49 protein-coding genes (2 of these 49 cut by a window edge) are annotated in these 57,671 nt (G+C 67.4%); 25 read left to right on the forward strand and 24 right to left on the reverse strand.

Features of this window, described 5'->3' with window-relative positions; all coding sequences use genetic code 11:
- The 7 genes from gyrA to dnaA all read right to left on the reverse strand — a co-directional run.
- On the reverse strand, positions 1-114 hold the 5' end (the start) of the coding sequence (gene gyrA, locus KXS11_RS12155) for a DNA gyrase subunit A (RefSeq protein ID WP_437385849.1). The gene continues 2,511 nt to the left of window position 1, outside the view; only the first 114 of its 2,625 coding nucleotides appear in the window; its start codon is at positions 112-114; its stop codon lies off the left edge, out of view.
- Between the two features lie 122 nt (positions 115-236).
- A complete protein-coding gene (gyrB, locus tag KXS11_RS12160; protein WP_437385850.1) occupies positions 237-2,246 on the reverse strand; it encodes a DNA topoisomerase (ATP-hydrolyzing) subunit B in 2,010 nt (669 codons plus the stop codon).
- 122 nt (positions 2,247-2,368) lie between these two features.
- On the reverse strand, positions 2,369-2,893 hold the full coding sequence (locus KXS11_RS12165; protein ID WP_437385851.1) for a DUF721 domain-containing protein: 525 nt from the start codon (positions 2,891-2,893) through the stop codon (positions 2,369-2,371).
- Positions 2,886-4,100 (reverse strand): DNA replication/repair protein RecF, encoded by a 1,215-nt coding sequence (recF, locus tag KXS11_RS12170; RefSeq protein ID WP_437385852.1) that lies wholly within the window; start codon positions 4,098-4,100, stop codon positions 2,886-2,888. The genes KXS11_RS12165 and recF overlap by 8 nt, the downstream gene beginning before the upstream one ends.
- A 149-nt stretch (positions 4,101-4,249) precedes the next feature.
- The gene (gene gnd, locus KXS11_RS12175) at positions 4,250-5,137 is read right to left on the reverse strand and encodes a phosphogluconate dehydrogenase (NAD(+)-dependent, decarboxylating) (RefSeq protein WP_437385853.1); all 888 of its coding nucleotides are present in this window, start codon (positions 5,135-5,137) and stop codon (positions 4,250-4,252) included.
- 17 nt (positions 5,138-5,154) lie between these two features.
- The gene (gene dnaN, locus KXS11_RS12180) at positions 5,155-6,306 is read right to left on the reverse strand and encodes a DNA polymerase III subunit beta (protein ID WP_437385854.1); all 1,152 of its coding nucleotides are present in this window, start codon (positions 6,304-6,306) and stop codon (positions 5,155-5,157) included.
- A gap of 467 nt (positions 6,307-6,773) precedes the next feature.
- The gene (gene dnaA / locus KXS11_RS12185) at positions 6,774-8,195 is read right to left on the reverse strand and encodes a chromosomal replication initiator protein DnaA (RefSeq protein WP_437385855.1); all 1,422 of its coding nucleotides are present in this window, start codon (positions 8,193-8,195) and stop codon (positions 6,774-6,776) included.
- 328 nt (positions 8,196-8,523) lie between these two features.
- On the opposite strand from dnaA, the gene rpmH reads away from it, so the two are divergent.
- The 8 genes from rpmH (at position 8,524) to KXS11_RS12225 (ending at position 16,031) form a co-directional block, all read left to right on the forward strand.
- Positions 8,524-8,661, forward strand: a complete 138-nt coding sequence (gene rpmH / locus KXS11_RS12190) for a 50S ribosomal protein L34 (protein WP_022889115.1) — start codon at positions 8,524-8,526, stop codon at positions 8,659-8,661.
- Positions 8,662-8,668: 7 nt separating this feature from the next.
- Positions 8,669-9,031 carry a ribonuclease P protein component gene (rnpA, locus tag KXS11_RS12195; protein WP_437385856.1) on the forward strand — a complete coding sequence of 121 codons (363 nt, stop codon included), beginning with the start codon at positions 8,669-8,671 and terminating at the stop codon, positions 9,029-9,031.
- A complete protein-coding gene (gene yidD, locus KXS11_RS12200; protein ID WP_437385857.1) occupies positions 9,028-9,339 on the forward strand; it encodes a membrane protein insertion efficiency factor YidD in 312 nt (103 codons plus the stop codon). The genes rnpA and yidD overlap by 4 nt, the downstream gene beginning before the upstream one ends.
- Before the next feature lie 9 nt (positions 9,340-9,348).
- Positions 9,349-10,335: a membrane protein insertase YidC gene (gene yidC, locus KXS11_RS12205; protein ID WP_437385858.1), complete on the forward strand. Its 987-nt coding sequence runs from the start codon at positions 9,349-9,351 to the stop codon at positions 10,333-10,335.
- 8 nt (positions 10,336-10,343) lie between these two features.
- Positions 10,344-10,847, forward strand: a complete 504-nt coding sequence (locus KXS11_RS12210) for a protein jag (RefSeq protein ID WP_437385859.1) — start codon at positions 10,344-10,346, stop codon at positions 10,845-10,847.
- A gap of 21 nt (positions 10,848-10,868) precedes the next feature.
- Positions 10,869-11,507, forward strand: coding sequence for a 16S rRNA (guanine(527)-N(7))-methyltransferase RsmG (rsmG, locus tag KXS11_RS12215; protein ID WP_437385860.1), 639 nt, complete (start codon positions 10,869-10,871; stop codon positions 11,505-11,507).
- A gap of 2,587 nt (positions 11,508-14,094) precedes the next feature.
- Positions 14,095-14,997 (forward strand): ParA family protein, encoded by a 903-nt coding sequence (locus KXS11_RS12220; protein ID WP_437386021.1) that lies wholly within the window; start codon positions 14,095-14,097, stop codon positions 14,995-14,997.
- Positions 14,997-16,031, forward strand: a complete 1,035-nt coding sequence (locus tag KXS11_RS12225) for a ParB/RepB/Spo0J family partition protein (RefSeq protein ID WP_437385861.1) — start codon at positions 14,997-14,999, stop codon at positions 16,029-16,031. Before KXS11_RS12220 ends, KXS11_RS12225 begins: the two co-directional genes overlap by 1 nt.
- Before the next feature lie 262 nt (positions 16,032-16,293).
- On the opposite strand, the gene KXS11_RS12230 is transcribed toward KXS11_RS12225, so the two are convergent.
- The 9 genes from KXS11_RS12230 to KXS11_RS12270 all read right to left on the reverse strand — a co-directional run bounded on the left by KXS11_RS12230 (position 16,294) and on the right by KXS11_RS12270 (position 28,208).
- A complete protein-coding gene (locus KXS11_RS12230) occupies positions 16,294-17,250 on the reverse strand; it encodes a D-alanine--D-alanine ligase family protein (RefSeq protein WP_437385862.1) in 957 nt (318 codons plus the stop codon).
- Positions 17,251-17,309: 59 nt separating this feature from the next.
- The gene (locus KXS11_RS12235) at positions 17,310-18,632 is read right to left on the reverse strand and encodes a PLP-dependent aminotransferase family protein (RefSeq protein WP_437385863.1); all 1,323 of its coding nucleotides are present in this window, start codon (positions 18,630-18,632) and stop codon (positions 17,310-17,312) included.
- Positions 18,633-18,735: 103 nt separating this feature from the next.
- The gene (gene trxA / locus KXS11_RS12240; RefSeq protein WP_437385864.1) at positions 18,736-19,056 is read right to left on the reverse strand and encodes a thioredoxin; all 321 of its coding nucleotides are present in this window, start codon (positions 19,054-19,056) and stop codon (positions 18,736-18,738) included.
- 48 nt (positions 19,057-19,104) lie between these two features.
- On the reverse strand, positions 19,105-20,082 hold the full coding sequence (gene trxB, locus KXS11_RS12245; RefSeq protein ID WP_437385865.1) for a thioredoxin-disulfide reductase: 978 nt from the start codon (positions 20,080-20,082) through the stop codon (positions 19,105-19,107).
- A 150-nt stretch (positions 20,083-20,232) separates the two neighbouring features.
- Positions 20,233-21,846 carry a murein biosynthesis integral membrane protein MurJ gene (murJ, locus tag KXS11_RS12250; RefSeq protein ID WP_437385866.1) on the reverse strand — a complete coding sequence of 538 codons (1,614 nt, stop codon included), beginning with the start codon at positions 21,844-21,846 and terminating at the stop codon, positions 20,233-20,235.
- Entirely contained in the window at positions 21,839-24,211 is a 2,373-nt protein-coding gene (locus tag KXS11_RS12255; protein ID WP_437385867.1) for a DUF6049 family protein, read from the reverse strand. The genes murJ and KXS11_RS12255 overlap by 8 nt, the downstream gene beginning before the upstream one ends.
- Positions 24,212-24,262: 51 nt before the next feature.
- On the reverse strand, positions 24,263-25,915 hold the full coding sequence (locus tag KXS11_RS12260) for a DHA2 family efflux MFS transporter permease subunit (RefSeq protein WP_437385868.1): 1,653 nt from the start codon (positions 25,913-25,915) through the stop codon (positions 24,263-24,265).
- A gap of 83 nt (positions 25,916-25,998) precedes the next feature.
- Entirely contained in the window at positions 25,999-26,724 is a 726-nt protein-coding gene (locus KXS11_RS12265; protein WP_437385869.1) for an IclR family transcriptional regulator, read from the reverse strand.
- A complete protein-coding gene (locus KXS11_RS12270) occupies positions 26,721-28,208 on the reverse strand; it encodes an APC family permease (protein WP_437385870.1) in 1,488 nt (495 codons plus the stop codon). The genes KXS11_RS12265 and KXS11_RS12270 overlap by 4 nt, the downstream gene beginning before the upstream one ends.
- A gap of 229 nt (positions 28,209-28,437) precedes the next feature.
- Here KXS11_RS12270 and KXS11_RS12275 point away from each other — a divergent pair, with 229 nt between their 5' ends.
- From KXS11_RS12275 to KXS11_RS12285, 3 genes are all read left to right on the forward strand, one after another.
- A complete protein-coding gene (locus KXS11_RS12275) occupies positions 28,438-29,916 on the forward strand; it encodes an APC family permease (protein WP_437385871.1) in 1,479 nt (492 codons plus the stop codon).
- Positions 29,917-29,968: 52 nt separating this feature from the next.
- Positions 29,969-32,002: a primary-amine oxidase gene (locus KXS11_RS12280; protein WP_437385872.1), complete on the forward strand. Its 2,034-nt coding sequence runs from the start codon at positions 29,969-29,971 to the stop codon at positions 32,000-32,002.
- 87 nt (positions 32,003-32,089) lie between these two features.
- A complete protein-coding gene (locus tag KXS11_RS12285) occupies positions 32,090-32,599 on the forward strand; it encodes a hypothetical protein (RefSeq protein WP_437385873.1) in 510 nt (169 codons plus the stop codon).
- Positions 32,600-32,608: 9 nt separating this feature from the next.
- Here KXS11_RS12285 and KXS11_RS12290 read toward each other — a convergent pair whose 3' ends face one another.
- The gene (locus tag KXS11_RS12290) at positions 32,609-32,989 is read right to left on the reverse strand and encodes a hypothetical protein (protein WP_437385874.1); all 381 of its coding nucleotides are present in this window, start codon (positions 32,987-32,989) and stop codon (positions 32,609-32,611) included.
- Between the two features lie 263 nt (positions 32,990-33,252).
- Between KXS11_RS12290 and KXS11_RS12295 the strand changes: the two genes are divergently transcribed.
- The 3 genes from KXS11_RS12295 to KXS11_RS12305 all read left to right on the forward strand — a co-directional run bounded on the left by KXS11_RS12295 (position 33,253) and on the right by KXS11_RS12305 (position 39,467).
- Positions 33,253-36,840, forward strand: coding sequence for an efflux RND transporter permease subunit (locus tag KXS11_RS12295; protein ID WP_437385875.1), 3,588 nt, complete (start codon positions 33,253-33,255; stop codon positions 36,838-36,840).
- A 56-nt stretch (positions 36,841-36,896) separates the two neighbouring features.
- Entirely contained in the window at positions 36,897-38,429 is a 1,533-nt protein-coding gene (locus tag KXS11_RS12300; protein WP_437385876.1) for a DUF7059 domain-containing protein, read from the forward strand.
- Positions 38,430-38,522: 93 nt separating this feature from the next.
- Positions 38,523-39,467, forward strand: coding sequence for a J domain-containing protein (locus tag KXS11_RS12305; RefSeq protein ID WP_437385877.1), 945 nt, complete (start codon positions 38,523-38,525; stop codon positions 39,465-39,467).
- Between the two features lie 78 nt (positions 39,468-39,545).
- Here the strand turns inward: KXS11_RS12305 and KXS11_RS12310 are convergent, their stop codons facing one another.
- Positions 39,546-39,806 (reverse strand): GlsB/YeaQ/YmgE family stress response membrane protein, encoded by a 261-nt coding sequence (locus KXS11_RS12310; protein ID WP_437385878.1) that lies wholly within the window; start codon positions 39,804-39,806, stop codon positions 39,546-39,548.
- Between the two features lie 94 nt (positions 39,807-39,900).
- A complete protein-coding gene (locus KXS11_RS12315) occupies positions 39,901-40,074 on the reverse strand; it encodes a CsbD family protein (protein ID WP_437385879.1) in 174 nt (57 codons plus the stop codon).
- A 195-nt stretch (positions 40,075-40,269) separates the two neighbouring features.
- Here KXS11_RS12315 and KXS11_RS12320 point away from each other — a divergent pair, with 195 nt between their 5' ends.
- The gene (locus KXS11_RS12320) at positions 40,270-41,352 is read left to right on the forward strand and encodes an alpha/beta hydrolase (RefSeq protein ID WP_437385880.1); all 1,083 of its coding nucleotides are present in this window, start codon (positions 40,270-40,272) and stop codon (positions 41,350-41,352) included.
- A 31-nt stretch (positions 41,353-41,383) separates the two neighbouring features.
- On the opposite strand, the gene KXS11_RS12325 is transcribed toward KXS11_RS12320, so the two are convergent.
- Together KXS11_RS12325 and KXS11_RS12330 are read right to left on the reverse strand one after the other, a co-directional pair.
- On the reverse strand, positions 41,384-42,268 hold the full coding sequence (locus KXS11_RS12325; protein ID WP_437385881.1) for a hypothetical protein: 885 nt from the start codon (positions 42,266-42,268) through the stop codon (positions 41,384-41,386).
- Positions 42,269-42,379: 111 nt separating this feature from the next.
- Positions 42,380-43,153, reverse strand: a complete 774-nt coding sequence (locus tag KXS11_RS12330) for a lysophospholipid acyltransferase family protein (RefSeq protein WP_437385882.1) — start codon at positions 43,151-43,153, stop codon at positions 42,380-42,382.
- A gap of 168 nt (positions 43,154-43,321) precedes the next feature.
- On the opposite strand from KXS11_RS12330, the gene KXS11_RS12335 reads away from it, so the two are divergent.
- From KXS11_RS12335 to KXS11_RS12360, 6 genes are all read left to right on the forward strand, one after another.
- Complete coding sequence (locus KXS11_RS12335; RefSeq protein ID WP_437385883.1) at positions 43,322-43,924, forward strand: DUF4956 domain-containing protein; 603 nt, start codon at positions 43,322-43,324, stop codon at positions 43,922-43,924.
- A complete protein-coding gene (locus tag KXS11_RS12340) occupies positions 43,921-44,742 on the forward strand; it encodes a polyphosphate polymerase domain-containing protein (protein ID WP_437385884.1) in 822 nt (273 codons plus the stop codon). The genes KXS11_RS12335 and KXS11_RS12340 overlap by 4 nt, the downstream gene beginning before the upstream one ends.
- 29 nt (positions 44,743-44,771) lie before the next feature.
- The gene (locus KXS11_RS12345) at positions 44,772-46,670 is read left to right on the forward strand and encodes a carbohydrate-binding domain-containing protein (RefSeq protein WP_437385885.1); all 1,899 of its coding nucleotides are present in this window, start codon (positions 44,772-44,774) and stop codon (positions 46,668-46,670) included.
- 77 nt (positions 46,671-46,747) lie between these two features.
- Complete coding sequence (locus KXS11_RS12350) at positions 46,748-47,359, forward strand: TetR/AcrR family transcriptional regulator (RefSeq protein ID WP_437385886.1); 612 nt, start codon at positions 46,748-46,750, stop codon at positions 47,357-47,359.
- Positions 47,360-47,498: 139 nt separating this feature from the next.
- The gene (locus KXS11_RS12355; RefSeq protein WP_437385887.1) at positions 47,499-47,945 is read left to right on the forward strand and encodes a Fur family transcriptional regulator; all 447 of its coding nucleotides are present in this window, start codon (positions 47,499-47,501) and stop codon (positions 47,943-47,945) included.
- Between the two features lie 119 nt (positions 47,946-48,064).
- Entirely contained in the window at positions 48,065-49,522 is a 1,458-nt protein-coding gene (locus tag KXS11_RS12360; protein ID WP_437385888.1) for a catalase, read from the forward strand.
- A gap of 72 nt (positions 49,523-49,594) precedes the next feature.
- Here the strand turns inward: KXS11_RS12360 and KXS11_RS12365 are convergent, their stop codons facing one another.
- Positions 49,595-49,807, reverse strand: coding sequence for a hypothetical protein (locus tag KXS11_RS12365; protein WP_437385889.1), 213 nt, complete (start codon positions 49,805-49,807; stop codon positions 49,595-49,597).
- A 99-nt stretch (positions 49,808-49,906) separates the two neighbouring features.
- Positions 49,907-50,578 (reverse strand): uracil-DNA glycosylase, encoded by a 672-nt coding sequence (locus tag KXS11_RS12370; RefSeq protein WP_437385890.1) that lies wholly within the window; start codon positions 50,576-50,578, stop codon positions 49,907-49,909.
- Positions 50,579-50,677: 99 nt separating this feature from the next.
- On the opposite strand from KXS11_RS12370, the gene KXS11_RS12375 reads away from it, so the two are divergent.
- The 3 genes from KXS11_RS12375 to KXS11_RS12385 all read left to right on the forward strand — a co-directional run bounded on the left by KXS11_RS12375 (position 50,678) and on the right by KXS11_RS12385 (position 54,154).
- Positions 50,678-52,141, forward strand: coding sequence for an MFS transporter (locus KXS11_RS12375; RefSeq protein ID WP_437385891.1), 1,464 nt, complete (start codon positions 50,678-50,680; stop codon positions 52,139-52,141).
- A 198-nt stretch (positions 52,142-52,339) separates the two neighbouring features.
- Entirely contained in the window at positions 52,340-53,173 is an 834-nt protein-coding gene (locus KXS11_RS12380) for a siderophore-interacting protein (protein ID WP_437385892.1), read from the forward strand.
- Between the two features lie 573 nt (positions 53,174-53,746).
- A complete protein-coding gene (locus KXS11_RS12385) occupies positions 53,747-54,154 on the forward strand; it encodes a hypothetical protein (protein WP_437385893.1) in 408 nt (135 codons plus the stop codon).
- On the opposite strand, the gene KXS11_RS12390 is transcribed toward KXS11_RS12385, so the two are convergent.
- Positions 54,141-54,533 carry a (deoxy)nucleoside triphosphate pyrophosphohydrolase gene (locus KXS11_RS12390; RefSeq protein ID WP_437385894.1) on the reverse strand — a complete coding sequence of 131 codons (393 nt, stop codon included), beginning with the start codon at positions 54,531-54,533 and terminating at the stop codon, positions 54,141-54,143. The two genes, KXS11_RS12385 and KXS11_RS12390, sit on opposite strands and share 14 nt — an antisense overlap.
- 232 nt (positions 54,534-54,765) lie before the next feature.
- Between KXS11_RS12390 and KXS11_RS12395 the strand changes: the two genes are divergently transcribed.
- On the forward strand, positions 54,766-57,671 hold the 5' portion of the coding sequence (locus tag KXS11_RS12395; RefSeq protein WP_437385895.1) for a TM0106 family RecB-like putative nuclease. 637 nt of this gene lie beyond the right edge of the window; only the first 2,906 of its 3,543 coding nucleotides appear in the window; the start codon lies at positions 54,766-54,768; its stop codon lies beyond the right edge, outside the window.

The raw sequence follows: 57,671 nt of genomic DNA on the forward strand, positions 1-57,671 counted from the left end.
GGCGTAGTCGAGGTAGCTCCGCTGCATCTCCAGCTGGAGGTCGACCTGGTCGATCCGACCGTGCACACCGTGCTCCTGAGGAGCCGTGGTCTCGTCGTTGGTTTCGTCTGCCATGTTTCTCTACTTCTCCTGGTCCCTGAGCCTGTCGAAGGGCCTGTGTCGTGCAAGGTGGATCACTTCGACAGGCTGCTGGACCGGGTGAGTGGTGCGCCGCGGTCTCAGGGCCTGTCGAAGCGCTAGATGTCGAGGAAGCGGACGTCTTTCGCGTTCTTCTGGATGAACGTGCGGCGCGACTCGACATCCTCGCCCATCAGGGTGGAGAAGATCTCGTCGGCAGCAGCTGCGTCGTCGAGCGTGACCTGCAGCAGCGTGCGCGTCTGCGGGTCCATCGTGGTCTCCCACAGCTCCTTGTAGTTCATCTCACCGAGACCCTTGTACCGCTGGATGCCGTTCTCCTTGGGGATGCGCTTGCCCGAGGCGACGCCGTCGGTGAGCAGCGCGTCTCGTTCGCGGTCGCTGTACACGTACTCGTGCTCGGCGTTCGACCACTTGAGGCGGTAGAGCGGCGGCTGCGCGAGGTACACGTAGCCGAGGTCGACCAGCGGACGCATGTACCGGAAGAGCAGCGTCAGGAGCAGCGTGGTGATGTGCTGTCCGTCGACGTCGGCATCGGCCATGAGCACGATCTTGTGGTACCGGACCTTCTCCGGGTTGAAGTCCTCGCCGATGCCGGCGCCGAACGCCGTGATCATCGCCTGGACCTCGGCGTTGGCGAGGGCGCGGTCGAGGCGCGCCTTCTCGACGTTGAGGATCTTGCCGCGAAGCGGGAGGATCGCCTGCGTCTCGGGGTTGCGCCCCTGGACCGCCGAACCGCCTGCGGAGTCACCCTCGACGATGAAGATCTCAGAGAGCGACGGATCCTTCGACTGGCAGTCCTTGAGCTTGCCGGGCATGCCGCCACCCTCGAGGAGACCCTTGCGTCGTGCGGTCTCGCGAGCCTTGCGCGCGGCGAGACGAGCGGTCGCCGCCTGCAGTGCCTTCCGGATGATCTCCTTGGCCTGGAGCGGGTTGCGGTCGAACCAGTCGTTGAGCTGCTCGCTCACGACCTTCTGCACGAACGCCTTCGCCTCGGTGTTGCCGAGCTTGGTCTTCGTCTGACCCTCGAACTGCGGTTCGGAGAGCTTCACCGAGATGACAGCGGTCAATCCCTCGCGGACGTCGTCACCGGAGAGGTTGTCGTCCTTCTCCTTGAGGATGCCCTTCTCGCGCGCGTAGCGGTTCACGAGCGTCGTGAGTGCAGCGCGGAAGCCCTCCTCGTGCGTGCCGCCCTCATGGGTGTTGATGGTGTTCGCGTAGGTGTGGACGCTCTCGTTGTAGGCGGTCGTCCACTGCATCGCGACCTCGAGGGCGATCTTGCGCTCGGTGTTCTCCGACTCGAAGGAGATGATCTCGTCGTGGACGAGCTCCGCACGCTTCGCCTTGTTCAGGTACTCGACGTAGTCAGTGAGACCGCGCTCGTACAGGAAGACGTCCTTGCGCTGCGAGTGCGCGGCCGAGTTGTCATCGGCGTCCTCGGCGAGGATCGCGTCGCGAAGGGGACGCTCGTCGGCGAGCTCGATGCGCAGACCCTTGTTGAGGAAGGCCATCTGCTGGAAACGCGTGCGAAGCGTCTCGTAGTCGAACTCGATCGTCTCGAAGGTGTCCGGGCTCGGCCAGAAGGTGATGGTCGTGCCGGTCGCATCGGTCGGCTCGTCCTGGTGGAGCGGCGCGTCCGGCACACCGTGCTGGAAACTCTGGCGCCACACGGAACCCTGTCGGCTGACCGCGACGTCGAGCTTGGTGGAGAGCGCGTTCACGACGGACGAACCGACACCGTGCAGACCACCGGAGACCGCGTAACCGCCGCCGCCGAACTTGCCACCGGCGTGCAGGATCGTCAGGACGACCTCGACGGTGGATTTCTTCTCGACCGGGTGGATGTCGACCGGGATGCCGCGACCGTTGTCGACGACGCGGACGCCGCCGTCCTCGAGGATGGTGACGAGGATCGTATCGCAGAAGCCAGCGAGGGCCTCGTCGACCGAGTTGTCGACGATCTCGTAGACCAGGTGGTGCAGACCACGCGGACCGGTGGACCCGATGTACATACCGGGCCGCTTCCGGACGGCTTCGAGACCTTCGAGAACCTGGATGGCACTTGCGCCGTAGTCAGACTCGTCGGCGTGCGTATTCGGTTCTGATGTCATAGGGAAGAGAGCTCCAAACCGTCGATATTCGACCGTTCCATCCTACCAAACAGACCCCGTGAGACCGCGTGAAAACGCCCGTTTGAGCGACCTTTTCACGCCCGGAGGGCGTATTTGCCTCCCTAGCCGTAAGTATCGCGTGGACCACGCCCTGGAATCGACCTGGGACCTCTTTTCCAGGAGGGGGCTCCGGGGCCTTGGAAACGGATCGTGTCGACGCCTGCCTCGGGGTACTTCTCTGCAATGCGGACGAGGAGTTCGTGACGCATGAGTCGGAGCTGCGTCGCCCAGGCCGTCGACTGGCACTGCACGAGCAGCACGCCGTCTGAGATCGACACCGGTTCGGAGTACCTCGCGGTGTCCTCGCCGCACAGTTCGGCCCAGTTGCCGAGGAGCTCGTGCTGCGCGAGCGGTGAGTTCCAGCCGAGGCCGGCGGTGAGCGAATCGATGACCGAACCGAGGCCCTTCGGGTCGCGTCCCTTGCCGTACGGCACCGAGTCCTGCGGCCCGGCGGCCGCACGGTCGCGACGCTTCCGGTCCCGCGAGACGCGCTCACCCCCGAAGACCTCCTTGAACCGGAGATACACGGACACCGACAGCTCTCCGGCCGGGTCGCCGTCCCGTCCGTATCGTCGCGGTTCAGTCATGGAGGGACTCCGCAGCGGTAAGCGAGTGATCGGCGGGCTCCTCGACGATGCGGCCGGCCTCGATACGCACCACGTGCGCAGTGAAGCGCTCTGGCACGTCGTCGAACACCGCAGCAGTGATGATGACCTGGTCGTACTCCGCCACGGCGGCGGCGAGCCGTTCCCGACGGCGGGAGTCGAGCTCGGCGAACACGTCGTCGAGGATGAGCACCGGGTCACCGAGCGAGGAGTCGGCTCGCAGCAGCTCCGCCGAGGCGAGCTTCGCAGCGAGAGCGAAGGACCACGACTCGCCGTGGCTCGCATAGCCCTTCACCGGGAGGCCGTTGAGACCGAAGAAGACGTCGTCGCGGTGCGGGCCGACGAGGGTCAGACCGCGTTCGAGTTCACTCGTCCGCCGTTCACTCAGTGCCGCGCGGAATCGCTCGGCGATGCGCTCGAGATCGACCGGTGCCCCCGCTTCGACGCCCTCGGCAGGGGCGCTGTCGTCGGAGTCGTCCTCGGCATCGGTGCCGGCGATGCTCAAGACCGGCAGGAGCACGGGTCGGTGGTCGTCGCCGGCCACGGAACGGTAAGCCTCCCGCAGCGGCACACCGAGGTTGGCGATCAGTTTGAGACGCTCGGCGATGATCTCGGTGCCGTACTGGACGAGACGCTCATCCCACAGGTCGAGTGTTGCCAGCGGCCCGGATTTCAACCCGCGGGCGCGGGCCGATTTCAGCAGGGAGTTGCGCTGTTTGAGGGAGCGGTCGTAGTCCGACATGACGCTCGCCAGCCGCGGGATGCGCTGGACGAGGAGCTGGTCGACGAACCTGCGACGGGCGGACGGGTCTCCACGCACGATCAGGAGGTCCTCTGGCGCGAAGAGCACCGTCGACACGTACCGCGGCAGCTCGCGCGGCTTGATCTGGGAGCGGTTGACCTGCGCGCGGTTGGCGGAACCGCGGTTCAGCTGCACCTCGGCGAGCAGTTCGCGTCCGTCGTGCTCGATCCGTGCTCGGATGATCGCCGCCTCTGCGCCGTGCCGGATGAGCGCCTGTTCGGTCGAGACCCGGTGCGAACCGAGGCTGCTGAGGTAGCCGATCGCCTCGACGAGGTTCGTCTTGCCCTGCCCGTTGCGGCCGACGAACAGATTGGGTCCGGGTTCGAGCGCCACATCGACTACCGCGTAGTTGCGGTAGTCGGTGAGATTCAAGTGCCGCACGATCACCACGTCACCCTACCGCGAGCCGAAGACGCTGGAAATCCGTACCCGGACATCCCTGCACGCGGATCTGGAGGACGCAGGATGAACGAAATCGGCCCTCCGACGGAGCCTGAGCTCGTGGAGGGCCGATTTCGTTCGTCAGGAGTGGACCGCTACTCGGCCGGCTTGACCGCGTGGCCGCCGAACTGGTTGCGAAGGGCAGCGACAGCCTTCATCGCCGGGGAGTCCTCCTGGCGTGAGACGAAGCGGGCGAAGATCGACGCCGAGATGGTGGGGACGGGGACCGCGTTCGCGATTGCCTCCTCGATCGTCCATCGCCCCTCGCCGGAGTCGTCGACGTAGCCCTCGATCTTGTCGAGGTCAGGGTCCTCCTCCAGAGCGAGCACGAGGAGTTCGAGCAGCCAGGAACGGACGACCGTTCCGCGCTGCCACGCCTTGAAGGTGCCGGGGACGTCCTTGATGATGTCCTCACGCTTGTCGAGGAGCTCGAAGCCCTCGGCGTAGGCCTGCATCAGGGCGTACTCGATGCCGTTGTGGACCATCTTGGCGTAGTGACCGGCACCGACCTCGCCGACGTGGACGAAGCCTTCGTCGCGAGGACCCTCAGGCCGGAGTGCGTCGAAAACGGGCATGACGCGCTCGACCTGTGCGGCGGAACCGCCGACCATGAGGCCGTAGCCGTTGTCGACGCCCCACACACCACCGGAGACTCCCGCATCGATGTAGTCGATGCCCTTGGCGGAGAGGAGTTCGGCGTGCTTGAAGTCTTCGGTGAAGCGACTGTTGCCGCCGTCGATGACGAGGTCACCTGCGTCGAGCAGGTCGTTGAGCTCCTCGACGACGGAGTCGGTGATGGCGCCGGCAGGCACCATGACCCAAACCGTGCGCGGAGCGGGTAGTGCAGCGACGAGGTCACTGATCGTGGCGACGTCCGTGACGTCGGGGTTCCGGTCGAAACCGGTGACCTCGATGCCGTTCGCACGCAGACGCGTGCGCATGTTGTTGCCCATCTTGCCGAGACCGACGAGACCGATGTGCATGGTGAATCCTTTGCGTGTCAGCGCAGCAGCAGGTTTGGCTGCAGCAGGTACTTGTAGCTGTCGGCACCCGGCTGATCCTTGGAGGATTGGCTCGTGATGAGCATGGGTCCCGGCTTGTTCGTGTTCTCCGTCTTGGTGAAGGAGAAGCGCACGTACTCGCTCCGGACCGCGGTCAGACCGTCGATCAGGAACTGTGGCTTCAGTGAGAGCACGATGTCGTCGCCGGTGAGGAGGGCGTCGATGCCCTCGGATGCCTGCGCCTGCTCGGATCCGACGGCTTCGAGCGTGAGGCCGTCGATGGTGAAGGTGAAGCGGAGAGCCGCTTCGCGCTCGAGGACCAGCGACATGCGTCGGGTCGCCTCGATGAGTTCTGCGGTGTTGATGATCGCGTAGTTGTCGGTCGTCTCGGGGAAGAGTCGCTTGACCGGCGGGAAGTTGCCCTTGATCAGGAGCGACGTGACCGTCTTGCGGTCTGCCCGGAACGCGATGAGCTCGCGGTCGTCGCGGTTCGTGATGGCCACGTTGATGTTGCCGCTGTGGCCGAACGTCTTGCCGACCTCCTGAAGCGTGCGGGCCGGAACGAGCGCCGTGACGGTCTCGCTCGAACCGTCACCCTGGCCGGAATCCCAGTCGATCTCTCGGACGGCCACGCGGTAGCGGTCGGTGGCGACGAGGCTGAGGCTCGTCTTCGACACCTCGAGCTGAACGCCCGTGATGACGGGCGTCACGTCGTCGCGGCTTGCTGCGACAGCGACCTGGCTGACTGCTGTCGCGAATTCCTCGGCCGGGACGAGACCGAAGTCGGCGTCGACCTGCGGGATCGTGGGGTACTCCTCGACAGGCATCGATCCGAGGGTGAAGCGTGCGGAACCGCAGGTGACCTCGATGCGGTTCTCGACCTTGCTGAACCGGACGGGGGCGTTGGGGAGACGACTCGCGATCTCGGAGAGCAGTCGGCCGTTGACGAGTGCGGTGCCCGACTCTTCGACTTCAGCGACGATGCCCGTCTGGCTGGAGACCTCGTAGTCGAACGACGAGAGCATCAGGCCTTCGTCGTTCGCCTCGATCAGGATGCCGTTCAGGATCGGCAGCGTCGGGCGCTGCGGAAGCAGCTTCACTGCGAACGAGACGGCTTCGCTGAATACATCCCGGTTGACGCTGAATCGCACGACAAGTCCCCTGTCTCTGGTTCTCGATGACGTGACCAATGCTAGTGGGTCGGTTCCACGGGCGAGCCGACGAGCTCGTTGTGGAGAAGCCCGGCTGGGGAAAGGTTGTTTGGCGGAGAGATCTCTGAATTAACGGTTAACAGTCTTAACCGGTGTGGAAACTGTGGATAACTCGCTCGATCCCGCTCCAGTACAGGGAACTACATGTGTGTAACTTGGTGACGCCCTGTGGAGAGTCGTGACCGTGGGTGTGGGGTCGAGCGCCGGGTGAAGAGTGTTCACTCACAAGCAGGCCCCGAGCTTCCACATCTCTCCACAGGTTATCCACAGGCCGTGGACGGTTCGTTGTGGAAACTCCAGATCCCAGTCGTGGCGCGGGATGAGCGCTCATCGTCGCCTGATGAACGAAATCGGCCCCTCGAGCACACCGGGTGTGTCGAAGGGCCGGAAACGTTCATCAGGAGCCTCTAGGAGCCGTAGCGGAGGTTCTGCTTGATCCGACTCGTGAGCTCGGTGACCTGGTTGTAGATGGAGCGCTTCTCCTGCATGAGGTCGGTGATCTTGCGGTTGGCGTACATGACCGTGGTGTGGTCGCGGTTGCCGAACAGCTGACCGATCTTCGGGAGGGAGAGGTTGGTGAGCTCGCGGCACAGGTACATCGCGATCTGCCGAGCCGTCGCCACGGCCTGGGAGCGGCTCGAACCGTACAGGTCGTCCACGGAGAGCTTGAAGTAGTCGGCCGTGGTGTTGATGATGTCGATCGGCGAGATGACGTTGTCGTCGTCGAGGCTGATGACGTCCTTGAGCACCGTCTGTGCAAGCGTCATGTCGACGGCCGTGCGGTTGAGGCTGGCGAACGCCACCACACGGATCAGCGTGCCCTCGAGCTCGCGGATGTTCGACGACACCTTCGTCGCGATGAACTCCAGCACCTCGTCCGGGATGTGCAGCTTCTCGTTCTGCGCCTTCTTGCGGAGGATCGCGATGCGGGTCTCGAGGTCGGGAGCCTGGACATCGGTGATGAGCCCCCACTCGAAGCGTGAACGCATCCGCTCCTCGAAACCGGTGAGGGCCTTCGGTGGCAGGTCGCTCGTGATGACCACCTGCTTGTTGTGGTCGTGCAGGGTGTTGAAGGTGTGGAAGAACGCCTCCTGGGTCTCCGCCTTCCCCTGCAGGAACTGGATGTCGTCGATCAGGAGGATGTCGATGTCGCGGTACCGGGACTGGAAGAACGAGCCGCGGTTGTTCGCGATGGAGTTGATGAAGTCGTTCGTGAACTCCTCGCTCGACACGTACCGGACCCGGATCCCTGCGTAGAGGTTCATCGCGTAGTGCCCGATGGCGTGGAGGAGGTGGGTCTTGCCGAGCCCGGAGTCGCCGTAGACGAACAGCGGGTTGTAGGCCTTGGCCGGCGCTTCGGCCACAGCGACCGCCGCTGCGTGCGCGAACCGGTTGGATTGGCCGATGACGAAGTTGTCGAAGCTGTACTTGGGGTTGAGGCGGGTGTCGTTCTCGCGTGCCGGCAGCGTGGGTGTCGGTGTGAGCTGCGGCTGGGGAGATTCGAGCGGTGCCGGGTCGATGTGCTGGAAGCCGGTCTGCTCGTAGCGTTCTTCGACGATGTCGGGGTTCACGACCACGGCGTAGTTGCCGACCGGTCCGCCGTCGACGATGGTCGACAGTGCCGCGATGATCGGGGCGCGCATGCGCTGGTTCAGCATGCCCATCGTGAACTCGTTCGGTACCTCGAGGTAGAAGGTGCCGCCCATGATGCCCTTCGGCACGATGAGGTTCAGGAAGCCGCGGAGGGGCGGGGTGATTCGATCGTCGACGGAGAGGATCTCGAGCACCGACTGCCAGGTCTCAGCGATCGCGTCGTCGGCGTCCGACATAGTTCTCCCCATACATACTCACAGGCTCATCCACAGGCTCTGCCCCGAAGAAACCAGGCATCGCGCGGTGCTATCCACACCTTGTGCATAACCCGAGGACTCACGCTAACAACACGTCGGCCCCAACCCAAATCACTGTACGACCGCCCTGCGTGTCACTGCTAGAGTTTCTGGGAATCCTGTGGATAATCATTCGTTTGGGCTCGGCCGGTTTGACCTACGCGCCAGTAGACCGTAGGTTTAATCAGTTGACTTCTGCCCACGGGCACCCTTCCGTACCCTGCTGCCACCTCGTGCAGTGGTGGGTCATGATCCGGAGATCGCAATTATGAGCAAGAGAACCTTCCAGCCGAACAACCGCCGTCGCGCCAAGAAGCACGGCTTCCGTCTGCGCATGCGCACGCGCGCCGGCCGTGCCATCCTCTCGGCACGTCGCGCCAAGGGCCGCACCGAACTCTCCGCGTAGAGCCCTCGTGCTCGAGCGTGCGAGCCGGATCACCTCCGGAGACGACTACCGAGGGGTGGTCCGTCGCGGGGTCCGGTTCGTCGGCGAGCACACGGTGACGTACGTACGCATGAACCCGAAGGGCGGACAGCCGCGCTTCGGGTTCATCGTTGCGAAAACGGTCGGGAACGCAGTGACACGCAATCTGGTCAGACGTCGCCTGAAGGCGATCTGTCACGACAGCGAGCCTCGTGCTGTCCAAGGGGCCGATGTCGTGATCCGCGCGCTGCCTTCCGCGGCGACGGCGACATGGTCGTCCCTCCACGCCGAAGTCGATCGCGCCTTCGCGAAGCGCGGCGTGACGCGCGCCCTCACGGATTCCCCACGATGAACGTCGTCGTGGCTGCTGCCTGCCTGGCGCCCCGCAATGCCGCGGTGCTCGCGCTCCGCGGGTATCGCAAGGCGATCTCGCCGCTGTACGGCGATGTCTGTCGGTATTACCCCAGCTGTTCCGCGTACGCTCTCGGTGCAGTACAACAGCACGGCGTCGTCGTCGGGTCGGCCATGGCGGCCGCGCGGATCGCACGATGCCATCCCTGGGCGGCACCTCGCTTCGATGAAGTGCCACCGAAGAAGAACTTCCGGTACAGCGTGACTCCTCATGGATTCGTCGTGCAACCGAGCCACGGAAAGGGCTGACCCGCACCTATGGACATCATCGGCACAATTCTCTGGCCGCTCAAATGGGCGGTCGAGCTCCTTCTCGTGGGTTGGCACCTGCTGTGGACCGCGATCGGTCTCGACCCCGCTGCCGGTCTGACCTGGGTCCTGTCGATCGTCGGCCTCGTGCTCGTCGTCCGCGCCGCTCTCATCCCGCTGTTCATCAAGCAGATCAAGAGCCAGCGCAAGATGCTCGAGATCGCACCGCAGATGAAGAAGGTGCAGGAGAAGTACAAGGGCAAGCGCGACCAGGCGAGCCGCGAGGCGATGTCGCGCGAGACCATGGAGCTGTACAAGAAGCACGGGACCTCTCCGGTCAGCGGTTGCCTGCCACTCCTGGTGCAGATGCCGATCTTCTTCGCGCTCTTCTCCGTGCTGAACGACGCTCAGAAGAGTAAGGCAGGCGTCGGCCCGCTGAACGAGACGCTCGCGGTGCAGTTCGGTGATGCGAACCTCTTCGGTATCGCTCCGCTCCACACCAGCATGCAGGCTGCCCTCGCCGGAAACCCGGTCAACTGGGCGGTCGTCGTCATCGCCGCGATCATGGTCGTCCTCATGTGCGCGTCGCAGTTCATCACGCAGCTGCAGATCGTTTCGAAGAACATGTCGGCCGAGACCAAGGCGAGCCCGCAGTTCAAGCAGCAGCGGATCCTGCTCTACATCCTCCCGTTCGTCTTCCTCTTCTCCGGCTTCGCGTTCCCGCTCGGCGTCATGTTCTACTGGCTCACGTCGAACGCCTGGACGATGATCCAGCAGTTCCTGGTCATCCGGAACATGCCGACGCCTGGCTCGGACGCCGCGAAGGCCCGTGAGGAGCGCCTCGCTCGCAAGGGCAAGCTGCTCACGCCGAACGGCGACGTGATCTCCATCTCCGAGGCTCCTGTCGAAGAGAAGAAAACCCCCACGCAGCGCCAGCAGCCCATGGGCAAGGCGCGCGCCAAGAAGCAGCAGTCCAACGGACAAGACAACAAGTAGGAGTATCGGTGACTGACCAGGACCTGGCCGAAGCGCAGAACGAAGCGCCCACCATCACACAGCTCGAAGAAGAGGGAGACGTCGCCGCGGACTACATCGAGGAGTTCCTCGACATCTGCGACATCGACGGTGACATCGACATCGACGCGCGCAACGGTCGCGCGTACGTGTCAGTCGACTCCCCCACCGACAGCAACCTGCGTCTGCTCTCGCGCCCCGACACGGTGAACGCACTGCAGGAGCTCACCCGTCTGGCTGTGCAGAACCGTACCGGCGGGTTCTCCCGTCTGATCCTCGACATCGGTGGCTCTCGCGAGGCTCGCCAGCAGGAGCTCGGCGCGCTCGTCGAGCGCGCGGTCGAGCGGATCGAAGCCGGTTCGACCGAGGCGTCGTTGCCACCGATGTCCAGCTACGAGCGCAAGCTGGTGCACGACATCGTCTCCGCTCGTGGATTCGTCTCCGAGTCACACGGCGAAGGCCGCGACCGCCACACGGTCATCACGCGCGCCTGACGCGTTTCACGTGAAACGACCATGACGACACCTGACGGCCTCGAGCCTGAACCAGCTGAAGCGGCGGCGCTCTTCGGGGAGCGGATCGACGTCGGTCGTGCGTTCGCACTGAACCTTGCGGAGCACGGCGAGCCTCTTGGACTCATCGGTCCACTGGAGCCCGCGCGCCTCTGGACTCGCCACATCCTGAACAGTGTGATCGTCGCGCCTCTGCTTCGACCTGGCCGTGTGGGTGATGTCGGCACCGGCGCCGGTCTCCCGGGACTCGTGCTTGCGATCGCTCGCCCCGACGTCGATTTCGTCCTGATCGAGCCGATGGAACGTCGAGTGGCCTGGCTGAACGATCAGGTCGCTGAGCTCGGTCTCCAGAACGTCACGGTCACTCGCGCTCGCGCAGAAGACGTTCGCCTCACTGATCCACTGGACCAGGTGACGGCGCGCGCAGTGAGCGCCCTGCGCAAGCTCCTCCCCCTCACCGCTCCCCTGCTCCGCGATGGAGGCGAGCTCGTGTTGATGAAGGGTGCCGGCGCACAGGCCGAAGTCGAGGCGTCGACGAAGGAGCTTCGGAAGCACCGCGTCTCGAACGTTGAGGTACGGACGCTCGGCGAAGGCGTGCTCGCTGAGCCGACTCGGGTCATTCTGGGAACGGTTCGCGGCTGACATTGATCGATTCACGGGCTTGGGGCGACAATCGGTCGTTGCGAGCCCGTTTTTCGGCTGTCAGGAGAATCGTTCCTGACGAATCTGCCCTCCACACGGTGCTGATTTGGGCGCCTCCAGTTCGTCAGGAGCCATTCTGCGCTCACAATTGTCATGAATTCGGCACGCTCGGCGGGTGAAAATCGCCCACATTGACACCCCAAATTGGGCGAACCGCATGTGGAGTTTCAGATTTCACGTTTCGCCACCGCCTTGGTGTGCAGTTCGCGGCAGGCAAGAGGTGCGAGCGCGTGGCTGTGTTCGAGGACGTCCGCCGCAGCAGAACCGAGGTGCTGTGTCGTGCCTCCCGGTCTCGGTCGGACTCGGATGTTCCCGGTGATCGCTGATGCTGTTCAGGTGTGCGTGCGCGGAGGCCGGCTGCTGGTCGACGACGTGACGTCTGCGGCTCGCGCGACCTCACCCGTCGTGGAAGGGCCGGCCTGCATCAACGACCCGGCAGTTGCCACGGCTGGCCGGCGCAGTACCGCGCACTCCTACCCCGTCGACCGAGAGGCATGAGATTCGATCGGGATGGCCGCACTCGTCGACGGCGGCACGGGGACACGAACGGAGGCGGCCCAACTCGACGACGGACGCATCGTGTATCGCGGCGTCGGCGTCATTGCATTGCATCGGCGGGGTGGGCGGAAGCGCCGGAGACTCGACGTTACTCCCTGGGCGGCGACCTCGGGTCGGCACCCTGGATCGGCGGTCTCCAGCAATCGCATGCAACGAACGCTCGGTATGCGGCTGTCGCGGCGCTTCCGCATTGGTTGGACGGCTCCTGGGCCCGGCCTGAACTTGTGCATCAATTGGCGGGTGCGGGCCCACTCCCCCGGAACTGGCATGAGTCGACAGTGTTGTTGGAGCCCCAGACCCTGACGATGGGCTCTTGTGATGAGCCCGCGATGCGAAGGGGGTGGGTCGGATGATGCTCCGTGAGTGCGTGGGCGGCCGGGCGAGTCCTGGAACGGCGAACGGCCTGCTGAGGTTGTTCGGTGAGCGGTGCAACGAGGGACTGCGCGGTGAGTCGGGGTCTCCGCTGTGCCCTCCGTGCGGATGAGGGATGAAGAGGGATGAAGGGTACGGCGTGTGGTCGGTCCCCTCTATCACGATGGCGGAGAGAGGTGTCCGCGGGGTTGGGTGAGCGTGAGCGATGTTTCACGTGAAACTGGCCCGCGAGGCGCGGCGGCCGGCACGCCGTGAGACACACGCAGTCGATCCGCGTACCCGCTCGCGCTGCCCGGGATTCAGTGTTCACGGCACGGAGTGGGCTGTCGGCTGCACCACGAGTGCCATGTGCCCGCACGTTTTACGTGAAACGTGCACTCGTCAGCGCGCGACCCTCCCTGCGAGGGCGGAACGGGCAACCCCTCCCCCACGACGTGTGGTGCGCGTCCCTCTGACAGCGCGCTGGTGATGTGACCCGGTGAAGGCGCGTGAGAGCGAGCCCCAGGGACTCGATGCTTGATCGGGGTGCCTGCGCTCTGTCACGGAATCGCCTAGGCGACGGTACTCGTCGCGAGTGGCTCACATCAGCTCATGGTTCTCCGGGAGGAACTGTGTTTCACGTGAAACATCTGGTTGCGTGATCCGTCACGAGCCCGGAGTGGAGGCTGTTGAACCGGGCAGCTCGATGGACAGCCGCAGCCGGGCCCGTGCTGTATGGGGTGCATCGCGACGCCGTGTAGGAGACGGGCTGTTCATGCGGTGCCGATTGAGTACGCCGTGTGCTCCCGACTGAGTCGCACAGCGAGGGGACCATGTCGCAGAGCTGGGTGTCACCTCTGCGTACATGGTGCGTGCCGACTTGATGGCGAGTCTGGGTGGAGTGGGATGACGTGTGGCAAGAGTCGCGATGCTGGTCGTGTTTCACGTGAAACACCGAGCCTCCTCTGACCGAAAACGGGCGTCAGGGACGCGCTGTGGGTTGACGAGGGCCGGCTGTGGATAACTCTGTGGACAAGACTGCACCTCGGGTGTGCCGGCTGGGGTTATGCACATCTGCGCAGCGCCGTCGTCAGGGTGCCGAGGTGTGCCTCGTTGGTGACCTGATTGCGGAGCGACGTACGGCGTGGGGACTCGTGTGCCGCAGAAAACCGCGGAATCTCCGCGGTTCTGGGCTTGCGTCAGTTGGGATTGGATGCGCATAAGAGATCGATGACAGCTCCGTCGTGACGGCCGCGCTGAATGAGATCGCCCGAGAGAGGCGCGGGAGGTGGTTGTCCACAGGGTCATGCACATGCGGGCAGGGTGTGGATAACTCTGTGGAGAAGATCCATGCGCTGTACTGCCAGTGGAATCACGACGGGTCTTCTAGACGAAGGGTGTCGCAAAATGAGCGGCGACCATCCTTCCATGTGGTCTCGCGCAGGTGTCCGCTCCCCCGGATCGCCACCCCTGCGCGGACCATGCGCTGGTACGGTGGAAACATACGTTTCGATCGAGAAGGTTTCACGTGAAACAACCCCTACCAACGCACTCCGCAGCATTCGCGCGCGACTCCGTTGGTGGCGGCTTCGACGCATCGACACCGCTCGCACGCGAGATCCACGACTTGACTGAGAGGCGCAAGGCCTTGGCCCAAACGACGCTGCCGACTCCGAACCGCACGCGCGTGTTCACCGTCTCGAATCAGAAGGGTGGAGTCGGAAAGACCACCACCACGGTGAACATCGGAGCGGCTCTCGCGAAGGCAGGGGCCCGGGTGCTCGTCATCGATCTCGACCCTCAGGGAAACGCGTCGACGGCGCTCGGTGTCGATCACCACGCCGAGGTTCCCAGTGTGTACGACGTCCTGATCGATGACTTCCCGCTCGCGGACGTCGTGCAGCAGAGTCCGGAGTTCCCGACACTGTTCTGTGCACCATCGACCATCCACCTCGCCGGGGCCGAGATCGAGCTCGTTTCGCAGGTCGCACGTGAGCATCGCCTCCGGACGGCTCTTGAACAGTTCATCGAGGACGCCGAAGAGCCGTTCCACTACGTCCTCATCGACTGCCCTCCCTCACTCGGGCTCCTCACCATCAACGCGTTCGTCGCGGCGAAAGAAGTCCTGATTCCGATCCAGTGCGAGTACTACGCACTCGAAGGGCTCAGCCAGCTTCTCAGCAGCATCCAGCTCATCCAACGTCACCTCAACCCGGGTCTCTCAGTCAGTACGATCCTGCTCACGATGTATGACAGCCGCACCAACCTGGCGCAACAGGTCGCCCAGGATGTCCGCGACCACTTTTCCGGCCAGGTCCTCGATTCGGTGATTCCCCGCGCGGTGAGGATCTCGGAGGCACCGAGTTTCGGTCAGAGCGTGATCAGCTACGATCCGACCTCTCTCGGTGCGGTCTCCTACCTGGAGGCGGCAGCGGAGATCGCGAAGCGCTGGGCGGCGAAGGAGTCGAGCAGCGAGACAGAACCAACCGACCCGAACCACCCTGAGGGAGTCAGTCACTGATGGCAACGAAACGAACCGGACTCGGACGCGGTATCGGCGCTCTCATCCCGACCACCAGTTCCGACGCCCAGGCGAATCGTCCAGTCGACGTCTTCTTCCCCGACAACCAGGGCACGGCACGCAAGGCCGCGAAGGATGCGGCGACAGCTGCAGCCGATGCCGCTGCAGCTGATGCCACCGCGGCAGAATCCGAGGTCGTTGACGCTGGTCCGCAACTGGTCGCGGTACCCGGTGCACGGCTTGCCTACCTCTCCCCCGCATCAATCGTGCCGAACGCCAATCAACCCCGCACGGTCTTCGATGCAGACCACCTCGCTGAACTGGTCGTCAGTATCCGCGAGGTCGGTGTGCTCCAGCCCATCGTCGTGCGTACGATCGCGGGCGAGGTCGAGCAGTACGAACTCATCATGGGTGAGCGTCGTCTGCGGGCGTCGAAAGAGGTCGGCCTCGATCGCATCCCCGCGATCATCAAGGACACCGCGGACGAGGACATGCTGCGCGATGCGCTGCTCGAGAACCTCCACCGCTCTGAGCTCAACCCACTCGAAGAGGCGTCCGCGTACCAGCAGCTCCTCGCTGACTTCGGGATCACGCAGGATGAACTGGCGAATCGGATCGGTCGTTCCCGGCCGCAGATCAGCAACACCATCCGACTGCTGAAGCTGCCGGCGGCGGTGCAGCAGCGCGTCGCGGCCGGCGTGCTCAGTGCGGGCCACGCTCGTGCGATCCTGTCACTGACGGACGCGGATGCTCAACAGCGACTCGCTGACAAGATCGTCAATGAGGACCTGTCGGTCCGTGCCGCTGAAGCCGCTGCGGCGCAGGGTGTGCAAGCGAAGAAGCCGCGGCCGATCGCCGGTTCACGGCGAGGACAGCTCGACGAGATCGCCGACCGCCTCGGGGATCGACTGAACACGCGTGTGAAGGTGACGCTCGGGGCGAAGAAGGGCCAGATGGTGGTCGAGTTCGCCACGATCGCGGACCTGAACCGCATCCTCGGCGAACTCGGCGAAACGGGCTTCGGTCAGTCCTGAGCGGTGCGTTCCACGTGAAACATCGGCATTGAATGCCAGGTCAGACAGAGAAAACCGCAAGAGTCAAGGCGGTATGCCCGGAAACCGCACGTTCCCCGTGGCGGCCGTCGAGGACCGTTTCACGTGAAACAGTGAACTGAATCGCCTGGTCGAAGCGGGTTTTCTGGCCGTGGCGCCTCGACAAGCTCGGCGACCGGGACGACATCGCCCCTGAGCTTGTCGGAGGGCTGCCTCGCAACGTGCCCCTCGAGCCGGCGTGGGGTCAGGCGCCGGCGATCGCCGCTTCGACGAGGGATGAGTACACATCGCCGAGTGAACGACCCGACGCCTCGATGGCCAATGGCATGAGCGAGGTCTCGGTCGTCCCGGGCACGACGTTGGCCTCGATGAACCATGGCTGACCGAGCTCGTCGACGATGAGGTCGATGCGCGAGTAGTGCCGGAGCCCCAGGACCCCGTGGATGGCGACAGCCATCGCAGCGGCTCGCTCGGCGACGATCTCGTCGATGCGCGCGGGTGTGTAGAACGTGGTCTCCCCCGCGTTGTAGCGTGCGTCGAAACTGTAGATCCCGGAACGCGGGACGATCTCGACGGCGGGGAGCGCGAGGGGTCCATCGCCGGTGTCGAGGACGGTGATCGCGAGTTCGGTACCCGTCACCTTGCGTTCGATGAACGCCGAGTCGCTGTACGTGTACGCCTGGACCAGAGCACGCGGGAGCTCGGAGGCCTCCTCGATGATCGTCACGCCCTGGGCGGAACCGCCCCGTGACGGCTTGACGACCGCCGCGTCTCCGATGGCGTGCAACACCTCGGCGAGCACGCTGTCTGCGCCGAGTTCGCGGAAGGTCTCTGTCGGCAGGGTGATCCACGGCGGGGTGTCGAATCCGGCCCTGGCCACCAGCGTCTTGGCGGTCGGTTTGTGCCAGGCGAGAGCGGTGGCCTCGGCATCGGAGCCGAGGAAGGTGACACCCTTCGTTCGGAGCAGGGCCTGCAGAGCGCCGTCCTCACCGCTCGCCCCGTGAAGTGCCAGCCACACGGCGTCGAACGAGCCGGCGTCGAGCGAGGCGAGCAGCGTCGCGTCCGGGTCGCGGTGGGTGACACGGTGACCAGCTCGCTCGAGCTCTTCGCCGACCCGTCGGCCGGATCGCAGGGAGACGTCGCGTTCGTGGGAGATCCCGCCGGACAGGACGAGGATGTTGCGATGCAATTTTTCGCTCATGATCTGGTCTTCTCTCGCTTCGATCGATCGAGGTCGGTTCGCCGACGGTGCCGCTGGGATCAGGACAGGTCCGGCGGTGGGGCGGTGTATCCCGCGCGATCCGGAGCGCGACGGAGGCTCCCTGTGCCCGCGAACGTGTCCAGCAGGTCGAGTTCGCCGTTGACGACGGTGGCGAGGCGCCGGACGCCGAGCTTGATGGCCTCCGGCGTGGGATAACAGAACGAGAGGCGGATGTTCCGCCGTCCGTCGCCGTTCGCGAAGAACGCGGTTCCCGGGGTGTAGGCGACGAGTTCGGTGACGGCGCGAGGGAGCATGGCCTTCGAGTCGAGCTGCTCGGGGAGTGTCAACCACACGTAGAACCCGCCGTTCGGGTCGGTCCAGGCGCAGGACGGGAGATACTCCTCGAGCGCGCTGATCATGGCCGTCTTGCGTTCGCGGTAGACACCGCGGAAGGTGTCGATCTGCTGGCGCCAATCGGCCTGGTCGAGGTACTGCGCCACGACCATCTGGCTGAACGAGGACGGGCTGAGGATGGCGGCCTCGTTCGCGAGGATGAGCTTCTCCCGGATCGCGTGCGGGGCGAGGGCCCAACCGACACGGAAGCCCGGCGCGAGTGTCTTCGAGAAGGTGCCGAGGTACACGACGCCGTCCTCGTCGACAGAGCGCAGCGCCTGGGGCGGAGGTCCGTCGAAGTACAGCAGCCCGTATGGGTTGTCCTCGAGGACGAGGATGTCGTTCTGTCGACAGATGTCGATGATCTCAAGCCGACGCTCCCAGCTCAGGGTGACGCCGGCGGGGTTGTGGAAACTCGGGATCGTGTACAGGAACTTGATCGTCTTCCCCGCCCCGCGCAGTGCGACGATGTGTTCCCGGAGCGCCTCGGGGATGAGCCCGTGCTCGTCCATCGGGATGTGGTCGACCTCGGCCTGGTAGCTCTTGAAGATCACCATCGCCGTGACGTAGCTGGGCCCTTCGGAGATGACGACGTCTCCCGGGTCGAGGAACAGCTTGCTGAACAGTTCGAGTGCGTGCTGACTGCCGGTCGTGACGACGACGTCGTCCGCGCTGCCGGAGATGCCTTCGAGAGCCATCACGTCGAGGATCTGCTCACGGAGCTTCGGCACACCCTGACCGGATCCGTACTGCAGCGCCTGAGGCCCGCTCTCGCGGATGGTGCGGTCGGCGGCCTCCCGGATGAGCTCCTCGGGGAGTGCAGAGACGAAGGGCATTCCGCCGGCCAGGGAGACCACCTCAGGGCGGCTGGCGACGGCGAACAGGGCCCGGACCTCACTGGCGGCCAGGCCGGCCGTGCGGGCGGCGTAGGCGCCGTACCACGGGTCGAGACTGTTGCCGCTGGTGGTGGGGACGCCCTGAGGTGACACGGTGGATCCGATCTGCGTGAGTTGGTCAATGGTATTGGAGGGTGGGTACACGAAACCCGCCCGGCTCAGTGAGCCGGGCGGGTTCGGTGGAACGACCTCCTGGCTAGGCCAGGAAGGCGGCGAGGTCCTTCTCGAGAGCTGCCTTCGGCTTCGCTCCGATGATGGTCTGCGCGACCTCGCCCCCCGTGAAGACCTTCATCGCGGGGATCGAGGTGATCTGGTACTTCATGGCGAGGTTCGGGTTCTCGTCGACGTTCAGCTTGAGGACGGTGATCTTGTCGCTGTTCTCTGCGCCGATGGTGTCGAGGATCGGGCCGACGGCGCGACACGGGCCGCACCAGGCAGCCCAGAAGTCGACCAGGACGGGCTTGTCGCTGTTGATGACCAGTTCGTCGAACGTGGCCTCGGTGACTGCATCTGACATGAGTGTTCTCCTTCGTGTACGTGTGTGTGGGCGGTGCCCTGGCGGGTGTTAGACGGTGGCGGTGGCGAGGGCGGCGTCAGCCGCCTGCGCTTCCCCCGCTGCCTGCTCCAGGTCCGCGAGGTAGTGCTCCGCGTCGAGGGCTGCGACGGTGCCGCTGCCGGCAGCCGTGATGGCCTGCCGGTACGTGGGGTCGATCACGTCGCCCGCGGCGAAGACGCCCGGGAGGTTCGTCTTCGACGAGCGACCCTTGACCGCGATGGTGCCCTCGGGGGCGAGGTCCAGCTGGCCGTGGATGAGGTGCGTCCGCGGGTCGTTGCCGATCGCGATGAAGAGTCCGCCGAGCGGCAGGTGCGTCTCGGTGCCGTCGGTCGTGGAGCGCAGGGTCACACCATCGACAGCGTCTTCACCGGTGATGCCGGCGATCTCGCTGTTCCAGATGAACTCGATCTTCTCGTTGGCGAACGCACGGTCCTGCATGATCTTCGAGGCACGGAGCGTGTCCTTGCGGTGGATCACGTAGACCTTCGACGCGAAGCGCGTGAGGAAGGTGGCCTCCTCCATGGCGCTGTCGCCGCCACCGATCACCGCGATGGTCTTCTCCTTGAAGAAGAAGCCGTCGCAGGTGGCGCACCAGGACACACCGTGACCGGAGAGTCGCTCCTCGTCGTGCAGGCCGAGCTTGCGGTAGGCGGATCCCGTCGCGAAGATGACCGTCTGGGCCTCGTGGACCTGACCGTTGCCCAGGGTGACCGTCTTCACGTCGCCGTCGAGCTTCAGCTCGGTGACGTCGTCGTACAGGACCTCGGTGCCGAACTTCTCGGCCTGCTCCTGGAGCTTCATCATGAGCTCGGGGCCCTGGATGCCCTCAGGGAAGCCGGGGAAGTTCTCGATCTCCGTGGTGTTCATGAGCTCGCCGCCGGCCTCGACCGACGATGCGACGAGCAGTGGCTGCAGCGAGGCGCGGGCAGCGTAGATCGCCGCCGTGTAACCGGCGGGTCCTGATCCGATGATGATGACCTGACGCACGATGCTCCTCAGTGGTTCGTGGAGGGCCCGAACCAGGTGGGTTCCGGGCTTCCGAGTGGTGTAACACATCCTAACCGGCCGCTATTCCGGCGCTCCCGGCAGTTACGGACAGTTCGGAGACAGTGTTTCCTGAGGACTCGTGGCCGCGGTCTAGCGTCCGAAACGGGACAGGACCGGCGCGAGGGCCGCCCTCAGCTCCGGTGCGCGGAAGAGGGCGAGGAGCGCGACGTAGACCGCCGCCATGACCGCGCCCACGACGGCCATCGTCACGAGTGAGCCGAACAGGCCTCCCGTGGTGAAGCCACCCTCATGGACGCCGCCGAGGAGCAGCAGCACGATGAAGCCGATGACGGCCGCAGGGAGCGAGGCGACGCCGAAACGAAGCAGGCTCGGGACGATCCTGCGGAGCTCGAGTCCACCGAGACGGCGGCGAAGCAACCATGCGGCGACGATCGTCTGCGCGATGCAGGCGACAGTGATCGCCGTCGCGACGCCGACCGCCACGAGCTCATCAGGCAGCAGCATCCGTCCGCCCAGAGCCAAGAGCGTGAAGAGCAACGTCTGGAACAGGGTGAAGAAGAACGGCGTCTTCGTGTCGCCGAGGGCGTAGAAGGCGCGCTGCACGACAAACAGGATGCAGAACGGCACCAGGCCGAGAACGAACGCCGTGATGATCGAACCCATCGCCTGGGCATCGCCGAAGTTGTTGGCGAACACACTCGCAAAGGGCACGGCGACCACGATGATGACGGAGGCCGCGAGCACGATCAAGAGGCTCACGGTGCGGATCGCTGCAGAGATGTCCGCCCTGAGACGGCTGTAGTCCGGTACTCCCCCGACTCCATGGGCGTGCTCGCTCATCCTCGTGAAGTAGGCGGTCGCGATGGAGACGGTGATGATCGAGTGCGGGAGCATGAAGATGAGCCAGGCGTACTGCAGGATCGCGACCGACGGCGCGTCACCGGAGACCGAGGCGACGATCTGCGTCTCGACGATGCCGCCGATGGTCGTGAGGATCAGCATGCCGAAGGTCCAGCTCGCGATCCTCCCCGTAGCGCGCAAACCCACCCCGCGCCACTGGAAGTCAGGCCGGAAGCGCAGTCCGGCGCGACGCCAGAACAACAACAGGAACAGCGCCTGGACCACGACGCCGAGGGTCGCCGATCCAGCGAGCACGAGCGTGCGTGCACCGTCCCAGGTGCCGAGCGCGGGCTCCTCGGAACCGAACAGCACGATGAAGCACAGCAGCCCTGCGATCGCGATGACGTTGTTGAGCACGGGCGCCCAGGTGAAGGGGCCGAACATCTTGCGGGCGTTGAGGACCTCGCCGAGCACCGTGTAGAGCGCGTAGAACAGGATCTGCGGGAGACACCAGTAGGCGAACGCCGTGGCGAGCGCGAACTGGTCCGCCGGGAGCGATCCGGCCACCACGAAGACCGCGACGGGGGCCGCAAGGGTGATGATCGCCGTAGCGGCACCGATGCACACGAGCGTGATCGTGATCAACTTGTTGATGTACGCGTTGCCGCCGTCCGCGTGGATGCCCGCGCGGACGATCTGCGGGACCAGTACGGCGCTCAGGACACCCCCGCCGATGATGACGTAGATGGTGTTCGGTAGTTGGTTCGCAATCGCGAAGGTGTTGCCGACGATGTCGACGCCGATGACGTTGGCGACGAGGATCGCCTTGACGAAACCGAGCAGTCGCGAGACCAGGGTCCCCGAGGCGAGGAGCGCGCTCGCTCTGCCGATGCCGTCAGCCATCTGTCTCCTGTCGTCCGGGTGACGACTCTACCGGCGGCTCGCTGCCCACCGCCTGATCGTCGCCCGGTGGGGCGCCCTCGGCGGTCCTGCGTTTGGCACGTCTGCTCAGCACCATGCGGATCACGCCGCTCACGAAGAGGAGCGCGACGAGCACGGCGAGGATGATGGCGCCGATGCCCTCCCAGTCGGCGCGGACGTTGACGCCGACGAATGCCTGGGAACCGATCGCCTGCCCGGTCTGGCTCGACAACTGCAGCCGCAGGGTGACGTCGCCGTTCCCGATCTGCGCCTGCACCGGCAGCAGGACGGTGGCGCGAGAGTCGGCGGCGATCTCCTGCTTGACCGAACCGGACACACTGAGGCGGCCGTTGCTCGGCGACGCCTGCATGATGACCGTGACGGGGTAGGGGAGGTCGTTCCGCACCGCGAACGGGAGGGACACCTCGCCGCCGACCATGTTGATGTCGCTACTGTCGGCGACGCGCACCGAGGCCAGGACCGTCTCGGTTCTCGCTCGTTGCTCGGTGACCGCGGTGTTCCAGGCGTCTTCCGACGGCAGCCAGCCGGCGGCGAGGGTGGCGAGGAGCGTCGCGCGTTCGCGGCCTGTCAAGAGTTCCGGTTCGTCGAGGACGGTCGCGAAGAGGCCGACCTCGACCTCGTCGTCGAGGAGACCCTGGACACCGTCGGCGCGCCCTTCGGCAGGGGTGAGGCCCCCCAGCGAGGCGACACTCGGGGCCTCCGCCAACGCGCCAGCGACCGTCGTCTGCACCGCAGCGGGAAGTCCGCGGAGCGCGGCCACGGTCTCGGTGAGCGACGGAAGCGCGCCGTCGACACCGCGCGGCAGGACGGCGACGACGGTTCCACTGATGGTCCCCTCGGTGCCGATCGCGGCGACTCTCGCATTGACGTCGGCGATCGCGGTCTGCAGTGCGCTCTCGGTGGTGGCCGACGCCGCGGCGCTCAGCGATTCGGCGATGCCGTGGTCGGCGAGCAGCACACGGTTGGCGCCGACCGTCGCGGAAGCGGGAAGCGTCCGCCCGTTCGTCCCCACGTTCGCCGAGTCGAGCATCGTCACGGTGGCGCCGGAGGCCGCGAAGACCGAGAGGTCTGCGTCGGACACCGCCCCGCCAGACCACACGACGCCCGGCAGCGTGTACGTCCAGGCGAGCAGCTCGTCGATCGTGGGAACCGCCGGCACCGGTTCCGTCGGTGTCTCGGTCGGTGTCGGCGTGGTGGTCGGCGTCGGCTCCGGGGTCTCGACGGTCGTCTCGGTGGCACCCGTGGTCGCCGACTGCGGCGTGGGCTCGGCGCCGTCCGTGCCGCTCGTGGGGGTGTCGGTCGGCGTCGGGGTGTCCGTCGACGGCACGCTCGCCGGGAAGTCGGCCAGGTCGAGTGCGAATGCGAACGACGTCGGTTCGAGCAGTCGGTCCAGGCCCGCGTCCGCCTGCACCGCCGGCTCGGCGTCACCGTACTGCAGGGCGAAGCTCTCGTTCGGTGCCGCCTCGAGGCGTGCGAGCCAGGCCACCGCCGATTCGGGTGCGCGCGTGCCCAGGGCACGGATCGACGCGATGATGCGCGGATCGATGCCGATCGCGATCTGCTCACCGATGAAGGCGTCGAGCTGGGTGGTGAGTGCGCCATCGGCGGCGGTCAGCTCCCTCAACTCCTCCGCGTCGAGGATGCCGCCGTAGCTCAGCGGCACCGTGAGCGGAGCGACGACGGCGAGGGTCGTGGTCGTGGGCTGCCCCTGAGCACGCCAGACGATCGCCGTCCGTCCGCCGCCCGCCGTGTCGCCGGCGGAGTACCCGGCGGTCACACCGTAGGAACCCCAGGCGTCGGCGTCGTCGAGTCCGAGGGCCGGTGGAGTGAAGTCGAGGCCGCTGACGACGTACTGCTGTCCGGCGATGAGCTCGGGGATGTCGATCGTGCGGATCACCGTCGTGCCGGTCGGCGTCGCGGCCGCGTCGGCACCGCTCACGCCGAGCCAAGCGTCGAGGTCGGCCGTCGCCGTCAGCGGTGCATCGGTCACCGCCAGTGCCACGGTGCCGGCGGGGAGGTCCGCATCGGTGCCGTTCGTGATCGTGATGCCGAACGAGGTGATCGTCGCCTGCTCGACCGCTCCCCCGTCGCTCGGGCTCACCTCGACGGCGACCAGTCCGTCGGGGGTGGATGCCAGGCGTGCGGCGTCGTCGACCGCTGTCGGCTCGATCGTCGCGGACGCCACGGACCCCGGGAGCCATCCGCCGGCGGACACGACGGCGAGCGACAGCGCGGCCGCGGTGAGGGCGCTGAAGAGGCGTGGGCGTGTGCGAGGTCGTGTCATGGCGGTGATGGCCGTTCCGCGGAGGCGGAGCCGTCCGGTCACGATTCTACGGTGGCACCCCAAGCGAAACTGAGTGCTGGCGCCGCACTCGACTCAGGGCGTCGTCGTGCCGTCGGTCGCGCGCGTCTCCGATCGGCTGTCGGTCTCCTCCCGACGCCCGCTTCCGAGCGAGAGGGTGGCGAGGAATCCGACGGCCAGGAATCCGGCCGCGGCGAATGCTGCGTACCTGGTGCCGTCCGACAGTGCGAGCTTCGCATCGTCGGCCACCGCTGCTGTCGAGGGATCGGCGGCGAGACCGGCGATCGCAGCGCCCGAGCTGTCGACGACGCTCGAGACGAGCGCGTCACGTTGCTCCGCGGGGAGGCCGGAGTCATCGAGACGGGCGTCGAGCACCGATGCCGTACTGACAAAGAGGATCGTGCCGAGCACCGCGATACCGAGGGCGGAGCCGATCTGGCGCGCCGTGCTCTGCGTTCCGGAGCCCTGTCCGCTCTGTTCCACCGGCACGTCCTTCAGGACCACACCGGTGAGTTGCGCCGTTGCGAGGCCCACACCGAAGCCGTACACGAACAGGAACGGCACGATGGCGAACCACTCGGTCGACGGGCCCACGACGAGGCCGATGCCGGCGACACCGATGATCTCCGCGAGGATGCCGATGCGCACGATCAGCACTGGGGCCACGCGGTTGCCGAACGCTCCGGCGAAGCCACTCGCGACGAAGGAACCGATCGCGAGGGCCAGCAGGATCACGCCCGTCTGGAGTGCGCTGTACCCGAGGACGTTCTGGAGCCAGATGGGCAGGGAGAGGATGATCCCGAATTCCCCGAGTGACACGATGAGCGCCGCGATGTTGCCGTTCCGGAACGACGGAAGCGAGAACAGGCTGAACGCGATGATCGTGCTCCGCCCCTTGCGCATCCGGTGACGACCCCAGAGCACGAAGGCGACGCCTGCGAGCACGGTGATGATGAGCGAGATCGGTACCGGTGAGAGCGCGAACGGCCAGGCCCACCCGCCGATGGTGAGTGGATCGTTCGTGAGCCACCAGCCGAGGCTGCGCCCCTCGATGAGCCCGAACACGAGGGTGGCACTGGTCACGATGGACAGGATCGCGCCGACGACGTCGATGCGATCGGTCGTCTCCTCGCGGGACTCCCCCACGAAGAGCAGGAGTCCGATGACGATCAGGATGCCGAGCGGGACGTTGATGCCGAACGCCCAGCGCCAGGAGAAGTCGGTGGTCAGCCAGCCTCCGAGCAGCGGTCCGACCGCCACCATGCCACCGATCGTCGAGCCCCAGACCGCGAAGGCGATCGCTCGATCACGGCCTCGGAAGGTCGCGTTGATGATCGACAGCGTGGTCGGCAGGATCATCGCACCACCGACACCCTGGATGACGCGCGAGAGGATGAGCAGGTCGCCCGTGGGTGCGAGCGCCGCGAAGACCGAGGCGCCGCCGAACACGATCACCCCGATGAGGAGCATGCGGCGTCGGCCGAACCGGTCCGCGAGGGTGCCGAAGACGATCAGGAGGGCGGCGAACACGAGCGTGTAGGACTCCTGCACCCACTGCACCTGCGTGGACGAGATGCCGAGGTCGTCGACGATGGAGGGGATCGCGACGTTGACGATGGTGGAGTCGACGATGATGAGCGCGACGGCGATGCTGATGACGACGAGGCCGAGCCATTTCCGGCGGTCGGTGGTGGCGCCCTCAGGGGTTGCGGCGGTCCCGTGGCTCATGAGCGAAAACGATCAGCTGGCTGCATAATTCGAGTATGCGCCTCGTTCGCCCGAGATGCCACCTCGGGATGCCACGGGATCGTTCACGCCAGGAGGGGCTGCAACTGGCGCGAGCCGTCGATCATGAGGTCGAGGAGCGCCGCGGGGTGTTCGACGCGCACGCTCGGGGCCGACAGCGACAGCCCTGCCACGAGCCCACCCGAGGCGTCCCGGATGGGAACGACGAGGCAACCGTAGCCAGGGGTGAGCTCGCCGAGCTGGCTGGCGTAGCCGAGGCGGTCGACGTCGGAGACGAGCGCCGCCGCATCGTCCTTCGGCCTCGCGACGAGGGGCGACCAGTCGACTCCGGTGCGGATGAGTTCATGGAGGAGCAGCCGGCCGATCGCCGAGGTGTCGATCTGCCGCACGATCCGGTGTTCGTCACTCAGCGGGAAGTCCGGATCGGCGTCGACGATCCGGATGCGTTCGCCCTCGTATCGCACCAGATGGACGCCGCCGCGGACGCTCGAGCGCAATCGACCCATCACCTCGCGGGCGGCCTGCGGTGGCGGTGGCGGGGCGACCAGATGGGCGAGTTCCACGACCTTGCGTCCGAGGGCGAAGCCGCGGAGATCCGGCATCCGCACCAGGTACTCGTCCTGCACCAGGAGGTTGAGGAGGCGATACGTCGTCGCCCGAGGCATGTCCAGGCCGGCGGAGACCTCCTGTGCGGTGACTCCGGCACCGCAGCGCGCGACCTCCTCGAGCACCGTCAGCGCACTGTGGATCGCCTTCGGCTGCCGCGCACGGAGCTCGCCCGCGCCGCTCACCCGTGCTCCGACTGCCCGCCGAGCACGTCGGCGCTCACCGTCTCGTCATAGATGCCGATCGTGGAGCTCAGCCATGGCCGATGCCGATGCCGGAGCACCCACACGCCCACACCGAGCACGATCGCGACGAGGAACACCCACACCCCGACACCCCGCGCACTCGTGCTCTCCACGACGAGGTACACGCCGAGAGCGATCGAGAGCAGCACCCCGGCGACCACCGCCCGGATGAGCGGCCACGCGGTCAGTTCCCCGATCCGCCACAGGAACACGGGTGCCGCGGCGCACACGAGGATGTAGGCGGTGATGTAGCCGCCGGCCGCCACGACGATGAGGATCTGCATCGCGGCCCACGCGCCGTCCGCGAGCACGAGGGTGAGCACCGAGACCGGCGTCACGATCGCGAGGGCCGTGAGGATCGCGACATGCGGCGTCTGGAAGCGGCGGTGCGTGCTGCCGAGCCTCGACGGGAGGACGCCCTCGCGCCCCATCGAGAACACGACCCGGGAGAACGCCGTGATCGACGCGATCGCGCAGGCGAGGAAGGAGGCGGCCACGGAGAGGTCGAGCAGCAGTCCCATCCACTCCACGCCGGACGAGGTCGCGAGGTCGTTCATCGGCGCCTGGCTCGCCGTGATGTCCGCGCCCATCGCCTTGAACCCGGCGAGCTGGCTGTAGGAGGTCACGAGGTAGAGGAGACCGGCGCCGATGACGGTCCAGACGAGCGACCTGGGGATGCTCGCGAACGGCCGACGGGCTTCGACGCCGAGTGTCGACGAGCTCTCGAACCCGACGAACGCCGTGATCGCCAGCACTGCCCCGACGGCGAGGTTCTCCGGTGAGGCGTCGAAACCGAGCACCGACCAGTCGGGCACCGGGCCGAAGCGGGAGAGCAGCACACCGACGAGCACGAGGATGATCCCGACCGAGGCGCTCTCCACGAGGAGCGTCACGCGGGTGGACAGCCGGATGCCGCGCACGAGGACGACCAGGCAGACCGCGGCCATGCAGATGACGAGCACCGCAACGACCAGCGTCGACGCCGGCATGCTGGGCCAGAACCGGTGCAACAGGATGGAGAGATAGTAGCCGGCACCGGCGAGGGCGAACATCGCGATGAAGCCGTAGCCGATGAGGAGGGCGACCCCTGTCACGAACGCTGCACCCGTTCCGAGACCCTTCGACACGAAGGTGTAGAGCGAACCGGTCGACGCGATGCGCTTCGCGAAGACGTTCACGGTCGTCGCCACGAGGAGCGACAGCAGCATCGCTATGGCGAGGGACCACACGGTCGCCCCGCCTGCGGTCACCGTCACGAGCAGGGGGATCGTCGTTGCCGCAGCAGATGGTGCGACGGCCGACACTGATTGGGCCAGCACATCGACGAACCCGACGCTGCGCCGCTGGAGGCCGTCGACGGGCGATCGTGATTCCAGACCTCGCACGGTGGGCGGGTTGCTGATCGCGCGTTCGAGCGCCGTCATGACGCACCGCCTCTCGCTCCGAGGCCCGGCGGGCCTCCAGCCCAGGCTATGCGCGCCGCGTTGCACCGGCGTGGCAGGCGTGTTTCGGCTTCGTGTCCGCCAAATGAGACAGCTCGCAGAGCCGGTCTCATTCGCAGCGCTCCAGGTGTTACCGGGACGAGACGACCAGGCAACACCGGGCCGCGATGCTGGCTGCATCCGCTTCCATCGACCACCCGAGGAGAGCTCCATGACCGTCACGAAAGGACCGGCAGTCGAAGCCGGTCAGCCCACCCGGTCCCTGAAAGGATCGCTCGGCGTCACCGCCATCGTCTTCATGGTGGTCGCAGCCGCCTCACCGCTGACCGTCGTTGGAGGTGCAGCGCCCCTCGGTATCCTGCTCGGCAACGGTGTCGGCTTCCCGAGCATGTACGCCGTCTCGGCCGTCATCCTCCTGCTGTTCGCCGTCGGACTCTCGGCAATGACCCGCCATGTGCCGAAGCCCGGTGCGTTCTTCACCTTCGTCGGCTACGGCCTCGGCAAGCCCGCCGGTCTCGCGTCAGCGTTCCTGGCACTCCTGACGTACACGACCATCCAGGTGTCGGTGTACGGCTACATCGGCTACCTGCTGAGCGTCACCTTCGCGGGACTCGGAGCACCGGAGATCCCCTGGTACCTGTACGCACTCGGTGCGATCGCGGTCGTCGGGCTCCTCGGATACCGGCACATCGACCTGAGTTCGAAGGTGCTCGGCGTCCTCCTCGTGGCCGAGGTCGGCATCGTGCTGGTCCTCGCCGCAGCAGTCGTCTTCAGCGGGGGCGCCGACGGCCTGTCCGCGGAGCCGTTCGTCCCCTCGCAGGTGTTCTCCGGTTCCCCCGGGGTCGGCCTCATGTTCGCGATCGCCGCGTTCATCGGCTTCGAGGCAACGGCGATCTTCCGTGACGAGGCGAAGGACCCATCCCGCACCATCCCGCGCGCCACCTACATCGCCGTCATCGGTATCGGCCTCTTCTACACACTCGCCTCGTGGGCGCTCGTGATGGCCTGGGGACCGGACCAGGTCGTGGACGTCGCAGCCGAAGACCCCGGTGCGATGATCCTCCGCACCACCCTCATGTACCTGGGCCCGGTCGGCGAACTCATCATCAACGTCCTGCTGATCACGAGCATGTTCGCCTGTGTCCTCTCCTTCCACAACGTCATCACGCGCTACCAGCACACGATGTCGAACGCCGGCGTGCTGCCCGGTCGCCTGGGCGGAGTGCACCCCAAGCACCTCTCCCCGCACACCTCCTCCCTCGTGCAGACCGGCACCGCGGCGGTCCTGATCGTGGTGTTCGCAGCTCTGGGCCTCGACCCGGTGCTGCAGGTGTTCACCTGGTTCGCCGGGGTCGCGACGCTCGCCATCGCGATCCTGATGGCGGTGACCAGCCTCGCCGTGATCGTCTACTTCGCCCGCACCAAGCAGGATCGGCGCCTGTGGAACACCGTTGTCGCCCCTGGTCTCGGCCTGATCGGACTGGTGGGTTCCGCCGTCGTCATCACCGTCTACTTCCCCATGCTCGTCGGCGACATGGATGCTGCAGGCAACCCGACGTTCGGAGCGGTGAGTCTCGTCCTGCTCGCACTCATCCTCGTCTGCCCGGTCATCGGGCTCGTCCAGGCGTCGTATCTGAAGCGCCGCCGTCCCGCCGTCTACGAGAACGTCATGGACGCCATCGGCGGCTGAGCCCCGGTCCCGCCTCTCCAGAACCACGAACCATCGAACCAGGAGTATCACCATGACCATCACCGACTCCCTCACCACCGCAGACGACGGCACGGCGGCCGTGCAGCATCCGCTCGCGAGCCTCACCGCCGCCGAGTTCGAGCGCATCCGCGATGTCGTGACCGCCTTCGACGACTTCACCCCGACGACCCGATTCGCCTACGTCGGCCTGGAGGAACCGCACAAACGGGACGTCCTCGCCTGGCAGGCCGGCACGGGCGAGCTGCCCGAGCGCCTCGCGCGGGTGATGCTGCTCGACATGGCCACCGGGCGCTCCACCGACAACATCGTCTCCATCACGGCCGGCACCCTGGTGAGCACCGTCGTGCTCGACGGGTCGCGCGGCCAACTCCCGATCCTCATCGAGGAGTTCGACGCGATCGCCGACATCGTGGCCGAGGACGAGGGGTGGGTGGCGGCGCTCGCCGAACGCGGGTGCACGGTCGACGAGGTCAAGGTCGTCCCGCTGTCGGCCGGTTACTACGACTATCCCGAGGAGGTCGGCCGCCGGATCGTCCGGGTGCTCGCCTTCCGACAGGACTATCCGGCCGACCACCCCTGGGCGCACCCCGTCGACGGCTTGAGCGCGTACGTCGACACCGCGGCGAGGAAGGTCACCCGGCTGATCGATGCGACGTCGCTGGCCATCCCCGCGGAACCCGGCAACTTCGACGACCCGGCGATCCAGGGCGCTCCGCTCTCGAGCCTCAAGCCCATCGTCATCACCCAGCCGGAGGGGCCGAGCTTCACGGTCGACGGCGAGTTCGTCGAGTGGGGCAACTGGCGCTTCCAGGTCGGGTTCGACGTGCGCGAAGGCCTCGTGCTCCGTCAGCTGTCCTTCGACGATGCCGGTGAGGCGCGCCCGATCATCTACCGCGCCTCCATCAACGAGATGCTCGTGCCGTACGGTGACCCCTCCCCCGTCCGGTTCTGGCAGAACTACTTCGACACCGGTGAGTACCTCTTCGGACGCTTCACCAACTCGCTCGCCCTGGGCTGCGACTGCGTCGGTGAGATCACGTACTTCGACGCCGTGCTGGCAGACGAGCTCGGCAACCCGTTCACGATCGAGAACGGCATCTGCATGCACGAGGAGGACTTCGGCACGCTGTGGAAGCACTCCGACCTCTACACGGGCTCCAACGAGGTGCGCCGCTCCCGTCGGCTCGTGATCTCCTTCTTCACCACGGTCGGCAACTACGACTACGGCTTCTACTGGTACCTGTACCTCGACGGCACGATCGAGTGCGAATCGAAGCTCACCGGCATCCTCTTCACCTCCGCCTACCCGGGGCTCGATGAGGACGGCGCCGACTACCCGTACGCTTCGGAGGTCGCCCCCGGTCTCGGCGGCCCCTATCACCAGCACCTGTTCTCGGCGCGGCTCGACATGATGGTCGACGGCGTCTCGAACGCGGTCGACGAGGTCGACGCCGTCCGCGTCCCGATCGGACCGGGCAACGAGCACGGCAATGCGTTCACGAAGCAGGTCACGCGGCTCAGTACCGAACGGGACTCCGGCCGCGTGGCGAACGGTTCCGCTGCTCGCGCCTGGCACATCGTCAACACGGAGAAGACGAACCGCTTGGGCCGACCGACGGGCTACGTCCTGTACCCGCAGGAAGCTCCGACGCTCATGGCGGACGCGTCCTCCTCGATCGCGAAGCGTGCCGAGTTCGCAACGAAGCACCTGTTCGTGACGAAGTACGATCCGGCCGAGCGGTACGCGGCTGGTGACTTCGTCCACCAGAACCCGGGCGGCGACGGCATCACGCGATTCATCGAGGGCGACGCGTCGATCGACGGTGAGGACATCGTGCTGTGGCACACCTTCGGCCCGACGCACTTCCCCCGCCCGGAGGACTGGCCGGTCATGCCCGTCGACTACGCGAGGTTCACCTTGAAGCCCTACGGCTTCTTCGGCAAGAACCCGACGCTCAACGTTCCGCCGAACGAGCCGGTCGCACATTGCTCGCACGCGCACGGTTCCGAGACGTCAGCGCACGATGGGCACTCGGCCATGGATCACAGCGCACACGGTCACTAGGTTCGCACCATGATCGAAGCGCTTCATCTCGGAGCCCTCCTCCCGGCCGCCGTCGGTGCGTGTTGCACCGTCGGCGGCCGGCGGGGTGTGCTCGAACTCGGTTCGGCGTTCGTCATGCTGGCGGCGATGATCGACATCGCCAGCGGGGCCGGCCTCGTCCATCCGTTCGTGTGGGCGCTCGTCCTGGTGGCCGCTGCGGTCGCCTCGGCAGCGCGCCTGCGGGTTGTTGCCCGGCGGACGTCCCCCGACATGACTGCCGTCGCCGCCTCAGTGGTGCGCGACCCGGTGCCTGGTCATCGCACCGCGATGGTCGTTCACACGTCCGGCGGGCTGGTGATCATGGCCGCGTTGGTCTGTGTCATGGCAGCCCATACAGGAGCCGGTGTATATGCGAATACAGGAATATCCAGTGAGATGCATCACGCTGGAGGAATGTCGATCGGCGGACTGCTTCTCGCCGCCGCGACGGCGGGCTACCTCGCCCTGAGCACGAAGCTCGCGCTCGACGCGATCCGGAGCGGCCGCCGGCTCGTCGCGGTCGAGCTCGTGAGCATGGCCGTCTCGGTGGCCGCGATGGGCATCGCCGCCGCGCTCTGAGGAGCACGGCTATTCGGCGTCGTCGCCCTCCCACGGCGGACGGGCGACCTTGCCGGACATCCGCCACACGGCGCGCGTGAGTTCCGGGTGCACCCGGGCGATCTCGCGGAGCACCTCGTACTCGAGGTGATCGGCGTTGTCCTTGTGCTCTTGCGCATCGCCGAGCGACGACCGACCGGCGAGCCGGGCCATCGCGTGCTGTGCCGCGAGACCACGGGCGTGCAGGGCGTCGTCTCGCAGCACGGCGACCACGAGTTCGTCCACACTCGGCATGGACGGCAGGAAGTCCCAGGGGTCCTCACCGTCGCGAGCGCGATGCTCGATGATGACCTGGCGCTCGAGCTGCGCGTCGCGGCGCAGCTTCGGCAGGTCGACGGCGGTCAGATCCATGCACCCTCCGAGCCTCGTGCGACGCACGACCGGAGCGCACGTTCGGGTATCAAGGGTACGCCTCGAATCCGGGCTGGCTGCCGTCAACGTGCCACGTTCACCGGATGCTCCCGGCTGGTACCACAGGACCATGGCCCTCGTCCGAACGTCGGATGCCCTGCGGCTGCATCTCCGCCGAGCTGCGGATGTGCCGGTTTCCAGCTGTTCGTAGCGTGAAGTGGGCGAACTCCGCCCCGTCCGCGACCGAGAGGCCAGCAGCTCCCATGTCCTTCCTCACGAGGCTCAGCCTCGCCAACCGTCTGATCGTGGGACTCATCACCGCGGCGATCGTCGCCTTCGGTCTCTTCGCCGTCGGCTCACTCAAGCAGGAGCTCCTGCCCTCGGTGCAGCAACCCGGAGCAGTCGTCGTGGCGACCTACCCGGGCGCATCCCCTTCCTCAGTGGAGCGCGAGGTCACGGAACCCGTCGAACGCGCCGTGCAGAGCGTGAAGGGGGTCACCGGTGTCACGTCCACCTCGGTGAGCGGCTCGACGTCCCTCCAGGTGAGCTGGGACTTCGGTCAGGACGACGAGAAAATCGTCGCCGACATCCGGAGCGCACTCGCGGGGCTCACGAGCGTCCTCCCGAACGACTCGGTGAGCGAGGTGTACGCCGGGAGCAGCGACGACATCCCCGTGCTCCAGCTCGCGATCGCCTCGGAGGACGAGTCCGGCGAGTTCGCCGGCCGTGTCGAGAGCATCGTCCTGCCGGAGCTGAGGGGCATCGACGGTGTCCGCCAGGTCGACCTCGCCGGTGAGAACGCCACCCAGCTGGTCATCACCATGCGTCCGGCCGATCTGACGGCGAAGAAGACGACGGCCGAAGAGGTCATGGCCGCCGTGCAGGCGAGTGGCGCGGTCACCGCGGCAGGCACGAGCGTGGACGCGGGTAAGGAGCTCTCGATCGAGGTCGGCTCCGCTGTCGGGTCACTGGAGGAGCTGCGCGCGCTGCCGATCCAGCATCAGGACGGCCCGTTCACCCTGTCCTCCGTCGCGGACGTCGACCTCGTCCCGGCGACGGAGACCACGATCGCACGCGCCGACGGCCTCCCGTCCCTGTCGCTCACGATCCTCAAGGACCCGTCGGCGAACGCGGTGCAGCTCGCCCACACGATCCGCGACGCGCTGCCGGCCCTCGAACGCGAGTTGGGCTCGGGCGCCGCGTTCACCGTCGTCTTCGACCAGTCACCCATGGTCGAGCAGTCCATCCACGACCTGTCCGTCGAGGGCGGTCTCGGCCTGCTGTTCGCGATCATCGTGATCCTCGTGTTCCTGCTGTCGATCCGGTCGACGATCATCACCGCGGTCTCCATCCCGCTCTCGCTCCTGATCGCGATGATCGGTCTGTGGATCGGCGACTTCTCGCTCAACATCTTCACCCTCGCTGCGCTCACGGTCGCGGTGGGGCGGGTGGTCGACGACTCGATCGTCGTCATCGAGAACATCAAACGACGACACAGCGGCAATCCGATGACCACGGCGAGCGTCGTGGAGTCCGTCCGCGAGGTCGCCGGCGCGGTGACAGCGTCGACGATCACGACCGTCGCCGTCTTCCTGCCGGTGGCCTTCGTCGGAGGCACCGTCGGTGAACTGTTCCGTCCGTTCGCCGTGACGGTGTCGATCGCGCTCATCGCCTCGCTCGTGGTGTCGCTCACGATCGTCCCCGTGCTCGCGTACTGGTTCATGCGGGGGAAGGCGGCTCCGGCCGGCGACGCTGTCGACGGGGCGGTGCAGGCCGCTCAGACGGAGGACGAGTCCGAGGCGTACTCGAAGCTCCAGCGTGCCTATCTGCCGGTGCTGCGGACGTCGCTCAAGCGGCCGGTGGCGACCCTCCTCGTTGCGGCGCTCGTCTTCGCCGGGACGATCGTCGCGGCCGGGTTCCTGAAGACCGACTACCTCGGGGACCTCGGTGGGGAGAACAGCGTCGCGATCACACAGGAGTTGCCGGAGGGCACGAGCCTCGAGGTGACCAGCGATGCTGCGGCGGCCGTCGAGGAGGTCCTCGCGAAGACCGCGGGCGTCTCCGGCTACCTCACGACCGTCGGCGGCAACGGGGCCAGCAACCGCGCCCAGATCAGTGTCACCCTCGGTGAGGAGAGCTCCAAGGAGGGCGTCTCCGAGACGATCCGCGACGCGGTCGCCGGACTCGATGATGTCGGGACCGTGACGGTGGGCGACGCGGGTGGCGGCCTCACCGGTGGGGGCGGTATGGAGGTGACGCTGCAGGGTGAGGATCCGGCAGCGCTCGCGACCGGTGCCGGCGCGGTCCAGCAGATGCTCGCCGACACCGACGGTCTGCGGGACGCGACGAGCGACCTCGCGGACGAGCAGGGCGTGCTCAAGGTGAACGTCGACCGCGATGCCGCCGCGCGCTACGGTTTCACGCAGCAGCAGGTCGGCCAGGCCATTGCGAACGCGCTGCGCGGCACCCCGATGGGCACGGTGATCCTCGAGGGGTCGACGCGCGACATCATCGTGCGGTCACAGCGGGTCGGCACGACCCCGGCTGAGATCGCCGCTCTGCCTCTCCCGGTCAGTGCGTTGCAGCAGGCTGCCGCGCAGAAGACGGCGAGCGACCTGCTCACGGCGCAGCAGGACGAGGCGACGCAGCGGGCGAAGGACGAGGCCGCTTCGCAGGCGTCCTCGCAGCGCTCCGAGCTGCAGGACGCGCGGAGCACCGCAGCGACCCAGCTCGAGGCCCTGCGGGGCCAGCTCGCGGCCCTGGAGGCGGCGCCCGTCGAGGTTCCGCCCGTCACCCCGACGACGCCGGAGGAGGAGGCGGCCCGGCAGGCGTACGAGGCCCGCGCCGCTCAGCTCGTCGGGCTCGGTGAGGCGATCTCGCAACTGCAGTCCTCGATCACCACGATCGATGAACAGCTGAGCGCCATGGAGGACGCGCAGGCCGATGCGGCAGAGCAGCAGGCGGAGGCCGAGCGGTTCACCCAGGCGCAGAAGGATCTCGCGAACGTCAGCGCGGTGCCGATCCCGGTGAGCACGGTGGCCCAGGTCGTCGAGGAACGCGCTGCGGCAGCGATCACCCGCATCGACGGTGTCCGCACCATCACGGTCTCAGCCACACCGACGGGTGACGACCTCAGCGTCACGACCGCCGCGGTACAGCAGGGCCTCGACGGCCTGGACCTGCCAGACGGGGTCACCGCGTCCATCGGCGGTGTCGCCCAAGACCAGCAGGAGTCGTTCGCGCAGCTCGGACTCGCGATGCTGATCGCCATCGTCCTGGTGTTCATCGTGATGGTGGCCACGTTCCGCAGCCTCTTGCAGCCGCTGATCCTGCTGGTCTCGGTGCCGTTCGCGGCCACCGGTGCCATCGCCGCGCTGCTCATCACCGGGACGCCGCTCGGTATCCCGTCGATGATCGGACTCCTCATGCTGATCGGCATCGTGGTCACGAACGCCATCGTGCTCATCGACCTCGTGAACTCGTATCGAGCGCGTGGTGACAGCATCGACGATGCCGTGATCCATGGAGCCCGACTGCGCCTCCGGCCGATCATCATGACGGCTTGCGCGACGATCTTCGCGCTCGTCCCGATGTCGCTCGGCCTCACCGGCGGTGGTGTGTTCATCTCTCAGTCGCTCGCGATCGTCGTCATCGGTGGACTCGTCTCGTCGACGCTGCTGACGCTCATCCTGGTGCCGGTCCTCTACCTGCTCCTCGAACGCGGCACCGAGCGTCGACTCGCGAAGCGGGAGCGGAAGCGCCTCGCGAAGGCCAATGCCTCTGCAGAAGCGGACGGCTCCGAAGAGGACCGGTTCGAAGACCTCGAGGCGATCCTCGACACGGAGCGCTGACGGTACCTGCGGACGGGCGGCCACCCCGCCCGTCCGCAGCTGTCACACTGGTGGACGTGGACCACCGCTTGATCGATCACCTCCGTTCCGACCTCACGAGCGCCGGGTACACGGTCGAACGGGTGCGTGCGCTCTGGGGTGAGACGGCCGACGCGGCACTGCATCGGTCCGACCGCGTCGTCGCCGTCCGTGAACTCGACGCGCGGGCGCGGACGCTCGGAGCGGAACCCGTCGCGACCCTCGCCCGTCTCTTCATCCTGGGTCTGCCTGCGGACGCCGCTGAGGCCGCTGCCGCGTTCCCGGTCCTCGGGCTGGACGGCGCCATCGAGCTCGGGCTGCTCGAGGCTCAGGACGACGGACCGCTCCTCCCCAGGCTCGATCTGCGACCGTACGCCTGGGTCGATGCGAACGGCAGTGGTTCCTGGTGGATCGCCTCGGACCTCGGCGAACTGGCCCTCGGGCGCGAGCTCGACGAGCAGCATGTCCTCGGCGTCGGTGGCGCATCGATGACGCTCAGCGGGATCATCCTGCCCGAGCGAGTCGGATCGGCGCTCGACCTCGGCACGGGATGCGGTATCCAGGCATTGCACCTCTCGCGGATCGCCGATCGGGTGGTGGCCACGGACATCTCGGAGCGCGCCCTCGAGCTCGCCGCGCTCAACGCACGGCTCAACGGCGTCGACTCGATCGAGTTCCGTCTCGGCAGCATGTTCGAGCCGGTCGCCGACGAACGCTTCGACCGCATCGTGTCGAACCCGCCGTTCGTGATCACGCCGCGACTCGAGGGCGTGCCGAGCTACGAGTACCGCGACGGCGGGCTCGTCGGCGACGCCCTCGTGGAGTCGGTGTTCCGCGACGCGGCGGCGCATCTGCACGAGGACGGTGTCGCCCAGTTCCTCGGCAACTGGGAGTACCGCTGGGGCGCCGACGGTCTCGACCGGGTCTCCGCGTGGATCGATCAGAGCGCGGAGTCCGTCGACGCCTGGGTGATCGAGCGCGAGGTCCAGGATCCGGCCGAGTACGCGGAGACCTGGATCCGTGATGGCGGCACCCGCCAGGGCACCCCCGAGTTCGAACGTCTGGCCGGGGCGTGGCTCGACGACTTCGCTGGGCGCTCGGTCACCGGGGTGGGCTTCGGATACGTCCTGCTGCGTCGCACCGCGGACCAGCGGCCGATGCGTCGCCTGGAGCGTCTGCACGGGCAGGTCGGATCGAACTCAGCCGGCCTGGGCGCCCACCTCGCGGTGTGCCTGGTGGCGCACGATTGGCACACCGCGCTCGACGACGAGGCGCTGCTGCGCGAACGGGTGACGATCGCCGGAGACGTCACCGAGGAACGCCACTACTGGCCGGGCGATGAGCACCCGACGGCCATGCAACTGCGCCAGGGCGGCGGACTCGCGCGCTCGGTCGGCCTCGACACCGGCCTCGCCGGCCTCGTCGGAGCATGCGACGGCGAGTTGTCGCTCGGCGTGATCATCGACGCCATCGCCGAGCTGGTCGAGGTCGACGCGACGGAGCTGCGCGCGGAACTCCTCCCCCGCGTGCGTGCGCTCCTCGACGACGGGATCCTCCTGCCGGCTCCCTGAGCTCGGGCAGCGTCCGGCGGGCGGTCTGCCAGCTTGCCGCGATAGTCTCGCGTGTCGGAACGACCGACACCGCCGACGAAAGCGATCACCTCGATGCCGGAGCGCCCTCTCTCAGCCAGTCCCTACGAGGTGCTCGGCGTGAGCGCGTCGGCGTCGCAGGACGAGCTCCGCAAGGCGTACCGACGGTTGATGCGTGAGACGCACCCGGACCTCGGCGGCAGCGCCAAGCAGTTCAATGCGGTGCAACTCGCGTGGGAGCGGGTCGGCACGGAGGCGGACCGCGCCGCCTACGACCGCGGCCGCAACGTGCCCTCCAATGCTGCAGACGACGAGGACGAGCACACCTGGTCGGCATCGTCGACGGGACGCTCCGGCACCCAGCGCGCCGACTCCCGCCCCAAGGCACGTGCGTACGGCCACCCGGGCGGCGACTCCCGCGAGGTCTACCTGGGGCTCATCCGCGAGTGGGTCGGGCGCGGTGTCCCCCTCGACGACCCCTACGACCCGAAGCTCGTGCGCTCGGCACCTCGGGAGATCCGGCACCAGCTCGCCAACGCGCTCGCCGAGGAACAGACGGCACGCACGGTCGCGACGCTCGGCATCGGCTACACCGTGTGGCATGACGTCCTCGCGCCCGGAGAGGCGAAGATCGACCACGTGGTCCTCGGCCCGACCGGCCTGTTCGCCCTGAAGTCGGAGGACTGGGGTGGGCCGGTGAGTGTGCACCGCGGCGAGATCGTGGGTGAGACCCTCGCCCCCCGTGAGGAGCCGGTGCGTTCGATCGTGCGCTCGGCCCGAACCCTCGCGAAGGCCGCGCGGGTCAAGTTCACCGCGTACGTCATCGTCGTCCCCGACGGCGCGGTGGAGGAGTCCGTTGAGTTCATCGGGCGCCGTCATCCCGTGACCGTCCTCGTGGAGCGCTCCCGTCTGGCCGACCTCCTGCGCACAGGTCTTCCCGGCATCGACCGCATGGGCGGCAACCAGCTCTTCGACATCCGCACCCGCCTGCAGCAGACCATCCGCTTCGTCGGCCTCTGAGCCGACGCTCAGCGCCCGGAGACATAGGAACGCCCGGCTCCCCATGAGGGGCCGGGCGTTCGCATGCTGTGAGGAAGGTCAGGCCTTCTTGCGCGTGAGAGCACCGTAGATCAGCAGCACGATGATCGAGCCGCCGATGGCGAGCAGCCACGTCGAGATCGAGAAGAACTCGCCGAGGTTCACGTTGAACAACAGGCCGCCGATCCAGCCGCCGAGGAGGGCGCCGACGACGCCGAGCAGCAGCGTGATGAACCAGCCACCGCCCTGCTTGCCGGGAAGGATGGCCTTGGCGATGGCGCCGGCGATGAGGCCGAGCAGCAGGAATCCGAGAAAGCTCATGATGTCTCCAATGTGATTACTGGACCGTCCGGGGTGCCGGGCGGTCATGGCGCTGCCCCCGCCGATCAGCAGGGGCAGCACGGTGATACGACCGTCAGTGCTTGAAAGCGTCCTTGACGTTCTCGCCGGCCTGCTTCACGTCGGACTTGGCCTGGTCGGCCTTGCCCTCGGCGACGAGCTTGTCGTTGTCGGTCACGTTGCCGACGGCTTCCTTCGCCTTACCGACGAGGTCTTCAGCGGCGTTCTTGATCTTGTCCGATGCACTCATGGGGTTCTCCTTCATGTGCGGTGATATCCGGTGGTGATATCCGGTCATGAAGTAAGACGGGCCGTCCCTCCCATTCGTCACGGAATTTCTCGAAAAACTTTGCGGGTGGTTGCGTGCCCCCAACAGGATGCAAGACTGGAGGTTCGTGTTCCGCCAGGCAGCGCCGCCGTCCAGACCCGCCGGGAGGTGATCCGCATGACGTCGAGCCGTCCGCGGACCCGCTTCTCCCGCTTCCTCCGCGTGGTCCGGAACACCATGCTGTGGATCATCGGTCTGATCGTCTCGATCGCCCTCATCATCACGGTGTGGCTGCAGCTCACGCCGTGGCCCGGCTCGATGGTCATCCGTGCGGCGTTCGACGAGCGCGCGAAGGTCGTGCAGTCGGACCTCGTGAGGTACGTCCCCGACGGCGTCGATGCCCGCCATGACATTCCGTACCGTTCGGGCGACGAGGACGCACTCCTCGACGTCTACACGCCGGACGGCGTCCGCGGCAGCGGCGCAGCCCTGCCGACGATCGTCTGGGTGCACGGGGGTGCGTGGATCTCCGGCGGCAAGGACCTCATCTCCAACTACATGCGTGTGCTCGCCGGTGAGGGGTACACGGTCGTCGCCGTCGACTACACGATCGCGCCAGAAGGCCAGTACCCGTTGCCCATCGAACAGGTCGCCGACTCGCTCGGCTACCTCGCTGCCAACGCCCGCGCGTTCAACGTCGACCCGAAGAAGCTCATCCTCGCCGGCGACTCGGCAGGTGCGCAGATCGCCGCCCAGGTCGCGAACATCGTCACGAGCTCGGAGTACGCGAGCGCGATGAAGATCGAGTCGCCGATCGCCGCTGACCAACTGGCCGGAGTCATCCTGGCCTGCGGCGCGTACGACCTCAGTCTCGTGAACGCCGAGGGCAGCTTCGGCTGGTTCCTCGACACGGTGCTCTGGGCGTACTTCGGGGCACGCGATTACAAGACGCGGCCGGAGGTGGCGTCCGCTTCGGTCGTGGACTACCTGACGGCGAACTACCCGCCGACGTACATCACGGTCGGTAACTGGGACCCGCTCTACCCGCAGTCGACCGAGTTCAAGGCGAAGCTGCAGGGGCTCGGTGTGGAGGTGCAGTCGATGATCTTCAACCCTGCGTACCGACCGGGCCTCGAACACGAGTATCAGTTCCTGCTGAACGATCAGGGGCGCTTCAACCTCGGCCGCATGGACGCCTTCGTCGACGGCATGACCGACACGAGCCTGCCGTACGGGCAGCAGGGACCGCCGATCCCCTAACGATCCGATCGCTCAGGGCGGGTGGCTCAGCTCAGGGCAGGTGGATCCGGTCGCCGTCCTCGACGAGACGGCCGTGGAGGACGGCCTGCGCGAGTGTGAGGTCGAGCCAGCGGCGCGCGGTCTCGCCGAGGCGTCCGTAGCCGAGCACCGAGGCGGCCTGCATCGGCAGCTGCTCCCGGTCGACCTCGTGATCCGGGTTCGCGGCGATGACGAGCTCCATCGCGTTGCAGATCTCCGCCGGGCTGATGTCGGTGACCGCGCGGTGGTCGCGGTGCACGACGCGACGGACGCCGCGCCAGGTGACGATGTCGAGCTCGACGGGCCAGGCGAACCCGTTCTGCACGGTGAACGCCTCGGTGACGAGCGTCGACAGCTCCGATCGGGTGGCTTCGCTGAGCCGCTCCACTCCGAAGCGCCTGGCGACGATCGACACCAGCCGCGGGACGGCGATCGGACCCTCGGTCGAGAGGATGGTGGCGGCCACCCGGGTGACGGCAGCCTTCGTCAGCTCGAGGTTGTCGAGCACCGACGCCGGGCCGATCACGGAATCGTCCGCGACCTCGAAATCGGTGATCGCGACGCTGAGCGGGATGACGGGAGCGTTGGCGGTGACCGGGTGGGCGAGGGGGTCGATCACGACGTCAGGGTCGACGGGAGCAGTCTCGCTCGCCCGCGCCGTGGTGGCTTCCGGGAGCGGAGTCGTCGACGTGGCCTGCTCGTCGGCCGTGGCGGCGACCCGGGCAGCGGGCGCGCTGGTGGTGTCGGGAGCGGCCGGTGCGTCCTGCGGCTTCGGGGAGGGCGTCGCCTCGGTCACGGACAGCGGCGACTCCTCGGCGAGTGCGCGTTCTGCTCGCTCACGCCACGACTTCGGCAACCACCCCGACTTCGCGACGAAGCCGTTCCAGCCGCGGCTCACTGGGCCACCGTCCACTCGGAGAGCGGGGTGGCGAGGCTTCGGCGCGTCGCGAGACGGGTGGTCGAGGTCAGAGGTGGCACCTCCACAGGATAGTCGCCGGTTGGCACGGGCTCAGTTCGAGGCGACCCGGCGGGCTTCGCGGCGTCGATCGCGTTCGAGGTCGGCGGCCGCGGCCTCCTCGGGCGTCGGGGCGGTGCCGCCGAGCGAGCGCGGCTGCCACCAGGCACCCGTGCCGTCCACCGGGTAGTCGCGCTGGAGCGTGTCCACCATGCTCTGCAGGCTCGCCCGGAGCTGCTCGGTGCCCACGGCCACATCGTCCTCCGGGCCCACGGTGATCGGCTCACCGAAGGCGAAATGGACGGGGACACCGAACCGCTCACGGAAGCGCACCTTGCGGTTCTTCGTCAGCAGACGGTGACCGCCCCAGACGGCGACCGGGATGACGGGGACCCCGGCCTCCTGCGCGAGGCGGACGGCGCCCGACTTCAGCTCACGGACCGTGAACGATGCGCTGACCCCTGCCTCAGGGAAGACGCCGACGAGTTCACCGCTCCGGAGCGCCGTGACCGCGTTCGCGTAGGCGGCTGCTCCGTCGCGCATGTCGACGGAGATGTGATGCATGCTGCGCAGGAGGCGACCCACGATCGGCTGGTCGAACGCTCCCTGCTTCGCCATGAACCGGATGCGGCGGCGGTTGTGGAGGACGGTCGCCCATTCGACGAGGGCGAACTCGAGGTAGCCGAAGTGCGTCATGGCGATCACTGCGCCGCCGTCGTCCGGGAGATGTTCGATCCCCGTCGTGTGGCGGCGGAGGCGCCAGAAGCCGAAGAGGCCGCGGCCGAGGGCAACGGCGGTGTCGTACACGGGCTCGATGGGGCGTCTCATGGCCACACCGTATGACGGACACCTGTGGAAAAGCCAGGTGCGTCGGGCGGAGCTGAGTGCCCTCCCAGGGTCTCGAACCCGTGCCATTGGTGGCTCATAGGAAGCTCATAGCGTGCGACGGCTGACTGTTCATCGTCCAGTCATCGACCGTTTCCCGGAGTACCCATCATGATCCCAGTCGTCCTCATCGCGATCGATCTCGCGGCCATCAGCCTGCTGACCTTCGGCCTCTACTTCCCCCGCCACCGACGACGCGACCTCGTCGTCGCCTTCCTCGGCGTCAACGTCGGTGTGCTCGCGGTCTCGATGGTGCTCGGGTCCTCGACGATCGGTGCGGGGCTCGGCCTCGGCCTGTTCGGCGTGCTGTCGATCATCCGGCTGCGCTCCGACGAGATCGCGCAGCACGAGGTGGCCTACTACTTCGCGGCCCTCGCCCTCGGGCTCATCGCAGGTCTCAGCGCCGCTGGGACGACGATCAGCCCGCTCGCGATCGCCCTCATGGCGCTCATCCTGCTGGTGCTGTTCGTCGGCGACCACCCGAACCTGTACGGGCGCTACCGCCAGCAGACGATCCGTCTCGACCAGGCGTTCCTCGACGAAGGGCAACTCGCCGACCACCTCGGCCTGCTCCTCGGTGCACGGATCCGCTCGGTGCAGGTGCGAGAGCTCGACCTCGTCAACGACACGACCCTCGTCGACGTCCGATTCCAGACCTCGATCGCGGGCAGCCTGCGGCACGAGGAGCTGCCACTCGACCGGATCGCCCGATGAGCGCCGCCGTCCTCGACGATTTCGCCGCCATCTCGCTCACCGAACTCGTGGAGCGAGCCAGCCTCCAGACCCGCGTCGACCGGAAGTACGTCATCCCGTCGACCGGCCTCGACCAGCTGCTCACCGTGCTCGCCGCCGACGGGGCGCGGATCCTGGAGATCGACGGCGAACGCGACTTCGCCTACGAGTCCGTCTACTTCGACACCCCCGACCTCAGCAGCTTCCGGCTCGCCGCCACCGGCCGCCGGCGTCGGTTCAAGATCCGTTCGCGGAGCTACCTCGACACGGGGTCGAGCTACCTCGAGGTGAAGACGAGGGGAGGACGCAGCAGCACCGTCAAGGAGCGCCACGAACTCGACCCGGACGACGCGCGCGTCCTCACACCATGCGGGCGAGAGTACGTCGGAGAGGTGCTCGGTGACGCCGGCATCCGGAGCGTCGACCCCGAGGAGCTCTCGCCCGTCCTCACGACGAGGTACTCCCGGGCGACCCTGTTCGTCCCGTCGTCGGAGAGCCGGGCGACCATCGACACCCGGCTCGTCTGGGAGCTCGAGGATGCGGGCGACCACCCGACCGGCGGGAGACTCGAACGTCCGGCCATCTCCGTCGTCGAGACGAAGTCGGGCAATCGGGCCTCCGCTGTCGACCGCATCCTCTGGTCGCTCGGGCACCGACCGTCGTCCATCTCGAAGTACGCCACCGGGATGGCCGCCCTCCACCCGGAGCTCAGCGCCAATCGCTGGGGTCGGGTCCTCGCCCGCGACTTCGACCGGCCGGGCGGCCCCACCACGGCCTCCAGACCTCTCCTCGCCGCCTGAGCGGCACCACCCACACCGAAGGACACCCCATGCGCAACCGTAGACACCTCGCCGACTCCACCACTGCCACCGCCCCTTCCGCCGCTCCGGCAGGGAAGGCTCGCCGTCGGCGCTCACCGATCGTCGTGCTGACCGGCGGCTTCCTCGCGGTCTCCATCGCACTCGCCGGGTGCAGTGCGGTGGCCTCGACGACGACGAGCACGACGCAGGACTCCTCGGTGGTGCAGGTCGATGCGACGCAGGCCGCCGCCGCCGTGCTGGCGGCGAACCAGGACATCCACGACACCTCCGATGCGACCGAATACGCTGAAGCGGACGTCGTCGACATCAGCCTGAGCGGCGACAGCGCGACGGTCGACGGGACGAGTGACGCGGTGACCGTCGACGGCTCGACGGTCACGATCACCGCGGCCGGCACGTATCGGCTGAGTGGCACCCTCGACGACGGACAGGTGGTGGTGAACTCGACTGGTGACGGCACCGTCCGGCTCATCCTCGACGACGCCCAGCTGAAGAGCTCGACCAGCTCACCGCTCGTCATCACCGAGGCTGATCAGGCGGTGGTGGTGCTCGCCGACGGCACCTCGAACTCGCTGAGCGACACGAGCAGCTACGCGGAGACCGACGACGCGTCCGGCGCCCTCTCGAGCGCCGCCGACCTCACGATCGCAGGCTCAGGCGCCCTCACCGTCTCGGGAAACGCGAACGACGGGATCGTCAGCTCCGACGGGCTCGTGATCCTCGACGGCACGATCACCGTCGACGCGGTGGACGACGGCATCCGTGGCAAGGACTACCTGGTGGTGCGCGGCGGGACCATCGACGTCACCTCGGGCGGTGACGGCGTGAAGTCCGACAACGAGGAGGACGAGACGCGCGGGTTCATCGACCTCGCGGGCGGCGATGTCACGATCACGTCGACCGGAGACGGTCTGCAGGCGCAGACGGACGTCGTCATCACGGGTGGCACGCTCAACGTGACGAGCGGTGGCGGCGCCGGACAAACGGTCGGCGAGACCTCGACCAAGGGCATCAAGAGTGAGGTCATCACGGTGATCGAGGGTGGTGACACGACCGTCGACTCCGCGGACGACGCCGTGCACAGCAACGGATCGATCAACCTCGCCGCCGGCACCGTCTCGGTGGCATCGGGAGACGACGGCGTGCACGCGGACTCCGAGCTGCTCCTGAGCGGCGCGACCCTCAGCGTCACGCGGTCGTACGAGGGCCTCGAGGCTGCAGACATCACGGTCGCGGCAGGGGACGTGTCCGTGGTCAGCTCCGACGACGGTGTGAACGCCTCAGCAGGTGCGGCCGATGAGACAGCGTCCGCGGAAGGCGGGCAGCAGGGGATGGGTGGCGGCGACCAAGTCGACGACGTCTCGCTGACGATCTCCGGTGGCACGCTCGTCGTCGACGCGGGTGGCGACGGCCTGGACTCGAACGGAACGCTGACGGTCACCGGAGGGACGACCGTCGTAGCCGGGCCGACCGACGACGGCAACGGCGCGCTCGACGCGAACGGCACGTTCACGGTCTCCGGCGGCACCCTCCTCGCCGCGGGCAGCTCGGGCATGGCGGTCTCCCCCGATGCCGATTCGGCGCAGGGTTGGATCTCCGCGACCCTCGACGGCACGCAGGCCGCAGGTTCGGTGGTGCAGATCATCGCGGCGGACGGCACGGTCCTCGCGTCGTTCACCGCCGACAAGGAGTTCTCGTCAGTCGTCTTCTCGTCCAGTGCGGTGACGGCCGGCGCCGAATACAGCATCGCGATCGGCGGCACCGTGAGCGGGGACGCCGTCGGTGGTCTCTCGGCCTCCGGGGACGCCTCGTCGGCATCGATCCTGACGACGGTGACGGCAGGTGAAGCCGCCGCCGGAGGCATGGGCGGCGGCCAGGGCGGTGGCCCGGGCGCCGGTCCGCGCTGACCTCGCGGCGTCGCCGGATGCGTCCACTGCGGTGGTGGTCCGGCGTCGCTCCGAGTCGGCCGCGCTACGATCGCTGGATGACCTCAACGGAGACGGCTCGCACCCGAGGCAGTTACGCGAAGACCGCTGCTCGGCGCCGCGAGATCTTGGAAGCCGGCATGGATGTGTTCGCTGAGCAGGGATTCCGCAGTGGATCCCTCCGCGAGGTGGCCGAGCGGGTCGGTATGAGCCAAGCCGGTCTCCTCCACCACTTCTCCAACAAGAACGAACTCCTCGCGGCCATCCTCGACTTCCGTGATGACCGAGACCGGGAGAAGTCGGGTATCGAGATCGGGAGCGGCCTCGAGGGCATCAGGGGTCTGCTGCGTCTCGTCGAGCACAACATGCAGGTGCCCGGCTTGGTGGAGCTCCACTGCGTGCTCTCCGCCGAGGCGACGTCGCCGGATCATCCGGCGCACGAGCATTTCGTCCGCCGCTACAGCTGGTTGATCGAGGGCATGACGCTCTCGTTCGAGGTGATGGCCGAGGAGGGGCAGCTCGTCGAGGGCGTCGACCCCGAGAGTGCCGCACGGATGCTCATCGCGATGATGGACGGCCTGCAGCTGCAGTGGCTCCTCGACCGCGACTCGGTGGACATGGCCGAGGAGACGCGGCGCTCGCTGCGTCCACTGCTCACCGTCGAGCTCTGATCACGCGCGCTTTCCCCAGGTTGTGCCACTGAGCTTCCTTTTGTTCATATCTGATATTAAAGTTGATCAGGTCTGCGGGGGTCGCCAGCGAGGGGAGTCTTATTTTGACTAATTCAAAACAAATGCGTACGGTGGGGCCATGAGCGGCGCGGTGTTGGAGACGGTAGGGGCCGACTTCCACGCGAAGATCCGCGCGGCCGGGCTGCGCGTCACGACGGGGCGGGTGGCCGTCCTCGAGATCCTTGCCGAGACGCCGCACGCCGACGTCGAGCAGGTCGTGGCCCGACTGAGGCCACGCGCACCGCAGACCTCGCCGCAGGCCGTCTACAGCGTGCTCAACGCCTTCGTCGCAGCTGGACTGGTGCGCAGGATCGAACCAGACGGCCACCCCGGTCGTTACGAGCTCAGGGTGGACGACAACCACCACCACCTCGTGTGCACCTCCTGCGGTGCCGTGGTGGACATCGACTGCGTCACCGGTGAGGCACCGTGCCTCCACCCGGGCGACCACGCCGGCTTCGCCATCAGAGCGGCCGAGATCACATTCTGGGGGTTGTGCCCCGCCTGCCAAGCTGCAGCGGCCTGAGGCCGTCCGACCCCGCACCACCGACGACGGCGCCTGCGTCGAGCGTCAGCTGCCGCATACCCGTGCGCAGCCTCTGAACCCATCCGACCGTCCCACCAGCCCCACCATCGAGGAGAGACATGTCCGAGACTGACTACACCACCACCAACAGCGGCGCCCCTGTCGCGAGCGACGCGCACTCGCAGAGCGTCGGCGCGGACGGCGCGATCGCCCTCCACGATCACTACCTGGTCGAGAAGCTCGCCCAGTTCAACCGTGAGCGGGTGCCGGAGCGGGTCGTACACGCGAAGGGCGGCGGTGCGTTCGGTCGCTTCGTCACCACCGGCGACGTCTCCCAGTACACCCGTGCCGCACTCTTCCAGCCCGGCGTCGAGACGGAGATGCTCGCCCGCTTCTCCACCGTCGCCGGCGAACAGGGCAGCCCCGACACCTGGCGCGACCCGCGCGGGTTCGCGCTGAAGTTCTACACCAGCGAGGGCAACTACGACCTCGTCGGCAACAACACCCCGGTGTTCTTCATCCGCGACGGCATCAAGTTCCCCGACTTCATCCACTCCCAGAAGCGCCTGCCGGGCACGCACCTGCGCAACCACGACATGCAGTGGGACTTCTGGACCCTCTCCCCCGAGAGCGCGCACCAGGTCACCTGGCTCATGGGCGACCGCGGCCTGCCGAGCTCCTGGCGCCACATGGACGGCTTCGGTTCGCACACCTACCAGTGGATCAACGCCGCGGGTGAGCGCTTCTGGGTGAAGTACCACTTCAAGACCAACCAGGGCATCGAGATCCTGACCCAGGCGCAGGCCGACCAGATCGCCGGCGAGGACGCCGACTTCCACATCGCGGACCTCAGCAACGCGATCGCGAACGGCGACCACCCGAGCTGGACGCTCTCCGTCCAGGTCATGCCGTACGCAGATGCAGCCGGTTACCGGTTCAACCCGTTCGACCTCACCAAGGTGTGGCCGCACAGCGACTACCCGCTCATCGAGGTCGGCACCATGACGCTCGACCGCAACCCCGACAACTACTTCGCGCAGATCGAGCAGGCCACCTTCGCGCCGTCGAACTTCGTGCCGGGTATCGCGGCGAGCCCCGACAAGATGCTCCTCGCGCGGATCTTCAGCTATGCGGACGCCCACCGCTACCGCGTCGGCACGAACCACGCGCAGCTGCCGGTCAATGCACCGCACGCGCCGGTCAACTCCTACTCGAAGGACGGCGCGATGCGCGCGGACTTCAACGGCCCCGAGGTGCCCGTGTACGCGCCGAACTCCGTGGGTGGGCCGCACGCCGACCCCGTGCGCGCTGCCGACGGCGGCGGCTGGCAGTCGGACGGCGAGCTGACGCGAGCTGCCGCGACGCTGCACGCTGAGGACGACGACTTCGGTCAGGCGGGCACGCTCGTCCGAGAGGTGCTCGACGACGCCGCACGTGACCGCCTCGTCGGCAACATCGTCGGGCACGTGTCGAAGGTCACGCGCCCCGAACTCCGCGACCGGGTCATCGCGTATTGGACCGCCGTCGACGCGACGCTCGGTGCTCGCGTCGCGGCAGGTCTCCCGCCGCTCGTGTAGTCCGGCCACTCCACGGCAGAAGACGGTCGTCGTCCGGGCAGGACGTCGACCGTCTTCTCGTCGTCGCCGTGCTCAGAGGCCCATCGGGCCGCCGCCGCGGCGCGGCACACCGCCGGTGCCCTGCGCGAGTGCTTTGGCCCGCTCGCGGGTGTGCTCGGCCTCGCTCTCGGGCGAGTGGTGTTCATCGACTGATCTCGCCGCGCGGTCGCGTCGCAGCACGTACCAGACGGCCGCGACGCCCGCGAGCACGAGCGCGGCGAGGATGATGACGGTTCCGATGTCCATGGCTGCCTCCTCGTCGTCCGTCCGACGCTACCAAGCTCGGGAAGGCACGCAACCCCCTCGCCGAGCGGGGCGAGGGGGTTGCGTTGACGGGATCCGGTGCTAGCCGGCGACCTGCTTGGCGCGGGCGAAGACCTTCTCGATCTCCTCGCGGCGCCCGGGCTGCTTCAGCGACAGCGGCGACGGGTGCGGGGCGTTGAAGGCGCTGTAGGTGTTGCCGAGGAGCGGCTCGACGTGCTTCCACCAACCGTCCTGGGCGTGCGGGCCGCACAGGACGACGACCCGGAGGTTCTTGAGCAGCGGCAGCAGGGTGCGCAGCTCCATCGCTCCCTGGGCTACCTCCGGGGCGTTCGGCTTCTTCCGGCCGGCGCTGAGGTACCACGGGACGATGTTCCACACCATGACGTCGGTGAAGTCGATGTCGTTGCGGAGGTGCCACAGGCTCTCGGCGATCGGGTCGTCGTTGTCCACCGAGGCGAAGCCGGATCCGGGGGCCTCGAGGCTGTCCGGAGCGAGGGTGCCCGGTGCGTCGAGGAGGATCAGTGTCTTCGCGTTGACAGCCGCGTCGGCCGGGTCGACGAGTGGGAGCACGAGGTCCGCCTGTCGTCGTCCGCGGCGCGTGATCATCGCGTCCGCCCAGTCGCGCAGAGGCGCGTTCGCCGGCGACTCGGCCAGCATGCGGTGTCGTTCGGCCAGTTCGTCCGGGTCCTGCAGCCCGCGAGGGGCGTCCATGTGCATCTTCTGAGCGTAGTCCCGTGGGCGACGTCTCGTCATCGTCTGAGGCTGTTCTGAGGTACCGGAACGGTTGCAGAACGGTGAATTCGCGCACCGCAAGCGGGGATCGGCGGCTCCGACGGGCATAGGCTGACAACGATGACTGACGAGCGAACCGCCCACGACGATCGGACGAAGTGGCGCGCGTTCGCCATCTGCGTCTCGGTCGCAGCCCTCACGATCCTCGACCTCTCGAAGGTGAACGTGGGTCTCCCGTCGATCGAGAAGGCCCTCGACGCCGGCCCGACGGACCTGCAGCTGATCGTCGCCGGATACGCCCTAGCGTTCGGCCTCATCCTCGTCCCCGCCGGTCGCTACGGCGACCTGCACTCGCGTCGTCGCATGTTCATGATCGGCTTGAGCGTCTTCGGAGCCGCGAGTCTCATCTGTGCGATCGCGCCCAGCATCGTCGTGCTGATCGGTGGTCGCATCCTGCAGGGGGTCGCGGCGGGTCTGCTCATGCCGCAGGTGATCGGACTCATCCAGCAGCTGTTCGTCGGCAAGGAACGCGGTCGCGCCTTCGGACTGTTCGGTGCGATCATCGGCCTGTCGACGGCGTTCGGGCCGACTCTCGGGGGTCTGCTCATCGCCATCGGTGGGCCGGACAGCGGCTGGACGCTGCTGTTCTGGATGAACGTGCCGCTCGCCATCATCCTCCTGCCCATCGCCGCTCGACTGCTCCCGAAGCAGCAGGCCCACGACGCTGGCAGCGGGTCACTCGATCCGGTCGGCATCCTCCTCCTCGGCCTCGCGGTGCTGTCGTTGATGCTCCCGTTCGTCCTCACGACGGGCTCCCCGGACGACAACCCGGCACGCTGGTGGTTGCTCGTCGGCTTCGCCGTGTTCGCCGGCCTGTTCGCCTGGTGGGAGGGCCGGTATCAGCGTTCGGGCCAGACACCGGTGGTCGACTTCTCGCTGTTCACGCTCGGCAGCTATCGCAACGGCGTGCTCATCTCGACCAGCTACTTCGCCGCGATGCCGGCGACGTTCCTCACCCTGACGCTCTTCGTGCAACAGGGCCTCGGCCTGGAACCGGTGTTCGCCGGCATGATCACGATCCCCTTCGCCCTCGCGTCGGCGGTGAGCTCCTGGCTGAGTGGTCGCGTCGTCGACCGTCTGGGCCGCCCGCTCGTGGTCGGCGGGCTCATCCTCGTGGTGGCGGGCTTCAGCCTGAACTCGGTACTCGCCTTCGTCACTCCCCCGGAGATCACGCCGTACGCGATGGGTGCGGCCATGCTGCTCGCGGGCATCGGCGGCGGCGCGGTGATCTCGCCGAACCAGACCCTCATGCTTGCGGACATCCCGGTGTCGTCGGGTGGGGTCGCCGGGTCGATCGGGCAGCTGGGTCAGCGCATCGGCACGGCCGTCGGCCTCGCTGCGGCGACGGCGACCTTCTACGCCACGGTCTACTCGGAGAACGACGGTGGCTCCTCGGGAGCCTCTCTGGCCGTGTATCACGACGCGTATCGCAACAGCACCCTCGTCACCATCGGTTTCGTGGTCGTCGCCCTCGTCTTCGCGCTCCTCGACGCGCGCGCCAGAAAAGCCACATCCGTAGTCTGATCGGGTCTTCTGCCAGCGCGGTGCGCTCGACTCAGCGCACCCCTGTGGCGCGAGCGCGCCCCTCCGGAGGCCCGCGCTCGCGCCAGTGCCCCGCGCTCGGACCGGCGCACCGCGCTGGCAGGAACCAACGAGTGAGGGTTACCTGAGTTAGGGTTACCTCAGTCGCGATCAGTCGGGTCGCCGAACGAAGGAGCCGGAGTGGCACGGACGAGCGCCGAGACGACACGTATCAAGCCCGATGTCGCGAAACTGCTCACCCTCCGGGTGCTCCGCCGCGCGCAGATCTCACCGAACTTCGCCCGCGTCACGCTCGGTGGCGGCGACATCGCAGAATTCGTGTTCCTCGGCTTCGACCAGTGGTTCCGCTTCTTCATCCCCGTGTCGGAGGGCGGACTCGAGCGGCTCCCGAACAAGCTCGACATGATCGCGTACGCGAAGTACCTCGCGATCGCGAAGGCCGTTCGCCCCGTGCTCCGCAACTACACCGTCCGTGACTTCCGCGCCGAAGGACCGGACGGGCCGGAGCTCGACGTCGACTTCGTCATCCACGGCTCCGCGGCGGACGGCACCGCCGGTCCTGCTGCGAGCTGGGCGCAGGAATGCCGGCCGGGAGACGCCGTCGCCCTGCTGGACGAGGGGAGGATGTTCAACCCTCCTGCCGACACGAGCCGAGTACTCCTGGTCGCAGACGAGACGGGCCTGCCCGCCGTCGCCGGCATCCTCGCGTCGTTGCCGAAGGATGCTGTGGGCACCGCGATCGTCGAGCTGCCGTCGGAGGAGGACGCACAGGACCTCATCGCGCCCGCAGGTGTCGAGGTGCGCTGGATCGTGCGGACGGACGCCCACGACGTCCCGGGTCGCGCGGCGTTCGCCGCGGCCGAGGCGCACGGGGTCCCGGAGGATCCGTTCTACGGCTGGGTGGTCGGCGAGCAGTCCCTGGCGTCGGGGACCCGGCGGCTCTGGGTGCGGGGCGGGGCTTCGAAGGACCACGTCATGTTCTGCGGATACTGGAAAGCCGGCCGCAGCCGCTGAGGGCCTCATCCCCGCCTGATCGGAAAAGTCGGGCAATCGACCAGATTCGGGGTGTCCCCAATGCTGCACCACCACTGTTCGGTTAGCCTCGCCCCATGCCTTCTCCCGCCGGCGCAGCCGGAACGTCGATCGGTGCGCCGCAGCGGGTCATGAGACTCGGGCTCGGTCGGGTGCCGACGAGCCGTGCGGCTCCCGTCGACCTGAGACGGACCGAGGAGCGCGCCGACCCCACCGTGCGCATCGCCGAGCCGATCGGCGCCTGGGACGGCGTCCGCTCGACGTTCGAGCCCGGAGACGCGCTCACCTTCGACGAGCGGTATCGGTACGCGCAGTTGCCGCTGATCGACGCCGACCACCCCCTCGCTCTGGCCTCGAGCCCCGACGGGGTCTACCTCGCCGGTCGCTATGCCGAGCCGCGCGTCTCGATCGTCGTCCCCGTCCCGGTCGAACGGCTGTTCGTCGACCCGATCTTCCTCAGCTACGAGGCCGACCTCGCTTCCGCCCCGTTCGCCACGAAGCTCGCACGGGGCATCGAACTCCGCCGGGCGCACCGCCTCCACGACGCTCGCCGCGGTGGAGGCGACGGGCTCCTTCCTCGACGTCCTGCGCGACACGGTCGGTTCGTTCGAACCGTTCCGGGCGAAACTCGCCGGCCCCGTCATCGGCGGGTTCAACCGGGGGCGCTGCTATCTGCCGGCGTGCTCCGACGCGTTCGCCCCCATCCAGCAAGCCGTCGGCGGGCGCACGGCGCCACTGATCGGCGTCGGCCTGCACCACTTCCGCGATGAGCTCGACGCCTCCGAGACGGCAGCGCTCGCGGCGTTCCTCGAGCGCTGGCAGAACGTCACCCTGTTCGAATGGACGGTCACGGAACTCGCCGTCACGTCGACGAACGACGATCTCGTGCTGAGTGGACGCACGCTCGCGCGCATCCCGCTGCGATCCGCCGGTTCGGGTTCGGCGAAGGTCAGCCAGCCGTGAGCAGCCGGACCATCGGGAGGTCCGGCTCCGCCCAATCGAGCCCGGTGAGCTCGGAGCGGTGCACCCAGCGCAGCTCGTCGTGGTCCGTGCTGCGTGTCGGCGTGCCGCGCTCGAAGGACACCGCGTAGCAGGCGAGGTCGATCGTCAGCCCGCCGACCGCGACGACCGACCGGTCGAGGAGCGCTCCGACGGAGGTCTCGGCGTCGAGTTCCTCGCGCAGTTCGCGACGGAGCGCGACCTCGGGCGTCTCGTCGGCCTCGATCTTCCCGCCCGGGAACTCCCATTTGCCACCCGAGGAACGTTCAGGCGAGCGACGACAGGCCAGGACCGCCTCGCCGTCGGTGGCGACGCCGGCCACCACACGAACCACGCGAGCCATACCGAACCGCCTTCTGATCCGCGGCGCACGTCGAGCGGCCGTCGCCTCCAGGCTAGAGGACGGATCCGCGTCCACGGCGTCGACCGTCCTCCACAACCACCCCGCCGTGCGATCCCGCCGTCAGCGTTCCCACAGCCTCGGTTCGGGTCGGTGGTGCATGCCAGACTGACTGCGGTCGGGCCGCGTGCCGACCCGCCCGCCCGCCGCCGTCTGGAAAGGCCCCACTGCACCGATGTTCCTCCTCGACGGTTCCGCCATCACGAGCGCGAGCGACCTCTCCAACGCCTCGTACTGCGAGTTCGCCTTCCTGCGCGGCATCGACGCGAAGCTGGGGCGCATCGAGAAACTCGTCGAGCCGGAGGACGAGATGCTCCTGCGCACGTCGAAGCTCGGAGATCAGCATGAGCTGCGAGTGCTCGAGTCCTACCGAGCCGAGTTCGGCGCCGGGGTCGTCGAGCTCGACCGCCCAGACGTCCGGGACGCCGCGGCGCTCGCCGACGCGGTCGCAGCGACCCTGGAGGCGTTCCGGTCCGGTGCGCCGGTCGTCTTCCAGGGCGCCTTCTTCGACGGCTCGTTCATCGGGTTCGCCGACTTCATCGTCAAGCGCCCGGACGGCAGGTACCGCGTCCAGGACACCAAGCTCGCGCGGTCCCCGAAGGTCACCGCACTCCTGCAGCTCGCAGCCTACGTCGAGCAGCTCGCCGTCGCCGGCGTCCCGGTCGACGACCACGTCGACCTCATCCTCGGAGACGGTGTCGTCAGCACCCACGCGGTCGCCGACATCCTCCCGGTCTATCGGCGTCGCCGAGCCCGTCTGCTGCAAATCGTCGCCGAGCGTCTCGAAGACGACGATGACGCACCCGTCCGCTGGGGCGACCAGCGCTACAGCGTCTGCGGACGGTGTGCGCACTGCGACGCTGAGATCACGGCCTCCCGCGATGTCCTCCTCGTCGCCGGGCTCAGGCTGACCCAGCGTGATCGCCTGCTCGCCGCCGGCATCTCCACCATCGACGACCTCGCCGCCGTCACCCTCACGGGGTCGAGCGGCGGGCGTCCTCACCACGGGCACCCGACCGCCGGCTCCGGGACGGTCGACGGCATCTCCGAAGCGACACTCGCGGCGCTGCGGGAGCAGGCGCAGCTGCAGCTCGAACCCGCTGCAGCCGCCGGTGTGCCGCCGTTCCACGTGCACGACGCCCAGGCGCTCGGTCTGCTGCCGCAGCCGAACCCGGGCGACATCTTCTTCGACTTCGAAGGCGATCCGCTCTACACCGAGGGGGAACCCGGTGATGCACGCCGCGGCGATCGCACCCGCTGGGGCATCGACTACCTCTTCGGGCTGGTCGACGCCGATGGCCGATTCCGTGCCTGGTGGGCCCACGATTTCCACGAGGAGCGCCTCGCCCTCGTCGACTTCCTGGCGTACCTCACCGCACGGCGCGCGGAGTTCCCCAGCATGCATGTGTACCACTACGCGGCCTACGAACGCACGCACCTCCTGTCGCTCGCGGCGAGGCACGGCGTGGGTGAGGACACGATCGACGACCTCCTGCGCGATGCCGTGCTCTTCGACCTCTACCCCTTCGTGCGCAAGACCGTTCGAGTGGGGTCGCGCTCGTACTCGATCAAGAAGCTCGAGCCGCTCTACATGGGCGAGGAACACCGCGAGAGCGACGTCACGAACGCAGCGGCCTCGATCACGGAGTACGCGGAGGCCCGCGAACTGTTCCGCAGCGGCGTCCCGGAGCTCGTCGCCGAGGGCGAGCACAAGCTGGCGGAGATCGCTGACTACAACCGCTACGACTGCGAGTCCACCAGACGGCTTCGGAACTGGCTGCTCGCGCTCGGTGAGGAGCGGGGTGTGCTGCCCGGCACCTTCGTGAACGACGCACCCGAGCCACTCATCGACGAACCGACGCCGCTCCACGACGCCCTGAGTGCGCTCGCCGGCGATCCGCTCGACCCGGACCGTTCCGACGACGCCACCGCCTACGCGCTCGCCGCCGCGGCGATCGACTACCACCGCCGAGAGCACAAGTCGTTCTGGCAGGAGCACTTCTCACGCCTCGTCGCCGCAGCCGACGAGTGGGAGGACACGCGCAACGTCTTCACGGTGACCGACGGCGAGGTCGAGCGGGACTGGTTCCGCGAGGGCCGTCAGCGCAGCGACCGACGACACGTGCGCCTGTTCGGGCGATGGGCACCGGGAAGCAGCGTCAAGGTCGGCGGAGACCCGTTCGCCGTCTACGAGTACCCCGGTCCGTTCTCGCTCCCCCGCGCCGAGCCAGGCTCACGACCCGCCGGGCAGATCTCGATCCTCGAGGTCGGTGAAGACGGCTCGGTGCTCATCCAGGAGACGTTGAAGGCCGACCGCGACCCCTACGACGAACTGCCGAGTGCGCTCACGCCATCGCCGCCACCCCGCCCCGGCACCCAGGTGGATGCCATCGCGGAGTGGGGCCAGGCGATCATCGATGCAGCGCCGGGCTGGCCGCGTGACGGTGTCGTCGACATCCTCCGCCGTCGCCCGCCGCGCACACGATCCGGCGCGCCGCTGCCCCACGGAACCGACGCCGAGACGATCACCGACGTCACGGCCGCACTCCTCGACCTCGACGACTCCGCCCTCGCCGTGCAGGGGCCTCCCGGCACGGGGAAGACGTACGTCGCGTCCCACGTCATCGCGACCCTCGTGCAACAGCACGGCTGGCGGATCGGTGTCGTGGCGCAGTCGCACGACGTGGTCGAGAACCTGCTGGAGCGGATCGTGAGGGCGGGCCTCTCCCCCGCCCTCGTCGCGAAGACACTGCGTTCGGGCTCCGATCCAGACGCCGAACGCCCGTACACGATCCTTCCGGCGAACGGTCACGGTGCCTTCCTCGCCGAGCAGCCCGGTGGACTGGTGGTCGGCGGGACGGCGTGGGATTTCAGCAACCCGAACCGCTTCGACCGTCGATCGCTCGACCTGCTCGTGGTCGACGAGGCCGGACAGTTCTCGCTCGCCTACACGATCGCCGCTTCCGTCGCCGCCCGGAACCTCCTCCTGCTCGGCGATCCTCAGCAGCTGCCGCAGGTGAGTCAGGGCACGCACCCCGAGCCGATCGACACCTCCGCCCTGGGGTTCGTGGCCGATGGACG

The organism is Plantibacter flavus (assembly GCF_051487245.1).
GTDB lineage: Bacteria > Actinomycetota > Actinomycetes > Actinomycetales > Microbacteriaceae > Plantibacter > Plantibacter flavus_B.

What these genes read in the sequence shown, in the direction of transcription:
- gyrB (WP_437385850.1), bottom strand. Translation starts at nt 2,246, where the DNA reads ATGACATCAGAACCGAATACGCACGCCGACGAGTCTGACTACGGCGCA.
- KXS11_RS12165 (WP_437385851.1), bottom strand. Translation starts at nt 2,893, where the DNA reads ATGACTGAACCGCGACGATACGGACGGGACGGCGACCCGGCCGGAGAG.
- gnd (WP_437385853.1), bottom strand. Translation starts at nt 5,137, where the DNA reads ATGCACATCGGTCTCGTCGGTCTCGGCAAGATGGGCAACAACATGCGC.
- dnaA (WP_437385855.1), bottom strand. Translation starts at nt 8,195, where the DNA reads ATGTCGGACGCCGACGACGCGATCGCTGAGACCTGGCAGTCGGTGCTC.
- rpmH (WP_022889115.1), top strand. Translation starts at nt 8,524, where the DNA reads ATGAGCAAGAGAACCTTCCAGCCGAACAACCGCCGTCGCGCCAAGAAG.
- yidD (WP_437385857.1), top strand. Translation starts at nt 9,028, where the DNA reads ATGAACGTCGTCGTGGCTGCTGCCTGCCTGGCGCCCCGCAATGCCGCG.
- yidC (WP_437385858.1), top strand. Translation starts at nt 9,349, where the DNA reads ATGGACATCATCGGCACAATTCTCTGGCCGCTCAAATGGGCGGTCGAG.
- rsmG (WP_437385860.1), top strand. Translation starts at nt 10,869, where the DNA reads ATGACGACACCTGACGGCCTCGAGCCTGAACCAGCTGAAGCGGCGGCG.
- KXS11_RS12225 (WP_437385861.1), top strand. Translation starts at nt 14,997, where the DNA reads ATGGCAACGAAACGAACCGGACTCGGACGCGGTATCGGCGCTCTCATC.
- KXS11_RS12230 (WP_437385862.1), bottom strand. Translation starts at nt 17,250, where the DNA reads ATGAGCGAAAAATTGCATCGCAACATCCTCGTCCTGTCCGGCGGGATC.
- trxA (WP_437385864.1), bottom strand. Translation starts at nt 19,056, where the DNA reads ATGTCAGATGCAGTCACCGAGGCCACGTTCGACGAACTGGTCATCAAC.
- murJ (WP_437385866.1), bottom strand. Translation starts at nt 21,846, where the DNA reads ATGGCTGACGGCATCGGCAGAGCGAGCGCGCTCCTCGCCTCGGGGACC.
- KXS11_RS12260 (WP_437385868.1), bottom strand. Translation starts at nt 25,915, where the DNA reads ATGAGCCACGGGACCGCCGCAACCCCTGAGGGCGCCACCACCGACCGC.
- KXS11_RS12270 (WP_437385870.1), bottom strand. Translation starts at nt 28,208, where the DNA reads ATGACGGCGCTCGAACGCGCGATCAGCAACCCGCCCACCGTGCGAGGT.
- KXS11_RS12275 (WP_437385871.1), top strand. Translation starts at nt 28,438, where the DNA reads ATGACCGTCACGAAAGGACCGGCAGTCGAAGCCGGTCAGCCCACCCGG.
- KXS11_RS12280 (WP_437385872.1), top strand. Translation starts at nt 29,969, where the DNA reads ATGACCATCACCGACTCCCTCACCACCGCAGACGACGGCACGGCGGCC.
- KXS11_RS12290 (WP_437385874.1), bottom strand. Translation starts at nt 32,989, where the DNA reads ATGGATCTGACCGCCGTCGACCTGCCGAAGCTGCGCCGCGACGCGCAG.
- KXS11_RS12295 (WP_437385875.1), top strand. Translation starts at nt 33,253, where the DNA reads ATGTCCTTCCTCACGAGGCTCAGCCTCGCCAACCGTCTGATCGTGGGA.
- KXS11_RS12305 (WP_437385877.1), top strand. Translation starts at nt 38,523, where the DNA reads ATGCCGGAGCGCCCTCTCTCAGCCAGTCCCTACGAGGTGCTCGGCGTG.
- KXS11_RS12310 (WP_437385878.1), bottom strand. Translation starts at nt 39,806, where the DNA reads ATGAGCTTTCTCGGATTCCTGCTGCTCGGCCTCATCGCCGGCGCCATC.
- KXS11_RS12315 (WP_437385879.1), bottom strand. Translation starts at nt 40,074, where the DNA reads ATGAGTGCATCGGACAAGATCAAGAACGCCGCTGAAGACCTCGTCGGT.
- KXS11_RS12320 (WP_437385880.1), top strand. Translation starts at nt 40,270, where the DNA reads ATGACGTCGAGCCGTCCGCGGACCCGCTTCTCCCGCTTCCTCCGCGTG.
- KXS11_RS12330 (WP_437385882.1), bottom strand. Translation starts at nt 43,153, where the DNA reads ATGAGACGCCCCATCGAGCCCGTGTACGACACCGCCGTTGCCCTCGGC.
- KXS11_RS12335 (WP_437385883.1), top strand. Translation starts at nt 43,322, where the DNA reads ATGATCCCAGTCGTCCTCATCGCGATCGATCTCGCGGCCATCAGCCTG.
- KXS11_RS12340 (WP_437385884.1), top strand. Translation starts at nt 43,921, where the DNA reads ATGAGCGCCGCCGTCCTCGACGATTTCGCCGCCATCTCGCTCACCGAA.
- KXS11_RS12345 (WP_437385885.1), top strand. Translation starts at nt 44,772, where the DNA reads ATGCGCAACCGTAGACACCTCGCCGACTCCACCACTGCCACCGCCCCT.
- KXS11_RS12350 (WP_437385886.1), top strand. Translation starts at nt 46,748, where the DNA reads ATGACCTCAACGGAGACGGCTCGCACCCGAGGCAGTTACGCGAAGACC.
- KXS11_RS12355 (WP_437385887.1), top strand. Translation starts at nt 47,499, where the DNA reads ATGAGCGGCGCGGTGTTGGAGACGGTAGGGGCCGACTTCCACGCGAAG.
- KXS11_RS12360 (WP_437385888.1), top strand. Translation starts at nt 48,065, where the DNA reads ATGTCCGAGACTGACTACACCACCACCAACAGCGGCGCCCCTGTCGCG.
- KXS11_RS12365 (WP_437385889.1), bottom strand. Translation starts at nt 49,807, where the DNA reads ATGGACATCGGAACCGTCATCATCCTCGCCGCGCTCGTGCTCGCGGGC.
- KXS11_RS12370 (WP_437385890.1), bottom strand. Translation starts at nt 50,578, where the DNA reads ATGACGAGACGTCGCCCACGGGACTACGCTCAGAAGATGCACATGGAC.
- KXS11_RS12375 (WP_437385891.1), top strand. Translation starts at nt 50,678, where the DNA reads ATGACTGACGAGCGAACCGCCCACGACGATCGGACGAAGTGGCGCGCG.
- KXS11_RS12390 (WP_437385894.1), bottom strand. Translation starts at nt 54,533, where the DNA reads ATGGCTCGCGTGGTTCGTGTGGTGGCCGGCGTCGCCACCGACGGCGAG.